Origin of the sequence: Streptomyces sp. NPDC017979 (genome assembly GCF_044328175.1) — a bacterium.
In the GTDB taxonomy this organism is placed as follows: Bacteria; Actinomycetota; Actinomycetes; order Streptomycetales; family Streptomycetaceae; genus Streptomyces.
Genome location: NZ_JBIRGU010000002.1, coordinates 323,326 through 379,986 on the forward strand (window position 1 = coordinate 323,326; position 56,661 = coordinate 379,986).

The 56,661-nt window shown below is 73.0% G+C and carries 49 protein-coding genes and 1 pseudogene (1 of these 50 only partly in view); 20 read left to right on the forward strand and 30 right to left on the reverse strand.

Annotated features, from left to right (window positions below; translation table 11 throughout):
* Window positions 1-228: 228 nt before the first annotated feature.
* The 5 genes from ACH4E8_RS07420 to ACH4E8_RS07440 form a co-directional block, all read right to left on the reverse strand.
* Window positions 229-735, reverse strand: coding sequence for an FBP domain-containing protein (locus ACH4E8_RS07420; protein ID WP_398445281.1), 507 nt, complete (start codon window positions 733-735; stop codon window positions 229-231).
* A gap of 19 nt (window positions 736-754) precedes the next feature.
* Entirely contained in the window at window positions 755-1,408 is a 654-nt protein-coding gene (locus tag ACH4E8_RS07425; RefSeq protein ID WP_398446072.1) for a flavin reductase family protein, read from the reverse strand.
* Window positions 1,409-1,493: 85 nt separating this feature from the next.
* Window positions 1,494-2,219, reverse strand: a complete 726-nt coding sequence (locus ACH4E8_RS07430; RefSeq protein WP_398446074.1) for an enoyl-CoA hydratase/isomerase family protein — start codon at window positions 2,217-2,219, stop codon at window positions 1,494-1,496.
* 80 nt (window positions 2,220-2,299) lie between these two features.
* Complete coding sequence (locus tag ACH4E8_RS07435) at window positions 2,300-4,531, reverse strand: acetate--CoA ligase family protein (RefSeq protein WP_398445283.1); 2,232 nt, start codon at window positions 4,529-4,531, stop codon at window positions 2,300-2,302.
* Window positions 4,532-4,882: 351 nt separating this feature from the next.
* Complete coding sequence (locus ACH4E8_RS07440) at window positions 4,883-6,154, reverse strand: flavin-containing monooxygenase (RefSeq protein WP_398445285.1); 1,272 nt, start codon at window positions 6,152-6,154, stop codon at window positions 4,883-4,885.
* Window positions 6,155-6,313: 159 nt separating this feature from the next.
* On the opposite strand from ACH4E8_RS07440, the gene ACH4E8_RS07445 reads away from it, so the two are divergent.
* Entirely contained in the window at window positions 6,314-6,796 is a 483-nt protein-coding gene (locus ACH4E8_RS07445) for a Zn-ribbon domain-containing OB-fold protein (protein ID WP_398445287.1), read from the forward strand.
* An 18-nt stretch (window positions 6,797-6,814) separates the two neighbouring features.
* Here the strand turns inward: ACH4E8_RS07445 and ACH4E8_RS07450 are convergent, their stop codons facing one another.
* The 3 genes from ACH4E8_RS07450 to ACH4E8_RS07460 all read right to left on the reverse strand — a co-directional run bounded on the left by ACH4E8_RS07450 (window position 6,815) and on the right by ACH4E8_RS07460 (window position 9,318).
* Entirely contained in the window at window positions 6,815-7,525 is a 711-nt protein-coding gene (locus ACH4E8_RS07450) for a pyridoxal 5'-phosphate synthase (protein WP_398445289.1), read from the reverse strand.
* A 4-nt stretch (window positions 7,526-7,529) separates the two neighbouring features.
* A complete protein-coding gene (locus ACH4E8_RS07455) occupies window positions 7,530-8,072 on the reverse strand; it encodes a tetratricopeptide repeat protein (RefSeq protein WP_398445291.1) in 543 nt (180 codons plus the stop codon).
* Between the two features lie 64 nt (window positions 8,073-8,136).
* Complete coding sequence (locus ACH4E8_RS07460) at window positions 8,137-9,318, reverse strand: thiolase C-terminal domain-containing protein (protein WP_398445293.1); 1,182 nt, start codon at window positions 9,316-9,318, stop codon at window positions 8,137-8,139.
* 190 nt (window positions 9,319-9,508) lie between these two features.
* On the opposite strand from ACH4E8_RS07460, the gene ACH4E8_RS07465 reads away from it, so the two are divergent.
* Window positions 9,509-10,675 (forward strand): acyl-CoA dehydrogenase family protein, encoded by a 1,167-nt coding sequence (locus ACH4E8_RS07465; RefSeq protein WP_398446076.1) that lies wholly within the window; start codon window positions 9,509-9,511, stop codon window positions 10,673-10,675.
* A 135-nt stretch (window positions 10,676-10,810) separates the two neighbouring features.
* Here the strand turns inward: ACH4E8_RS07465 and ACH4E8_RS07470 are convergent, their stop codons facing one another.
* Complete coding sequence (locus ACH4E8_RS07470) at window positions 10,811-11,515, reverse strand: L,D-transpeptidase family protein (RefSeq protein WP_398445295.1); 705 nt, start codon at window positions 11,513-11,515, stop codon at window positions 10,811-10,813.
* A gap of 516 nt (window positions 11,516-12,031) precedes the next feature.
* Here ACH4E8_RS07470 and ACH4E8_RS07475 point away from each other — a divergent pair.
* Window positions 12,032-15,706: a DUF11 domain-containing protein gene (locus ACH4E8_RS07475; RefSeq protein WP_398445297.1), complete on the forward strand. Its 3,675-nt coding sequence runs from the start codon at window positions 12,032-12,034 to the stop codon at window positions 15,704-15,706.
* Between the two features lie 56 nt (window positions 15,707-15,762).
* Here the strand turns inward: ACH4E8_RS07475 and ACH4E8_RS07480 are convergent, their stop codons facing one another.
* Both ACH4E8_RS07480 and ACH4E8_RS07485 read right to left on the reverse strand, forming a co-directional pair.
* Window positions 15,763-17,283 (reverse strand): membrane-associated oxidoreductase, encoded by a 1,521-nt coding sequence (locus tag ACH4E8_RS07480; protein ID WP_398445299.1) that lies wholly within the window; start codon window positions 17,281-17,283, stop codon window positions 15,763-15,765.
* A gap of 63 nt (window positions 17,284-17,346) precedes the next feature.
* Window positions 17,347-17,559, reverse strand: a complete 213-nt coding sequence (locus tag ACH4E8_RS07485) for a hypothetical protein (protein ID WP_398445301.1) — start codon at window positions 17,557-17,559, stop codon at window positions 17,347-17,349.
* Between the two features lie 68 nt (window positions 17,560-17,627).
* Between ACH4E8_RS07485 and ACH4E8_RS07490 the strand changes: the two genes are divergently transcribed.
* From ACH4E8_RS07490 to ACH4E8_RS07500, 3 genes are read left to right on the forward strand one after another with little or no spacing between them, the layout of a single operon-like run.
* Window positions 17,628-18,848, forward strand: coding sequence for a TetR/AcrR family transcriptional regulator (locus ACH4E8_RS07490; protein ID WP_398445302.1), 1,221 nt, complete (start codon window positions 17,628-17,630; stop codon window positions 18,846-18,848).
* Window positions 18,845-19,465 carry a transcriptional regulator gene (locus ACH4E8_RS07495; protein ID WP_398445304.1) on the forward strand — a complete coding sequence of 207 codons (621 nt, stop codon included), beginning with the start codon at window positions 18,845-18,847 and terminating at the stop codon, window positions 19,463-19,465. The genes ACH4E8_RS07490 and ACH4E8_RS07495 overlap by 4 nt, the downstream gene beginning before the upstream one ends.
* Window positions 19,462-20,982, forward strand: a complete 1,521-nt coding sequence (locus ACH4E8_RS07500) for a pyruvate, phosphate dikinase (protein ID WP_398445306.1) — start codon at window positions 19,462-19,464, stop codon at window positions 20,980-20,982. Before ACH4E8_RS07495 ends, ACH4E8_RS07500 begins: the two co-directional genes overlap by 4 nt.
* Before the next feature lie 77 nt (window positions 20,983-21,059).
* Here the strand turns inward: ACH4E8_RS07500 and ACH4E8_RS07505 are convergent, their stop codons facing one another.
* Together ACH4E8_RS07505 and ACH4E8_RS07510 are read right to left on the reverse strand one after the other, a co-directional pair.
* A complete protein-coding gene (locus tag ACH4E8_RS07505; protein WP_398445308.1) occupies window positions 21,060-21,647 on the reverse strand; it encodes a histidine phosphatase family protein in 588 nt (195 codons plus the stop codon).
* A gap of 27 nt (window positions 21,648-21,674) precedes the next feature.
* Window positions 21,675-22,625, reverse strand: coding sequence for an NmrA family NAD(P)-binding protein (locus tag ACH4E8_RS07510; RefSeq protein WP_398445310.1), 951 nt, complete (start codon window positions 22,623-22,625; stop codon window positions 21,675-21,677).
* Window positions 22,626-22,727: 102 nt separating this feature from the next.
* Here ACH4E8_RS07510 and ACH4E8_RS07515 point away from each other — a divergent pair, with 102 nt between their 5' ends.
* Entirely contained in the window at window positions 22,728-23,312 is a 585-nt protein-coding gene (locus tag ACH4E8_RS07515) for a TetR/AcrR family transcriptional regulator (RefSeq protein WP_398445312.1), read from the forward strand.
* Between the two features lie 297 nt (window positions 23,313-23,609).
* On the opposite strand, the gene ACH4E8_RS07520 is transcribed toward ACH4E8_RS07515, so the two are convergent.
* Both ACH4E8_RS07520 and ACH4E8_RS07525 read right to left on the reverse strand, forming a co-directional pair.
* The gene (locus ACH4E8_RS07520; RefSeq protein WP_398445314.1) at window positions 23,610-23,966 is read right to left on the reverse strand and encodes a peptidase inhibitor family I36 protein; all 357 of its coding nucleotides are present in this window, start codon (window positions 23,964-23,966) and stop codon (window positions 23,610-23,612) included.
* 217 nt (window positions 23,967-24,183) lie between these two features.
* Window positions 24,184-24,801: pseudogene (locus ACH4E8_RS07525) on the reverse strand (methyltransferase domain-containing protein); the annotation flags it as partial.
* Window positions 24,802-24,805: 4 nt separating this feature from the next.
* Here ACH4E8_RS07525 and ACH4E8_RS07530 point away from each other — a divergent pair.
* The 3 genes from ACH4E8_RS07530 (at window position 24,806) to ACH4E8_RS07540 (ending at window position 27,286) form a co-directional block, all read left to right on the forward strand.
* Window positions 24,806-25,093, forward strand: coding sequence for a hypothetical protein (locus ACH4E8_RS07530; protein WP_398445315.1), 288 nt, complete (start codon window positions 24,806-24,808; stop codon window positions 25,091-25,093).
* A gap of 371 nt (window positions 25,094-25,464) precedes the next feature.
* Window positions 25,465-26,607 (forward strand): methyltransferase domain-containing protein, encoded by a 1,143-nt coding sequence (locus ACH4E8_RS07535; protein ID WP_398445317.1) that lies wholly within the window; start codon window positions 25,465-25,467, stop codon window positions 26,605-26,607.
* Between the two features lie 94 nt (window positions 26,608-26,701).
* A complete protein-coding gene (locus ACH4E8_RS07540; RefSeq protein ID WP_398445319.1) occupies window positions 26,702-27,286 on the forward strand; it encodes a GNAT family N-acetyltransferase in 585 nt (194 codons plus the stop codon).
* Here the strand turns inward: ACH4E8_RS07540 and ACH4E8_RS07545 are convergent.
* Window positions 27,276-28,115: an NAD(P)H-binding protein gene (locus tag ACH4E8_RS07545; protein ID WP_398445321.1), complete on the reverse strand. Its 840-nt coding sequence runs from the start codon at window positions 28,113-28,115 to the stop codon at window positions 27,276-27,278. The genes ACH4E8_RS07540 and ACH4E8_RS07545 overlap by 11 nt on opposite strands.
* A 177-nt stretch (window positions 28,116-28,292) precedes the next feature.
* On the opposite strand from ACH4E8_RS07545, the gene ACH4E8_RS07550 reads away from it, so the two are divergent.
* The gene (locus tag ACH4E8_RS07550) at window positions 28,293-29,246 is read left to right on the forward strand and encodes an AraC family transcriptional regulator (protein ID WP_398445323.1); all 954 of its coding nucleotides are present in this window, start codon (window positions 28,293-28,295) and stop codon (window positions 29,244-29,246) included.
* A gap of 250 nt (window positions 29,247-29,496) precedes the next feature.
* The gene (locus ACH4E8_RS07555; RefSeq protein ID WP_398445325.1) at window positions 29,497-30,885 is read left to right on the forward strand and encodes an esterase-like activity of phytase family protein; all 1,389 of its coding nucleotides are present in this window, start codon (window positions 29,497-29,499) and stop codon (window positions 30,883-30,885) included.
* 55 nt (window positions 30,886-30,940) lie between these two features.
* Here ACH4E8_RS07555 and ACH4E8_RS07560 read toward each other — a convergent pair whose 3' ends face one another.
* Window positions 30,941-31,834: a phosphotransferase family protein gene (locus ACH4E8_RS07560; protein WP_398445327.1), complete on the reverse strand. Its 894-nt coding sequence runs from the start codon at window positions 31,832-31,834 to the stop codon at window positions 30,941-30,943.
* Between the two features lie 286 nt (window positions 31,835-32,120).
* Between ACH4E8_RS07560 and ACH4E8_RS07565 the strand changes: the two genes are divergently transcribed.
* Both ACH4E8_RS07565 and ACH4E8_RS07570 read left to right on the forward strand, forming a co-directional pair.
* A complete protein-coding gene (locus ACH4E8_RS07565) occupies window positions 32,121-36,416 on the forward strand; it encodes a SpaA isopeptide-forming pilin-related protein (protein WP_398445328.1) in 4,296 nt (1,431 codons plus the stop codon).
* A 200-nt stretch (window positions 36,417-36,616) separates the two neighbouring features.
* Window positions 36,617-37,369, forward strand: coding sequence for a L,D-transpeptidase (locus ACH4E8_RS07570; RefSeq protein ID WP_398445330.1), 753 nt, complete (start codon window positions 36,617-36,619; stop codon window positions 37,367-37,369).
* 77 nt (window positions 37,370-37,446) lie between these two features.
* Here ACH4E8_RS07570 and ACH4E8_RS07575 read toward each other — a convergent pair whose 3' ends face one another.
* Window positions 37,447-38,094, reverse strand: a complete 648-nt coding sequence (locus ACH4E8_RS07575) for a TetR family transcriptional regulator (RefSeq protein ID WP_398445332.1) — start codon at window positions 38,092-38,094, stop codon at window positions 37,447-37,449.
* Window positions 38,095-38,576: 482 nt separating this feature from the next.
* On the opposite strand from ACH4E8_RS07575, the gene ACH4E8_RS07580 reads away from it, so the two are divergent.
* Together ACH4E8_RS07580 and ACH4E8_RS07585 are read left to right on the forward strand one after the other, a co-directional pair.
* Window positions 38,577-40,937, forward strand: coding sequence for a PQQ-binding-like beta-propeller repeat protein (locus ACH4E8_RS07580; protein ID WP_398445334.1), 2,361 nt, complete (start codon window positions 38,577-38,579; stop codon window positions 40,935-40,937).
* 55 nt (window positions 40,938-40,992) lie between these two features.
* The gene (locus ACH4E8_RS07585) at window positions 40,993-42,120 is read left to right on the forward strand and encodes a serine hydrolase domain-containing protein (protein WP_398445336.1); all 1,128 of its coding nucleotides are present in this window, start codon (window positions 40,993-40,995) and stop codon (window positions 42,118-42,120) included.
* A 79-nt stretch (window positions 42,121-42,199) separates the two neighbouring features.
* Here the strand turns inward: ACH4E8_RS07585 and ACH4E8_RS07590 are convergent, their stop codons facing one another.
* From ACH4E8_RS07590 to ACH4E8_RS07605, 4 genes are all read right to left on the reverse strand, one after another.
* A complete protein-coding gene (locus ACH4E8_RS07590) occupies window positions 42,200-43,666 on the reverse strand; it encodes an alpha/beta fold hydrolase (RefSeq protein WP_398445338.1) in 1,467 nt (488 codons plus the stop codon).
* 275 nt (window positions 43,667-43,941) lie between these two features.
* Window positions 43,942-44,346 carry an arsenate reductase ArsC gene (locus ACH4E8_RS07595; protein WP_398446078.1) on the reverse strand — a complete coding sequence of 135 codons (405 nt, stop codon included), beginning with the start codon at window positions 44,344-44,346 and terminating at the stop codon, window positions 43,942-43,944.
* Between the two features lie 67 nt (window positions 44,347-44,413).
* Window positions 44,414-45,535 carry an ACR3 family arsenite efflux transporter gene (arsB, locus tag ACH4E8_RS07600; RefSeq protein WP_398445340.1) on the reverse strand — a complete coding sequence of 374 codons (1,122 nt, stop codon included), beginning with the start codon at window positions 45,533-45,535 and terminating at the stop codon, window positions 44,414-44,416.
* Window positions 45,532-45,945, reverse strand: a complete 414-nt coding sequence (locus ACH4E8_RS07605) for an ArsR/SmtB family transcription factor (protein WP_398445342.1) — start codon at window positions 45,943-45,945, stop codon at window positions 45,532-45,534. The genes arsB and ACH4E8_RS07605 overlap by 4 nt, the downstream gene beginning before the upstream one ends.
* 90 nt (window positions 45,946-46,035) lie before the next feature.
* Here ACH4E8_RS07605 and ACH4E8_RS07610 point away from each other — a divergent pair, with 90 nt between their 5' ends.
* From ACH4E8_RS07610 to ACH4E8_RS07620, 3 genes are all read left to right on the forward strand, one after another.
* Entirely contained in the window at window positions 46,036-46,479 is a 444-nt protein-coding gene (locus tag ACH4E8_RS07610) for an ArsI/CadI family heavy metal resistance metalloenzyme (RefSeq protein WP_398445344.1), read from the forward strand.
* 85 nt (window positions 46,480-46,564) lie between these two features.
* Window positions 46,565-47,194 (forward strand): RNA polymerase sigma factor, encoded by a 630-nt coding sequence (locus tag ACH4E8_RS07615; protein WP_398445346.1) that lies wholly within the window; start codon window positions 46,565-46,567, stop codon window positions 47,192-47,194.
* Window positions 47,191-48,180 carry a CU044_5270 family protein gene (locus ACH4E8_RS07620; protein ID WP_398445348.1) on the forward strand — a complete coding sequence of 330 codons (990 nt, stop codon included), beginning with the start codon at window positions 47,191-47,193 and terminating at the stop codon, window positions 48,178-48,180. Before ACH4E8_RS07615 ends, ACH4E8_RS07620 begins: the two co-directional genes overlap by 4 nt.
* Before the next feature lie 59 nt (window positions 48,181-48,239).
* Here the strand turns inward: ACH4E8_RS07620 and ACH4E8_RS07625 are convergent, their stop codons facing one another.
* Genes ACH4E8_RS07625 through ACH4E8_RS07635 form a run of 3 tightly spaced genes read right to left on the reverse strand, consistent with a single transcriptional unit; the run spans window position 48,240 to window position 50,623 of the window.
* Window positions 48,240-49,043, reverse strand: coding sequence for an enoyl-CoA hydratase/isomerase family protein (locus ACH4E8_RS07625; protein ID WP_398445350.1), 804 nt, complete (start codon window positions 49,041-49,043; stop codon window positions 48,240-48,242).
* Entirely contained in the window at window positions 49,022-49,471 is a 450-nt protein-coding gene (locus ACH4E8_RS07630) for a Zn-ribbon domain-containing OB-fold protein (protein WP_398445351.1), read from the reverse strand. Before ACH4E8_RS07630 ends, ACH4E8_RS07625 begins: the two co-directional genes overlap by 22 nt.
* A gap of 3 nt (window positions 49,472-49,474) precedes the next feature.
* Window positions 49,475-50,623: a lipid-transfer protein gene (locus ACH4E8_RS07635; protein WP_398445353.1), complete on the reverse strand. Its 1,149-nt coding sequence runs from the start codon at window positions 50,621-50,623 to the stop codon at window positions 49,475-49,477.
* A gap of 130 nt (window positions 50,624-50,753) precedes the next feature.
* Here ACH4E8_RS07635 and ACH4E8_RS07640 point away from each other — a divergent pair, with 130 nt between their 5' ends.
* A complete protein-coding gene (locus tag ACH4E8_RS07640) occupies window positions 50,754-52,307 on the forward strand; it encodes a FadD3 family acyl-CoA ligase (RefSeq protein WP_398446080.1) in 1,554 nt (517 codons plus the stop codon).
* Window positions 52,308-52,680: 373 nt separating this feature from the next.
* Here the strand turns inward: ACH4E8_RS07640 and ACH4E8_RS07645 are convergent, their stop codons facing one another.
* The 5 genes from ACH4E8_RS07645 to ACH4E8_RS07665 form a co-directional block, all read right to left on the reverse strand.
* Window positions 52,681-53,937, reverse strand: coding sequence for a cytochrome P450 (locus ACH4E8_RS07645; protein WP_398445355.1), 1,257 nt, complete (start codon window positions 53,935-53,937; stop codon window positions 52,681-52,683).
* The gene (locus ACH4E8_RS07650) at window positions 53,934-55,220 is read right to left on the reverse strand and encodes a cytochrome P450 (protein ID WP_398445357.1); all 1,287 of its coding nucleotides are present in this window, start codon (window positions 55,218-55,220) and stop codon (window positions 53,934-53,936) included. The genes ACH4E8_RS07645 and ACH4E8_RS07650 overlap by 4 nt, the downstream gene beginning before the upstream one ends.
* 62 nt (window positions 55,221-55,282) lie before the next feature.
* The gene (locus tag ACH4E8_RS07655; RefSeq protein WP_398445359.1) at window positions 55,283-55,975 is read right to left on the reverse strand and encodes a GTP-binding protein; all 693 of its coding nucleotides are present in this window, start codon (window positions 55,973-55,975) and stop codon (window positions 55,283-55,285) included.
* Entirely contained in the window at window positions 55,950-56,513 is a 564-nt protein-coding gene (locus ACH4E8_RS07660) for a DUF742 domain-containing protein (protein WP_398446082.1), read from the reverse strand. Before ACH4E8_RS07660 ends, ACH4E8_RS07655 begins: the two co-directional genes overlap by 26 nt.
* Before the next feature lie 92 nt (window positions 56,514-56,605).
* Window positions 56,606-56,661, reverse strand: the 3' end of a protein-coding gene (locus ACH4E8_RS07665; protein ID WP_398445361.1) for a roadblock/LC7 domain-containing protein. 379 nt of this gene lie beyond the right edge of the window; only the last 56 of its 435 coding nucleotides appear in the window; its start codon lies beyond the right edge, outside the window; it ends in the stop codon at window positions 56,606-56,608.

Below are 56,661 nucleotides of genomic sequence, written 5' to 3' on the forward strand. Positions count from 1 at the left end.
CTTGGTCGCTGCGGACCGTGGTGGGCTGGTCGCGCAGTTCCTCGCGCCCCTGAACCCTCGGCCGTCCACGGACCGTGGGTGGCTGGTCGCGCAGTTCCTCCCCCTGTGCCCACAGGGCATAAGGGGGCGGAACTGACCAAACAGCCACGATGTACCCGCAGGGTCAGCGCATGCGCAAGGGCCAGCGCATCCGCGGGGATCAGCGCGCCCGCAGGGCGATGGTGGGTGTCAGGGGGAGGTGACCTTCGTTACGAAGGTCGTGAGGTTCTTCGTGAGGCGGGCGATCTTCTGCTCGGGGGTGAGGCTTTCTTCTGTGCGGAGGGTGCGGAGCTTCGGGGTGCGCTTGGCGCGGACGTACAGCGAGCACGCCAGGTCCGCGCAGACGTACGCGCCCACCGTGCTGCCCTCCCGGCCGCGCGGGCCGGCGAGGGGCGCGGCGAAGAGGGTGACGCCCGAGGACGCGTGGGAGGTGATGCAGAAGTCGCAGATGCTGGACTTGAACGCGCTGGTGTTCTTCGTGCTCGGGGCCCGCAGGGCCAGACCGAGCAGTGCGCCCGTCGGCTGGGGGACGACCAGGTACGCGCGCAGGGGCGCGCCGGGGTCGATCCAGCCGAGGAAGTCGAGGTCGGGCCAGGGGAGCTCGGCGAAGTCCAGGGGGAGGCGGAGCCGCTTCGCCTCGCCCTTCGTACAGTTCACGAGGGACGCGCGGATCTCCTGGTCACTGAGCGGTTCCATGAAACGGACGATACGCAGCTCAGGACGGTGTGGCACCGTCTTTTTCCAGGCGCCGGAACGCACCCCGGTGGAACACCAGCGGATCCCCGTCCGCCTCCGCGCCCAGCGCCGTGACCCGGCCCACCACGATCAGGTGGTCGCCACCGGTGTGCACGGCGTGGACGGCGCAGTCCACCCAGGCCGTTGTGCCCGCGAGCAGCGGTGCGCCGCTCACCGGGGCCGGGCGGTGGGTGACCCCGGCGAACTTGTCCGCGCCGCTCACCGCGAAGCCGCGACACAGCTCGCCCTGCTCCTCGCCCAGCACGTTGACGCAGAAGGAACCGGCGCGGGCGATCCGCGGCCAGGTCGTGGACGTGCGGCCGACCATGAAGGCGATCAGGGGCGGGTCGAGCGACAGCGACGAGAACGACTGGCAGGCGAAGCCGGCCGGGCCGTCGTCGTCCTGCGCGGTGACGACGGTGACCCCGGTCGCGAAGTGGCCCAGCACCCGACGGAACTCGCCGGGGTCCAGCGGTGGCCGCTCGCCCTGCCGCACGGCCCGCAGCTCGGGGCGGGGGTGGGCTTCGTAGGGCGCTGACGGCGCCCCGGCGTCCGTGCCTGCGGCGCCCGCGGAAGCGGCGTTCACCGGAGCGGTGCTCACGGACCTGAGGTAGCGGACGGCGGTGGCGGCCATGGCTGCGTGTCCCATCACACCGACCATTGAAACTGACGGCACATCAGAAGGGAAGGCCGCCGTCTCGGCACCCCCGGAACTGAGGTCAGCGCCCTTCGTACTCCGGCGTCCGGCGCGCCACGAAGCTCGCCACGCCCTCCTGCGCGTCCCGCGTCCCCATGTTCAGCTCCTGCGCCGTCGCCTCCGCCGCGAACGCCGTCGCGCGGTCCGAGTCCAGGGATGCGTTCACCAACTGCTTCGTCAGCGCGATCGCCCGCGTCGGGCCCCGGGCCAGCCGCTCCGCCCACTCCCGCGCCACGACCGTCAACTCCTCGGCCGGGACGACGCGGTTGACGAGCCCGATGCGTTCCGCGTCCGCCGCCGACAGCGCGTCGCCGAAGAACATCAGCTCCTTCGCGCGCTGCGGGCCCACCAGCCGGGGCAGCAGATACGCCCCGCCGCCGTCCGGGACCAGCCCGCGGCGTACGAACACCTCGATGAAACGGGCGTCCGCGGAGGCGAGCACCAGGTCACAGGCGAGGGCGAGGTGTGCGCCGAGGCCGGCCGCCGGGCCGTTCACCGCCGCGATCACCGGCTTCTCGCAGTCCAGCACGGCCGCCACGAAGCGCTGCGCACCGTTGCGGATCAGCCGCGCCACGTCCCCCACCGCCCGCTCTCCGGCCGCGTCCCCCGGCGCGCCGCGCAGGTCCGCGCCCGCGCAGAACCCCCTGCCCACCGCGGTGATCACCACCGCCCGCACCTCCGGATCCGCGGACGCGTCCGCGAGCAGTGCCGTGATCCGCTCCCGCTGCTCCCAGGTGATCGCGTTCATCGCCGCGGGACGGTTCAGCGTGATCCAACTGACGCCGGACTCGACCCGGTGCAGCACCTCCGCCGCGCCGTCGGACGCGGTCACCGGCACACCGCCAGCGCGTCCAGCGCCACCGCGCCCTGCCCGCGCGGCAGCACCATCAGCGGATTGACGTCCAGCTCCACCAACTCGTCGCCCAGCTCCAGCGCCATCCGCTGCACCCGGAGCACCACCTCCACCAGTGCGTCCACGTCCAGCGGCGGCCCGCCGCGCACCCCGTCCAGCAGGGTCCGGCCGCGCAGCTCGTCCAGCATGGCGCGCGCCTGCCCCTCCCCGAAGGGCGGTACGCGCACGGCCGCGTCCTGCAACACCTCCACCAGGACCCCGCCGAGCCCGACCGTGACCGTGGGCCCGAACAGCACGTCCTGCGTGACGCCGACGACCATCTCCACGCCCTGCTCCACCATCTGGCACACGAGGATCCCGTCCAGGTCGACCCCCTCGTACCGGGCGACGTCGGTCAGCTCGCGGTACGCGTCGCGCACCTGGCTCGCGGAGGTCAGCCCGACCTTCACCAACCCCAGCTCGGTCTTGTGGGCGAGCCGGGTGCCGGACGCCTTCATGACGACCGGGTAGCCGACCAGCGCCGCGGCGCGCACGGAAGCGGCGGCGCTGGTGACGAGTTGCTCGCGCGGCACCCGTATCCCGTACGCCCGCAGCAACTGCTTCGCCGCGTGCTCGCTGAGCTGCGCACCGGGACGCAGCAGGGCCTGCGCCTTGCGGAAGGACGGGGACGGCGTGCGCGGTGCCTCGTCGAAGGGGGAGCGGTAGGCGGCGGTGAAGCGGTGGTGGTCGAGGTAGGCGCGCACGGCGGTGATGCAGTTCGCGAACGTGCGGAACGTGGCGACCCGCGCCGACCCGAGCAGGGTGGTGCGGTACGCCTCCTCCGTCCCCACCGGCGAACCCCACACCACGCACACCAGCTTGTCGGTGGCCTCCGCCGCCGCGACCAGGTCCTCGGCGAGCCTGTCGCTCATCGGCGGGAAGGGGCCGGTGATCGGACAGATCAGCACCCCCACCTCGGGGTCGGCCAGGATCGCGTCGATGATCTTCCGACCGCGCCAGTCGCCCACGGGGTGGCCGCCGTTGTCGACCGGGTTCGCCACGCTCAGGTACTCCGGTATCCACTGGTGCAGTTCGGCTTGTTTCCCCTCGCTCAGTCGGGGGAGCCGCAGGCCGGCCGCGGTCGCCAGGTCGGAGAAGTGGGCGCCGGTGCCGCCGGAGATCGAGTACACGACGACACCGTCCGCGAGCGGCTTGCGGGCCCGGGCCAGCAGGGCGGAGGTGTCCTGGAGTTCGTCGAGCCCGTCGACGCGGATCACTCCGTACTGCCGCATCGCCGCGTCCACGACCTGGTCGGCGCCGGTGAGCTTGCCGGTGTGGGAGGCGGCCATCCGCGCGCCGGCCTCGGTGCGCCCCACCTTGACGGCGACGACCGGCACGCCGCGGCGCGCCGCCCGGTCGGCGGCCAGCAGGAAGGAGCGGCCGTCCTTGAGCCCCTCGACGTAGCAGGCGATCGCGCCGACCTCGGGGCGTTCGGCGAAGTACGAGATGAAGTCGGCGGTCTCCAGGTCGGCTTCGTTGCCGGTGGGGGCCCAGTGGGAGAGGCGCACGCCGAGCTGCTGGAGGGTGAACACCGGCCGGCCCTGGTGCCCGGACTGGGTGATCAGGGCGATCGCGGGTCCTTCGAGGTCGTCGCGGAACTCCTCGAAGGCGTTCAGGTTGGTGTTCGGGCCGAGCAGGCGCACGCCCGCGCGTTCCACGGCTGCCGCGAGCCGGGACTGGGCGGCTGCGCCCTCCTCGCCGGTCTCCGCGTACCCGGAGGCGAAGGCGACGGCGAACTTGACCTTCGCTGCGGCCAGTTCGTCGATCAGCGGCAGTGGGTCGCCGACCAGCAGCACCGCGAGGTCCACGGGTTCGGGCAGCGCCTTGACGCTCGGCACGCAGGGCAGGCCGAAGACCTGCGTGCGCTTCGGGTGCACGGGGTGCAGCCGGGCGCCGACGCGTTCGGCCCAGGCGATGAGCTGGCGCGTGATGCCGGTGTTGGGGCGGCCCTCGGCGTCGGACGCGCCGACGACGGCGACGGACGCGGGGCGGAAGAAGCGGTCGAGATCGGGGACGGGGGCGTACAGGGGGCGTCCGCTGACGTCAGCGTCGCCGTCCGACGCGGTGTGCGACGCGGCGTCGTGGACGGCGTCGCGGTGTTGCTCGCCGCAGGCGACCACGCGCGCACGGAGGTCGGAGGTGAGGGTGCCGCGAGTGGATCCAAGCATCGGTGAGCCCCGCTCCTGCTCGTTCTCGGTCTCGTTCTCGGGTTCGGTCTGCTTCCGTGGGGTGTCCTGATCGTCGGGCGGTGGTGGTCGTCGGGCGGGTCGGGTGGTTGGTGGAGGGCGTATCGGATTCGGTAACTGACGAGTAGTCAGGCTACAAGAACTGACGGCATGTCAGGAATGGGTGTGCGGGCAAAGGTCGGTGGGTGACCGGCTGGCTGGACGGCGGCCGGCTGACTGAACGGCCGTGCAGGACGAGGGGTTGCGCAAGCGTGACCTACCCAGCAGTAGGCGCGCCGACGCGCAGGTTTTCGGCCGAGGCGCCCCGGCCCGTCGGGCAGAAGGGCGGGGCTCTCAGCCGCGCGCCAGCGCCCTCGCGATCTTGTGGGCGTCCAGCGCCATCTCGCGCAGCATCCCGCTGATGGGGTTGGTGAAGCCGGTGAAGTACAGCCCGGGGGCCCGCTTCGGGGAGCGCCGCCCGCGGCTCACCGGCCGGCCCTGCTCGTCCAGTACGTCGAGGTGGCCGAGGAAGGCTTCCAGCCCGCGGGTGTACCCGGTCGCCGCGATCACCGCGTCCGGGCGGATCCGGGTGCCGTCGGCGAGGACCACCTCGTCTCCGTCGAAGGAGTCGACCGCGGTGACGGGTTCCACGGCGCCCCGCCGTACGGCCCGGACGAAGCCGACGTCCTGCACCGGGATCGCGCCCTGTCGGGCCCGGGTGTACAGGCCGGCGCGCGGGCGCGGGAGGCCGTGGGCGGTGAGGTCGGGCACGGCGACCCTCGCCAGGGCGGCGGCCAGCCCGTCGACCACCCGCACCGGGAGGCGGCGGACCAGCACGGCGGTGCGCTGCGCGGGCCAGCCCAGGGTGCTGCGGCGCACGATGTGCGGCGGTGTGCGGACCGCGATGCGCACCCGGGCCGCGGCGCCCTCGCCGGCCGCGCCGCGCTTGCCGGGCTTCTTGCCCTCGGCGAGGTCGACGGCGATCTCGGCGCCCGTGTTGCCGACGCCGACGACGAGCACGTCCTTGCCCGCGTACGGCCCGGGGTCGCGGTACGCGCCGGCGTGCACGACCTCGCCGGCGTACGTGTCGAGGCCGGGCCAGTCCGGCAGTCGGGGCGTGTGGTTGTAGCCGGTGGCGACGACGACCGCGCGGCCGGTGAGCCGACGCCCGCCGGTGGCGTGCAGCAGCCAGCCGGGGCGGCCGGGGTGGCGCTCGTCGGCGGGGGCGGGCTCGATGCGGGTGACTTCGACGCCGGTGACCACCTCCAACTCGTGGACCTCGGCGTACTTCTCCAAGTACCGCACCACGTCGTCCCGGCGGACCCAGCGGCCGAACGACCGGGGCATGGGCAGGCCGGGGAGGGCGGACAGACGGCGGGTGGTGTGCAGGCGGAGGCGGTCGTAGTGGCCGCGCCAGGAGGCGCCGATCGCGCCGGACCTCTCCAGGACCACGGCGCGCACGCCGCGCTCGCGCAGCGCTGCCGCGACCGAGAGCCCGGCCGGGCCGGCGCCGATGACGTACACGGGCCGGTCGTCCGGATGGGCCCGACCGCCCCTGCCCTTCTGGTTCTTCCGGCCGGCTCTGCCGGAGTCGTCGTCCTTGTCGTCGGTGCGGTCGATGCCCATGAAGCCCGAGCGTAACGGCGTCGTCACTTGGTGGGTCTCGGTCGAGGCGGGAATGGATTGCGAACTGATCACGAGTGCCCGACGGGTGTTCGTTCTCGATCGTTTCCTCCCGCCTCTTGCGCGGGTCGGGGGGTTCGGCTTGAACTGATGGGACGTCAGATGTATGCACAGGGAGGGGTATCCGCCGTGACCGCAGCGACGCCCGACGTCGACGACTTCAGCCGCGCGTACTGGGATGCGGCCGCCCGCGGGGAGCTGTTGATCCGCCGGTGCCGCGGCTGCGGGCTGCCGCACCACTACCCGCGCGAGTTCTGCCCGTACTGCTGGGGCGACGAGGTGGAGTGGGAGCGGGCCAGCGGGCGCGCCACGCTCTACACCTGGTCCGTCGTCCACCGCAACGACCTGCCGCCCTTCGGTGAGCGCGTGCCGTACGTGGCCGCGGTGGTCGATCTGGCGGAGGGGCCGCGGATGATGACCGAGGTCGTGGAGTGCGCGCAGGGGCGGCTGCGGATCGGGATGGAGTTGGCGGTCACCTTCCGGACGGAGGACGTCCGGGCGGCGGGCGTCCGGGCGGCGGCTCCAGCGGCGGAGGGCAGCGGGGGCGCGCTGGCCGTGCCCGTCTTCCGCCCCGCGTTCCCCTGAGCGCCGGTCGTCACCGCCTCACGGCCACAGCAGCTCGCGCACCCAACCCTCGTCGCTGTCGAGGTCGCGTCGGTAGCGCAGCCGTACGTGCCGGCGCGCCGCGTCCCCCTGGAAGAACTCGACCTCGCGTGGCGCCAGTGCGTAACGCGTCCAGGTGGGTACGGGCGCGTCCGGCTCCGCCTCCGCCCGCACCCAGGCGGCCCGGGACGCCGCCGCCAACTCTTCAGTGGACGACAGCACATCGCTCTGGCGGCCGGTGAGCGCGGCGGCCAGCGCGCCGGTGGAGCGGGCGCGCAGATCGGCCCGGCTCTCGGCGGCCCCGGCCGCGGTGACCGTGCCCCGCACCCGTACCTGGCGGCCCTGCGCGGCCCAGTAGAAGCCGAGCGCCGCGTCCGGGTGGGCGCCGAGTTGGCGCCCCTTCGCGCTGGTGGCGTGGGTGGCGAAGTGCCAGCCGCGCTCGTCGGCGTCGTGCAGCATCAGGGTGCGCACGTCCGGCCGGCCCGCGTCGTCCACCGTCGCCAGGGTCATGGCGTGCGGCTCCGGCTGGCCCGCGGCCACCGCAGCCGCGAACCACCGGTGGAACAGCGGGAGCGGCGCTTCGGGCGCCCCGGCCGGATCGAAGGAGGGCAGCTCGACGTCCCACACGCGCTGGGAGTGCAGCAGCGCCCGGAACGCCGCCCCTTCGCCGTCGTTCCCGTGCTCGCGTCCTTGCTCGTCCGTGGTGTTCATGGGGTCAGTGTGGCCCGGGCTCGGGGGCGACGAGCGCGGCGGCGTACGCGGCCATGGACCGGTTGTACCTGGGCAGGTGGCGGGCGAGCGCGCCCACGGCCAGCGCCACCGCCTCCCGCTCCCGTCCGGCGTCCGTCAGTGCGAGGGCGAGCACGGCGTCGACCGCGTCCGCCAGCCCGCGCGTGGCGTCGTCGAGCCCGGCCGGGTCCTTCGCCCGCTCGGCGCGCAGCAGCGCGATGCTCTCCGCCAACTCGCCGAGGTTGCGCAGGGTGGATGCGAGTTGGATGTGTGCGCGCCGCTCCCGGTACGGGTCGAGCCCGCCGGCGAGCGCGGTGCGGTAGAGGGGTGCGGCCCGGTCGGGGCGGCCGGTGCTGTCGTTGGCGCACGCCAGCTCGAAGGCGATCAGCGGGTGGCCCCGGGGCAACTCGTCAACCAGTCCCTGGACCAGGGCGCGGAAGGCGGCCGGCTCGTGGTCGTCGAAGGCGGCCCACAGCGCTGCGCTGCGGGCCTCCCAGGCGGGTGAGGGGGTGGCGGGTCCGGTCGTCATGGCGCGAGCGTCGCACGGAGCGGCGGATCCGGGCGAGGAGTTTCCCCGCGGACGCGGTCGGTCTTCAGTCGCGGCCCAGGACCACCGTGGCCGACGAGCAGAACCAGCCGCCCGTCGCCGACGCCACCGCCAGCCGCGGCGGGCTGCCGTCGGGGCGGAGCCACTGGTGGGGGCCGGCCTCGTTGCGGAGTTGGCGTACCGCCTCCACCAGCAGGAACAGTCCGCGCATCCCGGGGTGGCAGGCGGAGAGCCCGCCGCCGTCCGTGTTCACGGGCAGTTCGCCGCCCGGCCCGATGCGGCCCTTCTCGACGAACGCGCCGCCCTCGCCCTTGGCGCAGAAGCCGAGGTCCTCCAAGGTCACCAGCGTCATGTACGTGAAGGCGTCGTAGATCTCCGCGATGTCCATCTCGGCGGGGGTCAGGCCGGCGCGTTCGAAGGCGAGGCGGCCGGAGACCGCGGCCGGGGAGACGGTGAAGTCGTCCCACTGCGACATCGCGCTGTGCGAGGCGTACGCGCCGGTGCCGAGGATCCACACGGGCGCCTTCGCCGCGTCCGGCACGTACTCCTCCGCGACGAGCAGCACCGCGCAGCCGCCGTCGCTGCGGATGCAGCAGTGCAGCTTGGTGAAGGGGTCCGCGATCACGGGTCCGGCGAGGACGTCGTCGACGGTGATCGGGGTGCGGAAGAGGGCGTCCGGGTTCGCGGCGGCGTGCGCGCGGGCCTGCACGGCGACCTGCGCCAACTGCTCCAGGGTGGTGCCGTACTGGTGCATGTGCCGGCGCGCCGCCATCGCGTACTTCGCGATCAGGGTGTGTCCGTAGGGCACTTCGTACTGGAGCGGTCCGCGGCTGCCGAAGGAGAGGTTCGCGGTGCGGCGGCGCGCCTTGACGTCGGCGCGGGCGGTGGATCCGTACACCAGCAGCACGGCGTTGGCGTGCCCGGCGGCGATCGCGTCGGCCGCGTGCGCCGCCATGACCTCCCAGGTCGCGCCGCCGACCGCGGTGGAGTCCACCCAGCGGGGCCGCAGCCCCAGGTACTCGGCGACCTCGATCGGGGCGAGCGCGCCGAGTCCGGCGGAGGCGAAGCCGTCGATGACCGTCCGGCCGAGGCCGGAGTCGGCGACGGCGCGCCGGGCGGCCTGGGCGTGCAGGGCGTACGGGGTGCGGTCGTCGACCCGGCCGCAGTCCGCGAGGGCCACGCCGGCAATGGCGACCTTGCGGCGGGGCGCGGACGCTAGCGCAGTCATGAATCTGACGGTACATCAGATAGAGCGGGCGCGGTACGGCGCCCGGGTCTGTCCATCTCCGGCGCCCCGCTCTAATATGACGCACCGTCAGAAATGGGGGCTGCCCGTGAACACGAACAACGGGACCGCAGCGGGAGCAGGGGACGCCGGGAGCTCAGGAGTCCCCGGGGACTCCGGGGAGCGGGACGAGATACGCCGCACCCTGCGCGCCCTGCTCACCGAACGCGCCGCACCCGACCTGGTCAAGACGGCCGTACGCACCGAAGCCGGCCACGACCCCGACCTGTGGGCGCAGCTCTCCCGCGACCTCGGGCTGCCCGGCCTCGCGCTCCCCGCCGAGTACGGGGGAGTGGGCTGCACCCTCGTCGAACTCTCCGCCGCCTGCGAGGAGACGGGCCGCGCCCTCCTGCCCTCCCCGCTGCTCGCCACCTGCGGGCTCGTTGCACCGCTGGTCACCGCGGTGGGCACGCCGGCGCAGCGCACCGCCCTGCTCCCGCGGATCGCCGACGGCTCCCTGACGTGCGCACTCGCCGTCCCGGGCGGCAGCATCGCCACCGCGCTCGGGCTGATCGGTGCCGGCCGCCCCGCCGGTGACTGGGCGGGCGGCGGCCGGGCCGGCGGCGTCCAGGCCAGACCCGCCCCCGACGCCGGCTGGCTGCTGTACGGGGAAGCGGCCCAGGTCGTCGACGGCCACCGCGCCGACCTGCTCGTCGTCGCCGCGCACACCGGCGGGTTCCCGCGCAGCCGCACCCTCCTCTTCCTCGTCGGCGCCGACGCCACCGGGCTGTCCCGCAGTCGGCAGACGGCGCTGGACGAGACCCGCTGCCAGGCCCGGGTGGAGCTGCGCGACTGCCCCGCCGAACTCCTCGGTGTGGACAGCGCCGATGGCACGTCGGTCCTGGACGCGCTCGCCGCGACCGGGACGTGGGTCGCGGCCCTGATCGCCGCGGAAGCCGTCGGCGCGGCGGAAGGCGCCCTGGAGCGGACGGTGGCGTACGTGCGCCAGCGCGAGCAGTTCGGCCGGGCCATCGGCTCGTTCCAGGCCGTCCAGCACCGCCTGGCTGACCTGTACGTCAGCACGCGCGCGGCCCGCTCGGCTGCGTCCTGGGCCGCCCGGCACCCCGCCGACGCGGGGCTCGCGCTCGCCCAGTGCCTGGAGGCGCTGCGCACGGTCAGCGCGGAGGCGGTGCAGCTCCACGGCGGTATCGGCTTCACCTGGGAGCACGAGGCGCATCTCTTCTTCAAACGGGCCGCTGCCGACGAGTTGCTGTTCGGTCCGGTGCACCGGCTGCGGGAGCGCGCGGCGGAGGGGGCGGGTCTGTTCTCCGCGGGCTCGCCGTGCGGCGGGCTCGGGTAGCGTCGGCGGGTTGCGCTGCGGCGCACTAGCCAGCGCGGGTCCGGCAAGTCTCGCGCACGTCCACACGCGCAGGGAAGCGCACAGGGCCTTGCGGACGAGCCCCAGCCCGCGGGCTCGGGCGCACGCGCTGCGGGGCTACGGGCCGCGGGTTCCCCACACGTGGACGGTGTCGTCGAGCCGCAGTGCCTGCCAGAGGCGCTTGGCGTCGTCGTAGCGCAGGTTCACACAGCCGTGGGAGCCCGGCTCCTCCCAGATGTTGCGGTAACTGGCGTGCAGCGCCTGGCCGCCGTCGAAGAACTGGCTGAACGGCATCGGCCCCTCGTACAGGTCCGACCACTGCTTCTCGACCCGCTCGTAGATCCGGTGCTGCCCGGTGCGGGTCTCGTAACCGGACTTGCCGGTGCGGATCGGCACCGGGCCGAAGGCCACGTGGTCGCCGTCCCAGACCCACAGGATCTGCCGGCGCAGGTCGACGCAGACGGCGAGGAGGTCCCCGTGCCGGCAGCCCGTCAGCCGGGCGGGGTCGGCGCGGGCCTGTTCGTACTGGACCATCCGCCAGGTCTCGGGGCCGGCGTAGCCGTTCGCGCCCTCCATGCCGTTGCGCGTCTGGAGGGTGCGGATCGCGGCGCAGTCGGCGGCGGACTGGACGCCGTCCGCGGTCAGCTTGAGGTGGGTCTCGACCGTCTTCTGGTACGGGCCGGTGTCGGTCGAGCAGCCGTCGGCGCGGCCGGCCGCGGAGGCGGGCGCGACGGCCGGGCCGAGCGCGGCCCCCAGGGCGGCGAGGACGACCGCGGCGACGGGCAGGGCGGCGCGGGAACGGCGGGTGAATATGGCTCGCATCGGTGCTGGGCCTCCACGAAGTGGGCGCGGAACAGGCGCGGAATTGTTGCTTCCACGATGCGTGCCCCCGACGGGGTGCGCGTGCCGGCGCGGTTCGTTCCGGGTCGTGCGCCGTCGTCCTGCGCAGCGGTGCCCGGTGCCGCCGCCCCTGCCCGGGGCCGGTGGCGCGCGTGCGACCACGGGCCGCCACGAGCCGAGGACCGTTGCGCCGCTGGAGCGAACGGGCCGCCCCCCAACGGCCGTCGACCGCGTCCCGACCGCCCGGAGTGCCGCGGCCCCCGGGGCTGCTCCGGCCGGCTGACGACGCCAGCGCTCCTCGGGTGACGCCCGGCCCGGCGGCCACGGAGAGTGCGCCGGATCCCGTGCGGGGTGCGGTACTGCTGTGCGCCGGGGGTGCGTACCGGACGACCTGATGAATCCTGAACGAACGGAGCACATGTCGACATGCGTGGTTCTCCCGGTAGACGAAGGCGCCTCGGCGCCCTCACATCCGCGGGCCTGGCGATCGGAGCCCAGGTGGTGGCCCTCGGGGCCGTCGCCCTTCCCTTCGCGGCCCCGGCCGCCGCAACACCCGGCACGCCCGGTGTTCCGCAGACACCCGTCGTCGCCTTCGACGAGGACTTCGAGAACGGGACGGGCCAGACCCCGATCCTGCTGACCGCCTACGTCGGCGCCCCGACCGTCAACGCCCAGTACACCGCGGACCCGCCCTGGGTGAGCGCGACGCACTGCAACGGGATCATCCTGAACCAGTCCGGCGCCAACAACGCCGCCTGCCAGACCCGCAGCGCGACGGCCATGGCGGAGCTGAAGTACATGGCGAACGTCCTGGGGCAGGTGGCGGGCGCGGCGACACCGCGGGACAACCACGCGGTCTCCGCGTACACGGAGGGCGCGAACCCCGGGGCGAACCTGGTCGAGCTCCAGACCGTCACTCCGATTCCGCTCGCCACCTCGAACCGCTTCATCACCTTCTCGGTGGACGCGGCTGCGGTGAACTGCAACGTGTCGGCGCCGCTGCTGAACTTCTTCCTCACGGGCGCCGGGCCGGACATCCCCGTCACCACATCGCCGATCAACCCGTGCACGGACCCGCGCTCCGCCACGTACAACGTCGGGCCCCGCCCCATCCAGGCCGGGTCCTTCGCGTCGAACTCGTCGGTGCTCTTCACCGGCTCGGCGGTCGGCATCAAGATGACGAACGCCAACGGCAGCGGGCTCGGCAACGACCACGCCTACGACAACATCCGCATCCTGGACGTCACCCCGCAGCTCGACAAGGCGTTCGCGCCGGCCTCGATCCCGCAGGGCGGCACCTCCACGATGACGTTCACCGTCACCAACACCTCGGAGCTGGCGGCCAAGAACGGCTTCTCCTTCTCCGACGCGCTGCCGGCCGGGGTGACCGTGGCGGCCGTCCCCAACGCCTCCACCACCTGCGGCACCCCCACCCTCACGGCGGTCCCCGGGACCGGGACGGTCGGGTTGAGCGGCGGTGACCTCGCCGCGGGCGCGGCGTCCTGCACCTTCTCCGTCGACGTCACGTCGAACACCCCGGGCACGTACGTGAACGAGCCCGCGAACGTGACCGTCACCGGCGTGAATCCGCCCGGAGAGGCCACGCTGATCGTCAACGTGCTCGGCTCTCCGACCATCGCCAAGTCGGCGGACGCCGCCAGCTTCGAGGCCGGCGAGACGATCACGTACGCCTTCGACGTCACCAACACGGCCACCACCCAGCTCACCAACATCGCCGTCACGGACAACGGCCCCGGCACGCCGACGGTGAGCTGTCCCTCGACCACGCTCGCCGCGGGCGCGTCGATGACCTGCACCGCGATGTACACGGCGAATGCCACCGACGTCGCGAACGGGACGATCACCGACACGGCCACGGTCACCGGCACCATCAACGGCAACACGGTGACCGGCACCAGCAACGAGGTCTCCATCCCGCTGCGGGCCCTGTCCGTCACCAAGACCGCCGACCACACGGCGTTCAGCGCGGCGGGCGAGACGATCACCTACACCTTCCGGGTGACCAACACCGGTCAGGTCCCGCTCACCGACATCGCCGTCACCGACAACGGCCCCGGGTCCCCGCCGGTGACCTGCCCGGGCCTTCCGGTGGCCCCGGGCGACAGCATCAACTGCGTCGCCACGTACACGACCACCGCGGCGGACGTCACCGCCGGCAGCATCACGGACACGGGCACGGCCGTGGGCACCGCCCCCGACGGCGAGACCACCCAGGACACCAGCAACATCGTCCGCATCCCCTTCACCCCCATCGAAGCGGACCTGCAGATGGTGAAGACCGGCCCGGCAGCCGTGCTCCCGGGCGGTCAGATCACGTACGAGCTGGTGGTGACCAACAACGGGCCGGACGCTTCGACCGGTTACACCGTGAGCGACACCTTCCCGGCCGGTCTGTCGAACCCGACCACGAGCGCGCCGGGCTGCTCGATCAGCGCGAACGTGCTGACCTGTACGGGTGCCGCTCTCGCCGTCGGCGCGAGTCGGACGGTCGAGGTCACGGGCACTGCTGCCGCCGGTGCGACGAGCATCGTGAACACGGCGACGGTGACGGGCAACGACGACGATCCGAACCCGGACAACAACACCAGTACGACGACGACGAACGTGACGCCGATCGAGGCGGACCTCGGGATCGTGAAGACCGGTCCGGGATCGGTGTCGCCGGGTGGTGAGATCACCTACCAGTTGACGGTGACCAACTTCGGTCCGGACGACTCGACCGGTTACACGGTGAGTGACAACCTTCCGGCGGGGATCACCGGGGCGGCGACGAGTACGCCGGGCTGTTCGATCAGTGCGAACCAGCTGACGTGTACGGGTGGCGCTCTCGCCGATGGCGCGAGCCGGACGATCGTGGTCACGGGTACGGCCGCGGCCGGTGCGACGAGCATCGTGAACACGGCAACGGTGACGGGTGAGGACGACGATCCGAACCCGGACAACAACACCAGTACGACGACGACGAACGTGACGCCGATCGAGGCGGACCTCGGGATCGTGAAGACGGGCCCGGCGTCGGTGAGCCCCGGTGGTCAGGTCACCTACCAGTTGACGGTGACCAACTTCGGTCCGGACGACTCGACCGGTTACACGGTGAGTGACACGTTGCCGGCGGGCCTGTCGAACCCGACCACGAGTACGGCCGGCTGCTCGATCAGCGCGAACGTGCTGACGTGTACGGGTGCCGCTCTTGCCGATGGCGCGAGCACCACGATCCAGGTGACGGGCACGGCCGCGGCCGGCGCCACGAGCTTGGTGAACACGGCGACGGTGACGGGCGACGACGACGATCCGAACCCGGACAACAACACCAGTACGACGACGACGAACGTGACGCCGATCGAGGCGGACCTCGGGATCGTGAAGACCGGTCCCGCGTCCGTGGACCCCGGTGGGCAGGTGACGTACGAGCTGACGGTGACGAACCACGGTCCGGACGACTCGACGGGCTACACCGTGAGCGACACGCTGCCGGCCGGGCTGAGCGGTGCGACGACGAGCACGCCGGGCTGCTCCATCGGCGCCGGCGTGCTGACCTGCACGGGCAGCAGCCTGGCGGACGGTGCGAGCACGACGATCCAGGTGACGGGCACGGCCGCGGCCGGCGCCACGAGTCTGGTGAACACGGCGAGGGTGACGGGCAAGGACGACGATCCGAACCCCGACAACAACACCAGCACCACCACGACCACGGTCACGCCGACACCGTCGCCCGTCGTCATCAAGAAGAAGCAGAACGGGCCCGCGACGGTGAAGCCCGGCGACACCGTGTCGTACACGATCACGGTGAACAACCCGGGCACCACCAGCACCGAGGCGTCCTTCACCGACGACCTCAGCGGGCTGCTGGACGACGCGAACTACAACGACGACGCCACCGCGACCGTCGGCGACGTCACGTTCTCCTCGCCCGACCTGGAGTGGTCCGGCACCCTCGCACCGGGCCAGACGGCGACGATCACCTTCTCCGTCACCGTCCACAACCGTCCCTTCGGGGACCTGAAGCTGGACAACACGGTGGTCTCCCCGGCGCCGAGCAACTGCACCGAGGGCAGCACCGACCCCCGCTGCTCCACCCACGGCACCGTGAAGGTCAAGGACAAGGACAAGGACAAGAAGTCGCTCAACGGACGTCCGGCCGAGGACGTCTAGCAGTCGGCTCCGCACGGTGACGGCCCGCCCGGGACTTCTTCCCGGGCGGGCCGTCGTCACTGGCGGCTGATCGTGCGCGTCACGCCCGCGACGATCGTCGTCGCGAGGATCCAGCCGGAGATGATCAGCGCGTACGACAGCCACTGGTACCAGCCGTCCGGGACGTACGCCGCCTCCTGGCCGAAGCTCACGATCGGCAGCAGCAGGTCGAGGGTGTAGAAGAACGGGTTGAAGTCGGGCGCCTCGTCCGCCTTGACGGGCCGCGGGTGCCGCAGCCCGTACGCGATCGCCCCGACGGTCGTCAGCACCAGCAGCCAGACCGCCGAGCGCACCGGCCGGAAGCCGTAGCCGACGGTGGTGTCCTGGACGTGCCCCCAGAGCCGTTCGTACCAGTTCAACGTGGCACGCCGGCGGCGCTGCTTGGCGAGTTGGACGGCCCGGGCCGCGTCGTCGTCCCCCACGTGCCGATACGCCGCGGTGAGCTGCTCGTAGCCGTGCGGCTCGTACTGGCCGTCGTGCCGCTCCAGCATCGGCAGCCGGCGCTCGGCGGGTTCGTGCGGGGTGAGCATGGTGTACGTGAGGTTCTTGAGGTGCACTTCGTCCGGCAGCATCTCCGGCTCCAGCGTCAGGATCTCTATCTGGGAGCGCCGCAGGTTCAGCGCGCCCACGATCCGCGGGCCCCGCCGCAGCCAGAGTTCCCCGATGACGCAACTGCTCGCGCGCAGGGCGGTGCCGCCGGGGTGGGAGAGCCGGGCGTGGTGCAGGTCGAGCCGGCCCTCGATGCGCGAGCCGCGGAGTTCGACCCGGCCGCGGGTGCGGATGCAGTTGAACCGGACGTGGCCGCCGACGGTGAGGTTCTGCGCGTCCAGCGCGGTGCCGCCGGGGCGGTGGAACTCGGCGTCCTGGACGTTGATCCGGCCGGTGACCGATGCGCCGGTCAGCCGCACCTGTCCGTACGCGCGCAGCTCAGGCGCCCACAGGTCGGCGCCGATGGCGGCCTGGTTGAGCTGGAGCACGGGCTCGGTGTCGCCGCTGTCACCGGTGTCGCGTGGCTCGGTGCCGTCCGGCCCGGCATCGGTGGTGGTCGGTTCGGTGAAGTGGGCGCGCTCCATGAACAGCGCGCCCGCGAGCTGCGCCCCGGCGAGCCGCACCGGTCCCCTCAGCCGGCAGTCCGTCAGCCGCAACGCATCCTCGACGCGCACGGATGCCGAGGCCAGCCCGGGCAGGTCGGACGCCGTCAGGTCGAGTTCCCGAAGCTGCGCGCCGTACAGGTCGGGGACGGCGTCGAAGCGGCACCCGCGCAGTCGCACGGCGGCGTCGACGGTCGCGTACGCCAGGTCCAGCACGCCGGTGATCCGCGCTCCGTTGACCCTGAGGGCCGCCACCTCCCCCTCCTCCCGGGGCGCCCCGAGCAGCAGCGCGCGCAGCACGCCCGCCCGTACGGTCCGCTCGGGGCCCCAGCTCCCGCCGTGCGCCGGGCCCTCCTCCCCGGGGGCGCCGAAGTCGACGGACTCGCCGCGCGGAAAGGCCCGCTGGACGCGTTCCTCCGCGGGCGTCAGTTCGCTGGTCTGGCTCACTCCGGGACTCTGACGTGCAGTGTTCGGGCTGTCAACTGCCGTACGGAGCAGGGGTGCTACGCCTCACACGGAGTGCGGGCGGCAGCGGCGCAGCGCCTCGTGCGGGGTGCCGTCGAGGAGTTCGGCAGCGACGAGCCGGCCGTCCGTCGGGCCGAGGCAGACCGCGGAGTGGAGGACGGCCACGTACACCGACGGCCCGACGTGACCGATGAGCGGGCCGCGCGCGCCCCGCGCGCAACCGTGTTTCCGGACCCCGGACATTTGAGATGTCGACATCATCTGGATGGTGTGCGTATTCTGATGGCCTCGGTGAGGCCGGCGCGGTCGGCGGGAGGGAGTTGGTCGTGGCTCGGCTGACGCGGGTCCAACAGCAGGCGCGCACGCGTGCATCGGTCCTGGTGGCGGCCCGGGAGGAGTTCGTCGCGCACGGGTACGCCGCGGCGAAGGTCGACCGGATCGCGGAGCGCGCTGAGCTGACCCGGGGCGCGGTGTACTCGAACTTCCCCGGCAAGCGCGCGCTGTATCTGGCGGTCCTCGTGGACCTGGTCGACGGCGCCGCCCCGTCCGTCGCCCCGGCGACGGTAGTGCTGCCGCCGGCCTCGCTGGCCGATGCGCTGGGGGCCTTCGCCCGCACTTGGCTGGAGCGGCTGCCGCTGGTCGACGACACCGCGGCGGGTGGGCGCCTCCAACTGCGCTCCCTGGTCGGCGTGGTCGACGACGAGCAAGGGCGTGCGGCCCTGGCCCAACTCGCCGCGCTGGAGGCGCTGTTGCTGGGGTTTGCGCTGGAGTCGTACGGGCCCGAGGGGGTGCCTGGTGCTGCGCCGGTACGCCAGGTGCGGTTGGCCGAGTTGGTGTTGACCCTGCTCGGCGGCGCCGGGTTCCTCGCCGAGCAGGCGCCGGGCTTCGGGGACCCCTTCGACCGGGCGCGCGCGTGCGAGCACCTGGCCGGGCTCGACCTCGCCGATCGCTGGGCCCCCTCGTACCTGCCCTACGTCGGGCCCGCCGAGGCGTGCCGGGAGCCCTGGTCCCCGCCCGCGGGCCTGGTCGACCTGCTCACCGACGACCCGGTCGACCTCGCCGCCGACGGCCTGGTGGCGGTGGTGGGCGCGGGCCGCGTCGGCGCCGCGGAGGAGGCCGTGCGCTCCGCCCGGCCGGGCGACCGGGTCACCGTCGTGGTCACCACCGCCGACCCGGCCGAGACCGGCAGTCTCGTACGTCTCAAGGTCAGGGACCTGACGGCCGGTCTGCGCGCCGTGTTCCCGGCGGAGAGTTGGCAGCGTCTGCAACTCGTCGTCGACGGCGAGGGTGGCGTGGCATCGGCGGCGGGGCTGACCGACAGCGATGCCGAGACGGAGGGGGCCGTCCGCGTCCACGGCGGGGCGATCGTCGCCCGCGCCCACGGCCGGGGCGCGGCCCATGCCGTATCGACGGCTCCGACCGCATCGGCAGCTCCGACCACATCGGGAGCTCCGACCACATCGACGGCTCCGACCGCATCGACGGCTCCGACCACATCGACCGTCGACTCTTCGGCGAGCTCACCACTGCGAAGGGACGAAGCGTGATCGAGCTGCCCGGCACCGAGACCGCGCCGCTCGTGCTCCACGCCCTGCGCTGCGGCGGCTTCGCCGGCGTCGAGCGGCTGTCCGCGGCCACCGCACTGGACGAATCGGCAGTCGAGTCCGAGCTGTTGGACCTCGCGGTCGCCGGCCTCGTGACGTACCTGAGCGGGAGCTTCGGCGGCTGGGGCCTGACCGAAGCCGGCCGCGCCGCCGACGCCGACCGCACCGCGCGGGAACTGGAGTCGACCGGTGCCCGCCCCGCGGTCCTCGCGGCGTACGAACGCTTCCTCGTGCTCAATCCCGAACTGCTCGACCTCTGCACCGCCTGGCAACTGCGCACCGTCGACGGCGTGCCGACGGTCAACGACCACCGGGACGCGACGTACGACGCCCGGGTCCTCGACCGGTTCCTCGCGCTGCACCTGCGGGCCGCGGTCGTCTGCGCCGAACTGACCGCCGCGCTGCCCCGTTTCACCGGCTACGGGATCCGGCTCACCGAGGCCCTGAAGCGTTCGGTGGCAGGCGAGTTGGGGTACGTGACCGACCACACCGCCTCGTACCACACCGTCTGGGCCGAGCTGCACGAAGACCTGCTCATCACCCTGGGGATCCCGCGGTGAAGTGGATCCGTCCGCTGTCCGCGGAGGCCGAAGAGTCGGCGGAGGTGTTGGGCGCGAAGGCGCGCGGGCTCGTGGAGCTCCAGCGCCTGGGGCTGCCGGTGCCGCCCGGATTCGTCGTCACCACGGAGGCGTGCCGGGCGTTCCTGCGCGACGGCCATCTGCCCGACGGGTTCACGTCCGAACTAGCCGACGCGATACGTGACGTGGAAGCCGCGACGGGGCGCCGGTTCGGCGGGCCGGGCCGCCCCCTGGTGGTGTCCGTGCGCTCCGGCGCGGCCGTGTCGATGCCCGGCATGATGGACACGGTCCTGAACCTCGGCCTGACGGCGGAGACGACGGCCGCGCTCGCTGCGGAAACCGGTGACGCACGGTTCGCCCACGCCGCACGGCAGCGGTTCCTGTCGACGTTCGCGGCGGCGACGGCCGACGTCGACGCGAACGTGTCGGACGGCGTTGCCGTACGGGACGACGCGCCCTTACCGGACGACGCGGCCCGCCAGTTGGAACTGGCGCTCGGCGCGGTGTTCTCCTCCTGGCACACCGAGCGCGCCCGCACCTACCGCGAACTCCACGACGTCCCGCACGACCTCGGCACCGCGGTGGTCGTCCAGGCGATGGTCTTCGGCAACCGCGACGCCCACAGCGGCAGCGGGGTCGCCTTCAGCCGCAACCCCAACACGGGGGAGAACGCCCCGTACGGCGACGTCCTCTTCGGCCACCAGGGCGACGACGTCGTCTCCGGCCGCACCCGTACCCGCCCGCTCCTCGACCTCGCCGAGCACGCCCCCACCGTCTGGGCCGCCCTCCGCACCGCCCTGTGGCGCATTGAAGAGTCCCTGCGCGACGCCTGCTACGTCGAGTTCACCTTCCAGTGCGGCGAGCTGTGGTTCCTCCAGTGCCGCCCGGCTCGCTTCAGCGCGGCCGCGGCCGTACGCGTCGCCACGGACCTCGCCGACGCGGGCACGATCACCCGCGAAGCAGCGCTGCTCAGGGTCACCCCGCTGCACCTGCGCCACGCCCGCACCCCCCGCATCGCCCCGTCCCCGGACGTCGACGTCCTGACCCGCGGCGTCGGCGCCTGCCCCGGCGTGGCGGTCGGCCGGGTCGCGACCACGACCGAGAGCGCGCTGTGCATGGCCGCGACGGGCCCGGTCGTCCTCGTCCGCCCCGAGACCTCCCCCCACGACATGCCCGGCCTCGCCGTCGCCACCGGCATCCTCACCGCACGCGGCGGCCCCACCAGCCACGCCGCGGTCGTCGCCCGCGCCCTGGGCAAACCCGCCGTCGTCGGCGCGCCCCTGCCGACCGGCGACCGCGCGCTGCGCGAAGGCACCCTCATCACCGTCGACGGCACGACGGGCACCGTCGCCCTCGGCACCCCGCCCCTCACCACGACGGAGCCCGACGCCGCCGTCGAACGCCTCCTCACCTGGGCGGACACCGTCTCCGGCACCCACCCACCCGAACCCGAACCCCGCCTCGCCGCGGCCCACGCGGTCCTCAGGGACGCGGGCTGACCTGCGGAGACCTCGGCAACACGGGAGCCGGATCCGGCTGCACGGCCCGGCCCCCTGAACTGGCCCCGAACCAGTTCCTACGGCCGGACGCCCGGGCTGAAGCCCGTCCAGCGCAGGGCGGTTGGGAGGTGGGCCATGTCGTTGTACGTCAGCAGGGTCGGGGACGCGCCGTCCGGGTAGGTGATCGCCGTCAGGGCTGTGTTTCCACAGCTCAACCCCAGCCATCGCACCGGCGGGGCGCCGAGGGCGTGCCGTACCAGCCAGGCCACCTGGAAGGCGTGGGTGACCAGGACCTCGTGCGTCTCGGCGGAGGCGGGGCGGGCGAAGCGGGCGAGGAGGGCGTCGGCCAGGCGGGCTTCCGCTTCCGCTTCGGCGAGGTCGTAGCCGTCGAAGAAGCCCGCCCAGGGCGGTGGGACGTCGGCGGGTACGTACGGCACGTGGTCCACCAACTCGGCGGCCTCGCGCACGGGTATGTTCCCCAGGTGCTCACCGACGATCTGCGCGGAGCGCACCGCGCGCGGCAGGGGCGAGTGCCACACCGCGTCGATCGGGAGGGCGGCGAGGCGCTCCGCCAGCAGCTCGGACTGCTGCCGGCCCGCGTCGGTCAGTTCGCCGAACGCGTCCGCCATGCCGTGCCGCACCACGTACAGGTGGCGAGTCGCCATGCCGTCCTCCTCGATCTGCCGAACTTCCTAGGCGACAGGGGACAGGTGCTTGCGCGCCCAGTCCTCAAAACGCGTCAGCGGGATGCCCAGTTCCCGGGCGTACTGCGGGTGGGCCGGCGGGTCGAACGCGTTCTGCCACGCCTGGGCGGGGGCGAGCAGCGTCGACATCCCGGCGGCGATCGCCTCCGCCTCCGTCGTGGCCAACGTGAACGAGGGCACTCCGAGGGCGCGGGAGGCGATGTCGGCGACCTCCTTCACCGGGAGGCGCTCGCTCGCGAGCTCCAACTCGACCCGGTGGAAGCGCTCCGGCGCGGCGACGGCCGCGGCGGCTGCCGCGCCGATGTCGTCCGCGGCGACCAGGGGCAGTACGGTCTCCGGGGCCATCGCGGTGACCAGGCCGCCTTCGATGCCGCGGGGGAACAGGTAGCCCTCGGACGGGAGCGCGTTCTCCATGAAGAAGCCCGGCTTGATGAGCGTCCAGTGGGCGAAGCCGGCGGTGCGGACCGCGTCCTGGATCGCGCACTTTGCGGCGTAGTACGGCTCCATCGCGGCCCACCGGCCGTCGGCCCAGCCGGGAGCCTCGGTGTGCTGGTCGGCGCCGGTGACGGAGGTGTGCACGAACTGCGGTACGCCCGCGGCCTTCGCGGCTGCGACGAGGTTCAGGCCCTGGGTGACCTCTCCGTCGAAGTCGAACCCCTGCTCGTTGACGGGCAGCTGTACGGAAAAGACGGCGCGGGCGCCCTCGGCGGCCCGGACCAGCGAATCGCGGTCGCGGAGGTCGCCGACGACGAGGTGCGCGCCGAGCGCTTCGACGGCTCGGGCCCGGTCGGTCGACGCGTCGCGCACCAGTGCGCGGACCGGGACGCCCTGCGCGAGCAGGGCGCGGGCGGTCGCGCCGCCCTGCTTGCCGGTGGCGCCGGTGACCAGGACGGGCGCGGAAGTCGAGCGGGCTACGGGGGTCGCGGGATCTGTGGGCATGACGCTCCTCAGGTGATGGTGCAGCAAGTGGCGGGCCCCGCCGTTTACGTTTGGGTACGATACGGCGGGGCCCGCCACTTAGCAACGCCGGAGGTGAACGCCATGCCGAAGCAGCCCGAGCGTCCCGTGCGCCAACGCGCCGACGCCCGCCGCAACTACGAGCGGATTCTCGCCGTGGCCGAGGAGGAGGTCGCCGCCCACGGGGCGGACGCTTCCCTGGAGAAGATCGCCCGCACCGTCGGCGTGGGCTCGGCCACCGTGCGCCGCCACTTCCCGACCCGCCGCGCCCTGCTGGAGGCCGTCGCCCAGCAGCGCATCGCCGGCCTCGGCGCCCGCGCCCGCGAACTGGCCGCCCACGACGACGGCCGCGCCGCGCTCCTGGAGTGGCTGGGAGAGGTCGTCGAGTACTGCGTCTGCGTCCGGGGCCTGGCCGCCGCGCTCTCGTACGACATCGCCCAGCCGGAGCCGCACGACGAGAACCACTGCGCGGCCGACCTCGAAGCGGCGGCGGCCCCGCTGCTGGCCCGCGCGGTCCGGGACGGCGCGGTCGCCCCGGAGGTCACCACCGCCGACCTGATCGCCCTGTCCGTCGGCATCGCCCTGGCGACGGCGGGCCACCCCGACCCCGTCGCCCTGGCACACCGGCTCTTCCACCTCGCCGTCGCGGGGATCAGTCCGCAGCGCTGACGCCGAAGGGCATGGGTGCAGTGTGAAGCTCGGATTTCGCGGGTGAGTCCGTTACCGGAGGGCGGAAACCTCTTAGCGTAGATTGTCGCGGCATTCAATGACGCTGCCCGACTGAAGTCGCCGAATTCCTTGCGGGTGGCACGTCTACCCGCGCTCCCGGAAGGTCATCGATCGTAAAGGCGTCTTCGTGGAGATCGAAGGAGCCCATGAGATCTCATGCGTAGAGAATTCGGCGAAGCAATGTCATGGCCGCAATTCCTCGCCTGCGGCCGACCGGTGCGCACGATGCCGCACCCGTCAACAGGTTTCGCCGATCTTGGTCCACGAGAGGCTGCGCTCGTACCGGTCGTTCCAGGCGTGCGCGTTCCGGCCCGGCAGGGAGCTCAGGCAGGGGATCAGCCAGCCGTCTTGCTCCTCCAAGTCAATGATGATCTTGAAGCGGACATCCACCGACGTGTTGTTGACGAAGGATATGCCCGTCGACTCCGGCAGGTCGTAGAGGCCAGTGGTGGACTTCCAGGTGGGAGGCCCGGAGTACGTGCCGTTGTCCCAGACGCAGAAGTGCCCCTCGGGGCACCCGCGGTCCGAGCCGGCCGCCGCCGAGGGCGCGAAGGTCAGGCCCGCAGCACACAGGGAGAGGGAAGCGGCGCCCATAGCGGCAGCTCTCCATAAGTTCCTCATCGTGAACTCCCCTTACTTTGTCTGGATGACGCCCTTCTCTTCAGAGTGCAGGACATGGAGAAGGGTCAGAAGGTGATGTTCCGGCCGTCCAGGAATTGGCCGGAACGACCATCCTGTTGCGTTCCTCCGTCCTCAACGCACGTATACATCCTGTTCCGCCTCGGTGAAGGAATGAGCGGGGCGAGAATGCTCACGCGGATGCGGACGCCACGAAGAACGGAATCGCGACGAGGAAGCGCCCCGCCTCGGCGCGGCCGCGCTGTTCCGCGAGCCACGCGTCCGCCTGATCGCGGTCGATCGCGCCGCTGGCGCGGGCCGGCTCGGCGAGTCGGGTGAGCAGCGGCAGCATCGCGGGGTCGGTGAACACGCTGGTGTGCGCCCCGACCGCGACGTCACCGAAGCCGCCGGCCAGCAGCAGGCTCCGGAACTGCCGGGCGGCGCGGGGAGCGGCCAGCAGGTCGGCGCGGGCGTGCACGATCGTACGGGTGAGGGCCGCGTCGTCGGCGTCGACCACGACGGCGTCCCAGTCCTGGCCGACCAGGACGATCCGGCCGCCCCGGCACAGCACCCGGCGCGCCTCCGCAACCGCGCGCGCCGGCTCCTGGAGCACGTGAAGGACCTTGTCGGCGCGGTAGCCCCGTACGCTCCCGTCGGCGAACGGCAACGCCTCCGCGCCGGCCGCCAGGAACTCGACGCCCGGCCACCGCTCGCGGGCCGCGCCCAGCATCCACGCGTCGGGGTCCACGCCCACTGCACGGACGCCGAGCGCGGCCAGCTCGGCGGCGGCCCGTCCGGCGCCGCAGCCGACCTTCTTGGTGCCGCCGTCGTGGCTGCTGGACGCCGGCTATGCGAACGCGCCGGGCGACCCGACCGCGGACGCCCCCTTCGCGCTCCTTCTCGCTGCGCCGCTGGCCTGCGCGCTCTTCCACGTGGCGGTGCAGATCCCGGCGGGGCTGCTGGGAACCTGGCTGGGCAGAGGCGGCACGGCGTTGGCCAAGTACGTGAGCGCCGTCATGGTGGCGGGCGCGCTGAGCCTGCTCGTGTTCTGGAGGCTGGGGCAGGGCACCTGGGGCACCCGGGACGGCATGGCGTGGGCGTAGGTCGACGCCGTGGTCCGCGGGGCAATCGGGCTGGCCGGCTACGCGTGGGTGATGCGGACCCGGCCGGAGGCTCCCACCGCTGAACTGCGCGCGTAGCGCGCCCGGTTGCGCCCGCGCCCGGAAGTCCGCGCCGGGTGTGCCACAACGCGCCGCGCGGGCGGCTGGAAGGCGCCTGCCGGACGGGGCGAGGGTGCGGGAGCCTGACTAACCAGCAGGCGCACCGGAGCGGACGGAGGGCGAAGACCATGGGGAAGCACGGAGACGGCAAGGGCGGCGCCGACGGCGATCAGCAGCAGGCGCCGCGGGAGTCGGACGGGCAGTGGGAGCGGCCCATTCCGCCGGCGCAGCCGGACGAGGACTGACGCGCGGACGTGAGTTCACCGGAGCGGCTGGTCGAGATCCTGGTCAACAAGGGCGCGGTGCCCGTCGAGTGGCGGGAGTCGGTGGGCGCCGTGCCGCGGGAGTTGTTCCTGCCGGAGACGTTCGAGGCCGGGGGACGGGTGGTGTCCCGCAGCCGCACGCCCGCGCAGTGGCTGCGGTACGCGTACGGGGACCTGCCGCTGACCACGCAGTACAACGACGGCCGGGACGCCCCGCAGGGGGCCTACCTGCTGCCGACGTCGTCCAGTTCGATGCCGTCGGTGATGCTGGAGATGCTGCGGCTGCTCCAGGCCGCGCCGGGGCACCGGGTGCTCGAAGCGGGGGCCGGTACGGGGTACAACGCGGCGTGGCTCGCGCACCGGCTCGGCTCGGAGAACGTGGTGTCCGTTGAGGTGGATCCCGTGCTCGCGCAACAGGCGGTCAAGAACTGCGCGTTGGCGGGGTACTGCCCGGCGGTCGTCCGCGGCGACGCCGACCGCGGGTGGCCCGACAGCGCCCCGTACGACCGGCTGTTGGCCACGTACACCGTGCCCCGGATCCCGTACGCGTGGATCGAGCAGGTGCCGGGCGGTCGGATCGTCGCGCCGTGGGGCGGCAGCTTCTTCCACGCCAGTTACGCGGTGCTCGACGTGGTCGACGGCGTCGGGCGGGGCAGGTTCCACGGGTTCCCGGCGTTCATGCGGACGCGCAACGGCCGGCCGCACCGGGGCTTCCTGTGCGACTTCGTCCACCACGCCGAACTGGCCGAGGAGACGCGGACGACCCTCGATCCCCGGGCCGTCCTGGGTGACTCCGACGCGCTGTTCCACATCGGGCTGGCCCTGCCGGACGCCTGGTACGTGCTGGTGGACGCGGACGACGGCAGCCGCGAGTCCACGCTGTGGATCCTCGCCGACGACCGCAGGTCCTGGGCCTCCGTCGACTACGTCCCGGGGCGCGACGCGTACGCCGTCGAGCAGTACGGGCCGCGCCGGCTGTGGGAGACGGTCGAGACGGCCTACGGGGACTGGGCGCTGCGCGGGCGGCCCGCGCGGGACCGGTACGGGATCACCGTCACCCCGGACGGCCGGCAACGGATCTGGCTGGACGGCGAGGACGCGGCCGTCCCGACCGCGGACGGGCCCACTGTCTGACGGGCCCACCGCCTGACGGTGAGCCTGTGCGCAACCCCGCGACGCCCGCGTAAACCGGATGGCAGGCCCGGCGGGCGGCGGTGAGAATCGGGGGATGCCCGTTTTCCTGGAGACCGCGCGTCTCGCCCTGCGCCCCTTCACCGCCGACGACGCCGACCGCCTCTTCGACCTGGACGGCGATCCCGCGGTGATGCGCTACCTCAGCGGCGGCGAGCCGACCAGCCGCGAGACGGTGCGGACACGGGTGCTGCCGAGGGTCCTGCACGACCACCCCTGCACCGGCACCCGCGGCTACTGGGCCGCGGAGGAGAAGGAGACCGGCGCGTTCGTCGGCTGGTTCGAGTTCCGGCCGGTGGCCGACGACATCGCCGCCGTCGTCGAACTCGGCTACCGGCTGAAGGCGTCCGCCTGGGGGAAGGGGTACGCCACGGAGGGCGCCCGGGCCCTGGTCGACAAGGGCTTCGCCGAACTCGGGGTCAGCCTGGTCACCGCGAACACGATGGCGGTCAACACGCGTTCCCGACGGGTGATGGAGAAGGCCGGGCTGGCCCTCCTGCGGAGCTACGCGGGGGACTGGCCGGTGGCGGTCGAGGGCTCCGAGCACGGCGAGGTCGAGTACGCACTCGCCCGGTCGGACTGGGCCGAGCGGCGTGCCGCCGCGGGTGACCTCAAGCCGTAGGCGCGGCCGCGGGGAAGTCCGTGGCCTTGACGTACTCCGAGAAGTCCCGCGGCTCGCGCCCCAGCGCCTGCCGGACGCCGTCCGTCACGCTCGCGCCGCCCTCGTCCCGGATGTGGTGGAGGACCGTCACCAGCAGGTCGGCGACGTCTTCGGGGTAGCCGGCCGCCGCCACGTCCGCGCGGTACTCCTCCTCGCTCACCGGTGTGAAGCGCAAGGAGCGGCCGGCCGCCTCGGCGATCTCCGCGACCGCCTCGGTGAAGTTCAGCGCGCGCGGACCGGACAGGGTGTACGTACGGCCCGCGTGTCCGTCCTCCGTCAGCGCCGCGACCGCGACGTCCACCAGGTCCTGGAGGACGACGAACGGCTCCCGGCCCGAGCCGGTCGGCAGCCGCAGTTCGCCGGTCGCCAGCAGCGGGGCGAAGAACTCCAGCTCGGTGAAGTTCTCCGCGAACCAGGTGGGGCGCAGGACCGTCCACGTCAGACCGGACTCGCGGACCGCCCGCTCGGGGACCAGGTGCGGATTGGTCTCGTCGATCTCGGGCCAGGACCGGGCGGAGAGCAGCACCAGCCGCTCCACGCCCAGGCGGGCGGCGAGCGCCGTGAACTCCGTCATCTCCACGCCCATGGCGGGGCCCTGGGAGTCCACGACGTACACGGAACGCACGCCGGTCAGGCCCGGCTCCCAGGTGGAGCGGTCGGCCCAGTCGAAGCGGACCTCGCTGGTGCGGGAGGCCGCGACCGTGGTGAAGCCGCGGCGGCGCAGTTCGGCGGCGACCCGGCGGCCGGTCTTGCCGGTGGCGCCGAGCACCAGCACGGTGCCGAAGTCCACGGAGGAAGCCGAAGAGGCCGAGGAAGCAGAGGAAGCAGAGGTAGCGGGGCGAGTCGTCGTCATGCACCCCAGTACAGCGGGGGCGCACGGCACGGGCGATGGTTGTTCCTCTCGTTTCGATGTCTGATCGTCTCGCCGCAGCGGCGGCCGCCGGTGGCCCGGCCGTACGATCCGGGCATGGATGACGCGCTGTCGAGCCTGCTCCAGGACGTCCGGCCCCGGGGCGCCCTCTTCAAGCAGTCCCTGGTCAACCCGCCCTGGTCGATGCGCTTCCTCGAAGCGACGCCGCTGGCGCTGCTCACGATGCTCAGCGGGGACGCCTGGGTGCTGCGGGACGGCGTGGAGCCGGTGCCGCTGGAGCAGGGGGACGTGGCGATCGTCGTCGGGCCCGCGCCGTACACCGTCGCCGATGCGCCCGACACCGCGCCGCACGCGCTCGTCCACGACGACCACCGGTGCACGACCCCGGAGGGCGCACTGGTCCTGGGCGATCTGCCGATGTGCGGGCTCGAACCGGTGCCGGGGCGGGACGACGGCACCGGGGTGGTCCTGCTGCGGGGGACGTACCAGCTCCACGGCAGCGTCTCGCAACGGGTGTTGACCGCGCTGCCGCCGATCGCCCGGCTGCCCGCGGCGCCCGGCGGGTGTCCGCCGCTCGACATGATCCAGCGGGAGATCGGGCGGGACGTGCCAGGGCGCCAGGTGGTCCTGGACCGGCTGCTCGACCTGCTGCTGGTGACGTCGATGCGGGACTGGTTCGAACTGCCGCACGCGGACGCGCCCGCCTGGTACCGGGCGTACCGGGACCCGGAGGTGGGGCGGGCGCTCAAGCTGATCCACGGCGATCCGGCCAGGGCGTGGACGGTCGCCGGGCTCGCCGCCGAGGTCGGGCTCTCCCGGGCGCGGTTCGCCCGGCGGTTCTCTGACCTGGTGGGGCAGTCGCCGATGGCGTATCTGACGGACTGGCGCATCTGCTGGGCCGCGGACCTGCTCGTGGAGACCGACGAGACCGTGGCCGCGGTGTCCCGCAAGGTGGGGTACGCCAACGCGTACGCGTTGAGCGTGGCGTTCAAGCGGACCACGGGGATCCGTCCGACGGAGCACCGCGCCCTGGCCCGCGCCGCGAGTTGAGCGCCCCGACACCATGGGTGCCGTATGCATTTCAGCCAGAATGGCGCTGAAGGGGTTTCGGTGGGGTCGGTATTCCGGGTGAAACCCGGGTGAAGTCTTGATGGAACCGGTGGTGCAGGGGTGAGCTTCGGCCGTATGGGAGGGAACTTCGCCCGCGGGCCCGGGGCGTGCGGCAGAGTCGGTGATCCACGCGGGGTCGGCGTCCTTCGCCGGCCGACCGCTCGGTTCCTGTCCCCCACCAGGAGGCCCGATGTCCCCCCGTAACCGCGCCCACGCGCACCGTTCCCGCCTGCCGCGCCCCCTGCGCGTCGCGCTCACCGTCGCCCTGCCCCTCGCCCTGGTCGGCGGCGTCGCCTTCACGGCGACCGCGACCGACGACCGGCCGGGCGGCGAGGCCCCGAAGCAGGCCCGCGGGCCCGTGGTCACCGGCTCGGCCGTGCTGGACGAGATACCGCTCGCCGACTTCAGCAACGGGCTGTTCCCCGGCTCGGTCGACAACGACCGCGGCGTGCACCTCGGCGTCGGCAGCGACCTCTACCCGGCCGACCGGCCGGGCGAGTTCTGGGCGCTCACCGACCGCGGTCCCAACGGCCTGATCACCGTGGACGGCAAGAAGCGCCGCACGTTCGCCGTTCCCGGGTTCAGCCCGGCGATCGTCCGGGTGAAGGCCGACGGCGCACGGCTGCGGGTGCTCGACGCCGTCCCGATCACCACCCGCTCCGGCAAGCCCGTCACCGGCCTGCCGAACCAACTCTCGCGGGACGAGGCCCCGTTCACGTACGACGCCCGCACGGCGCTGGAGACGAACCCGAACGGGCTCGACGCCGAGGGCCTGGCCCGGGCCGCCGACGGCACGTTCTGGGTGGTCGACGAGTACAGCCCGTCCCTGGTCCACCTCTCCGCGCGCGGCAAGGTGCTCACCCGCTACGTGCCCGAGGGCCTGAAGTTGCAGGGCGCCGACTACCCCGTGGTCGAGGCGCTGCCGTCGATCCTGCTGAACCGCAAGCAGAACCGCGGCTTCGAGGCGCTGACCGTACTGCCCGGCGGCGATCTGGTGATCGCGGTGCAGAGCCCGCTGCTGGTGCCCGACAAGGCCGCCGGCGAGGCGTCCCGGAACCTGCGGCTGCTGCGGTTCTCGCCCGAGGAGGGCGAGGTGACGGGGGAGTACGCCTACCAGGTCGACCCGGTGAACGTGGTGGACCCGCAGGAGGCCGACCAGTCCGAGTTGAAGGTGTCCGCGCTGGTCCCGGTGGGCGCGAACACCGTCCTGGTGCAGGAGCGCACCGACCGCACCGCCCGGCTGCACCGGGTGACCCTGCCGAGCGACGAGGGCATCCTCGACAGCCGCTGGGACGAGGTCGCGACGTCCCCCAGCTACGAGCAGACCGCGGACCTCGCCGGCGCCGGCGTCGACGTGCTGGCCAAGAGCCTCGTCGTCGACCTGGGCAAGGTCCCCGGCGTGCCGGGCAAGGTCGAGGGCGCCGCCCTGGTGGGCCGGGACACCCTCGCGCTGATCAACGACAACGACTTCGGGATGACGGACGGGCCCGAAGCGTTCGACGAGAACGGCCGGCTGCGCGACAGCGGCCTGAACACCAAGATCACGCACGTCAAGCTGCCCACCGCGATCCGTCGCTGAGCAGCGATGACGCCGGGCCCCGGGAGCCGTCGACGAGCTCCCCGGGGGCCCGGCCTCACAAGTCCAGCGGCGTGAGCTGCCAAGCGCGCCCGCGCTGCGTGCGCAGCAGCGGGACCGGGCTGTCGTCCGGCCCGTACAGCGCGTCCGAGAGGTTCAGCAGGGTGTCGCAGCGCGCCAGCCACAGCCCGCGCAGACACACCTGAGGTCCGTACGAGGCGAGCGCGGCGGCCCGGACCGCGGCGGAGGCGCCGACGGCGATGGCGAGTCCGGCGACGTCCTCGGCCGGGTCGCCCAGCGCGGCGTCCGTCCAGTCCAGTACGCCGGTCAGCGCGCCGTCCTCGTCGACCAGCAGGTGCTCGCCCTTGAGGTCGTTGTGGAGGAGGACGACCGACGGCTCGGGCTCGGGCGGGGCGTGCAGCCGGCGCTCGGTGAGGGTGGCGTCGAACTCCCGGTCCGCGGCGAGTCGGCGGGCCGCGACCAGGGCCCGCGCCTTGAGCTCCACGAGGTCGCGCCACGGCTCCGACGGCAGCCCGAGGCCGTCGTCCCCCGCGCTTCCTTCTGCGTTCCCGGCGTCGTACGAACGCAAGCCCGCCAGCAGCCCCGACAGGTCCTGCTCCCCCGTCCCCGACACCGTGCGCCGCTCCGCCGAGACCCCCGGCAGCAAGGTGTCCACGGTGTACGCGAGCCCGGGCGCCCACTCGCCCGCGGCCAGGCTCCGCGGCACCGCCACCGGCAGGTGACCGCGCACCGCGTCCCGCAGCCGCACCTCCCGCCGCTGGCGCTCGGAGGTCTCCTCGTCCACCGCCATCCGCAGCACCCGGTCCGCGCCGATCGTCCACGTGACGTGCTCGCCCCCCTCGGCGACGCGTTGGACGGGGAGCGCGGGCGGCGATTCGAGGCTGAGCAGTCGTCGTACGGCGTCGGCATCGAGGGCCGAGGGGTGCGGCATCGGGCGTCGTCCCTGTTCGAGAGCGTGGCTGAGCTGGCTGAGCTGGCCGGGCCGGCTGGGCTACGGGCACGGGCGTCGGCCCGTCCGCGCGCGACTCTGCCTCCTGCCGGGCGATAGCGCCAGCGAATATCCGGCGCGCCCGACGACGTACCGACGCGCGGGTGATTATCAGAATCAGTGTTCGCCTTGTCTGGGAGTGTCGCTTCTGTCCGGATGTGTCGGCTCGTCAGCCTTGGGCGGGGATCCGTAACGGGAGTCCCACGACCTAACGAGAGAAGTCGATGTGATGAGAGCAGTTCTCACGCGGCTGCGACAACGCTCCTGGACCGCGGGCCTGGCCTGTACGGTCCTGGCGGTCGCCGCACCCGCGTTCGCCCTCGCACCGGGCATGGCGACCAACGCCGTCGCCGTGCCCGGCCAAGGAGTGCGGGCCGTCACCGCGGCCGACTCCGGGCAGGACAAGGACAACAGGGCGCAGGGCAAGGAGAAGGGCCAGCGCGCCGGCGGCAAGGGCGCGGGCGCCAAGAGCGCCAGCCGCGCCCCGCTGCTGCGCGCCCCGCTCCCCGGCGGCCTCGGCCCCTGTCTGCCGGGCGACTGCCCCGACCCGTACCCGCCGATCAACAACGGCCCCATCGCCGGCCGTGACAACAACATCAACATCTTCGCGGGTGGAAACTTCCTCGTCCGCGAGCGCGCGGCCGAAGCCGAGGGCAAGGTCGTCGTCCTCGGGAACTTCGACCAGAACAAGGCCGCCGGCGGCAGCGCCATCTACAACATCGGCGTCGTCGGCGTCGGTTCGCGCGTGCCCCCGGACGAAGGCACCGACTTCCTCACCACCGGCGGCAACGTCTCCATCGCCGCCGGCCAGCGACTGCTCGCCGACGGCGGCAACGTCCGCCACGCGGGCACCGCGACCGGCACCATCGAGGGCACGGTCATCCAGGACCCCAACGCCGCGGCCCCCTACACCGCGCTGCGGGACGAACTGACCAGCGCCAGCCAGTGCTACGCGCGCACCGAGACCGGCACCCGACCGGCCACCGGCACCGCGGTCAACGAGGGCGGCCAGACCACCTTCACCGGTGACGGCACCTCCGCGCTCCAGGTCTTCAACGTCGACTTCGACATGCAGTCGGCCTCCGGCGGACAGCAGGGCCTGGTCTTCAACAACATCCCGGCGAACGCCACGGTCCTGGTGAACGTCCTGGGCGGCAACCGCACCATCAACACCTACAGCGGCGGCATCGCCGACACCGACCCGCTCAACGCGCTCCGCGAGCGGCTGCTGTGGAACTTCCCCGACGCCGGCACGGTCACCCTCAAGGGCACCGGCCAGTTCCAGGGCAGCGTGCTGATCGGCAACCAGGCGTCGAACACCACGGTGACCCTGCCGGGCACCAACGGTCGTTTCTTCTCCACCGGCAACATCACGCACACCAGCGTGGTCGGCGGTGGCGGCGGCCAGGAGTTCCACGCGTACCCCTTCAACGGCGACCTGCCGGACTGCTCCGTGGTGGTCCCGACCGCCCCGGTGAAGGTCGTCAAGCAGGACGCCACCACCGGCGACCCGCTGGCCGGCGCCACCTTCCAGCTCTGGGAGGAGACCAACGGCGAGCCCGGCCTCCAGACCACGGGCGCCTCGCCCGACTCGAAGATCGGCACCCCCTGCACCACGGGCGCCGACGGAACCTGCTCCCAGACCGTGGAGCCGGGGACGTACTACTGGCAGGAGACGGCCGCACCGCCGGGCTACGACCTGCCGGCCGACCCGGTCTTCCCGATCGTGCTGACGGCCGAGGAAGTCCCCGGCGGCGTCACCGTCACCGCGGACAACAGCCGCACCCCGGTCACCGGTGAGGTCTCCGTCGAGAAGTTCGACGCGGAGACGGGCGAGCCGCTGCCCGGCGCCATCTTCGAGCTGTGGCACGAGACGAACGGCGTGACCGGTCTCCAGACCACGGGCCCGAACCCGGACACCCAGCTCCTGCCGGACTGCACCACGGACGTGGTCGGCGAGTGCGCCCGGATCGTCCCCGTCGGCACGTACTACTGGCGCGAGGTCTCGGCCCCGCCCGGGTACGACCTGCCCGCCGTGACGGTCTTCCCGCTCACCCTCACCGAGGAGAACGCGGCGACCGGCGTGAACGTCGACGTCGACAACGCCCGCACCCCGGTCCCGCCGGGCGAGGGCCCGGTGACTGTCGTCAAGGTCGACTCGGAGACGGGCGCGCCGCTGGCCGGCGCCGAGTTCCAGCTGTGGCACGAGACGAACGGCGTCGCCGGTCTCCAGACCACCGGCGCCAACCCGGACACCCAACTGCCGCCGCCCTGCACCACGGGCACCGACGGCCAGTGCAGCCGCGACCTGGTCGCCGGCACGTACTACTGGCGCGAGATCACCCCGCCGCCCGGCTACGAGCTGCCGGCGAACCCGGTCTTCCCGCTCACCCTCACCGAAGCCGACATCCCGGACGGGGTCTCGGTGACCGCGGAGAACGTGAAGGTGCCGGTGCCGCCGGCCCGCGGTGACGTGACGGTCGTCAAGGAGGACGCCATCTCGGGCGCCACCCTGCCCGGCGCCACCTTCCAGCTGTGGGAGGAGACCAACGGCATCCCCGGTCTCCAGACCACCGGTGCCGACCCGGACACCACGGTCGGCGCGCCCTGCGTCACCGGGCTGAACGGCCGCTGCACCCGCACCGTCGAGGTCGGGCAGTACTACTGGCAGGAGACGTCGGCGCCGCCCGGCTACGACCTGCCGGCGAACCCCGTCTTCGGACCGCTGGTGCTGACGGACGAGAACGCCGCCGAGGGCGTCACCGTCACCGCCGAGAACACCCGCACCCCGATCATCACCGGTGACGTGACGGTGGTGAAGGAGGACTCGGCGACGGGCGCCCCGCTCGCCGGAGCCGACTTCCAGCTCTGGGAGGAGACCAACGGGATCCCCGGTCTTCAGATCTCCGGAACCGACCCCGACACCCAGGTCGGCGCCCCCTGCACCACCGGGGCGAACGGCGAGTGCGCGCGCACCGTCCCGATCGGCACGTACTACTGGCTGGAGACGGCGGCGCCGGAGGGCTACGACCTCCCGACGGACCCGGTCTTCGGACCGCTGGTGCTGACTCCGGCGAACGCCGCCGACGGCGTGACCGTCACCGCCGAGAACACCGCGACCCCGCCCGGCGAGGCGCCGATCACGGTGGTCAAGGTCGACTCGGAGACCGGTGACCCGCTCGCGGGTGCGGTGTTCCAGCTCTGGCACGAGACGAACGGCGTCGCCGGTCTCCAGACCACGGGTGCGAACCCGGACACGCAGCTCCCGCCGCCCTGCACCACCGGGGTGAACGGCCGGTGCTCGCGCGACGTCGTCGCCGGTACGTACTACTGGCGCGAGATCTCGGCGCCGGACGGTTACGACCTGCCGGCGAACCCGGTCTTCCCCATCGTCCTGACCGAAGGGGAGATCCCGGACGGCGTGACCGTCACCGCCGAGAACACCGCGACCCCGCCCGGCGAGGCGCCGATCACCGTGGTCAAGGTCGACTCGGAGACCGGTGACCCGCTCGCCGGTGCCGTCTTCCAGCTCTGGCACGAGACCAACGGCGTCGCCGGTCTCCAGACCACGGGCGCGAACCCCGACACGCAGCTCCCGCCGCCCTGCACCACCGGGGTGAACGGCCGGTGCTCGCGCGACGTCGTCGCCGGTACGTACTACTGGCGCGAGATCACCGCGCCCAGCGGGTACGACCTGCCGGCGAACCCGGTGTTCCCGATCGAACTGACCGAAGGCGAGATCCCCGGCGGCGTGACCGTCACCGCGGAGAACGTCAAGACCCCCGTCCCGCCCGTCCGCGGTGACGTGACGGTGGTCAAGGAGGACGCCATCTCCGGTGCCGCGCTCTCCGGCGCGGTGTTCCAGCTGTGGGAGGAGACCAACGGGATCCCCGGTCTCCAGACCACCGGTGCGGACCCCGACACCCGGGTGGGCACCCCCTGCACCACCGGCGCCAACGGCCGCTGCACCCGCACGGTCGAGATCGGTGAGTACTACTGGCAGGAGACGTCGGCACCGCCCGGCTACGAGCTGCCGGCGAACCCGGTCTTCCCGATCGAACTGACCGAGGAGAACGCCCAGCAGGGCGCCACGGTCACCGCGCAGAACACCAAGACGCCGACCCCGCCGAAGGGCGAGATCGACGTCCACAAGAAGGACGCCAAGAACGGCAAGGCGCTCCCCGGTGCGGTGTTCGAGCTGTGGAGGGAGACCAACGACGTGCCCGGCCTCCAGACCAGGCCGTCGGGCGGCACCGCGGCGGACACCCGCGTCGGCCCCGGCTGCTCCACGGACGCGCAGGGCGACTGCACGTTCGACGAGCTGGCGCTCGGCACGTACTACGTGCTGGAGACGGCCGTGCCCGAGGGGTACGTCCTGCCGGAGAACCCGGTCAGCGGGCCGTTCACCATCACCGCCGAGAACGCCGACGAGCCCGTCCGCGTCGAGGTCGCCAACAAGCGTGGCGAGCCCGGCAAGGGCAAGGGCCAGAAGCACGGCGGGGTCGTCGAGCAGCGCAAGGGCTGACGACCCGCCCTGAGGCGGACCCCCCGACGGGGAACCTCCTCACGGCAAACCCCTGACGGGGTGACAAGGGGCGCGGGCGCGCCGGGAACGGGCGCCCGCGCCTCTCACCTTTTTGGCCCGCCGTGGCGGCGCGTTCCGACGCGCGCTGGTACCTCTGGACTGGGGGTGATCCGGGGGTACGCACGAGGACGGAGTGCCGCATGCGACGCAACACCACAGGGAAGGCCGCCGGAGGTTCGGACGAGGCGGCCCGGATACGTACCGGCCCGCGGCCCACCGCCGCACTCGCCGCGACGGCGCTGGCCGCGGCCCTCGCCGGCACGCTCGTCGCCGCGCCGGGCGCCGCCGCGGCCCCCGCGCCCTGCACGGCCGGTACGGGCCCGTACCAGCGGCCCATGGAGGAGTTCCTGAAGCGGCCGGTGGACGGCGTCCAGTCGGAGGCCGACTGCGTCGCCATCCGGGACTTCCAGACGAAGAACGACATCGACCCGGCGACCGGGTACGCGAGCCTCGGCACGTACCGCGTCATGGTCGCCGTCAAGGCCCGCGCCAACCCGAACGCGGCCGGCAAGTGCCCCGTCAAGAACTACCGGGTGACCTGCGTGGACCTGGACCGGCAACTGCTGTGGGTGCAGAAGAAGAAGGACGTGGTCTTCGACCCGGTGCCCATCCGCAGCGGACGGGACAGCCAGGAGACCAGGCTCGGCTGGCACTCCATCTACTGGCGCAGCCGCGACCACGTCTCGACGATCTACGACAACGCGCCCATGCCGTACGCCCAGTTCTTCGACGGGGGGCAGGCGCTGCACGGCAGGCTGGACGACCTCTACGACGGCGGAGGGTCGGCGGGCTGCATCAACCTGCGCCTCGCGGACGCGAAGGCGCTGTGGGACCTGCTGGACATCGACGACGCGCTCTACATATGGGGCGCGAAGCCGGGAACCGCGGACTGACGGACCGCGGCGGGGGAGGGGGGCCTGGGCCTGGGGGCCCGACGTGCGGCGCGGGCGAGCGCGCCGGGGTCGGGCCCCTACTTCAGCGGCTTCTTGCCCGTGATGCCGAGGTGGACCAAGAGTGCGAGGTTCGGTCGCAGTTCGGCCTGCTTCACGCCCCAGGTGGTGAAGCCCTTCTGGTGCGAGGCGACGGCGGCGAGCATTGCGACCAGCGAACCGGAGATCGCGGCGGGGCTGACGTCCTTGTCGACCCGGCCCTTGGCCTGGAGCTCCTTGACCGCGTCCGTGAGGGAGTTGGTGACCGAGTTCAGGATCTTCATGCGGATCTTGTAGAAGCGCTTGTCGCCCTCGGCGGCACCGAGGTCGACGACCCGGAGGATGGCGTCGTTGCGCCGCCAGAAGTCGAGGAAACCGTCGACGAGGTCCTCCGCCGTCTGCCAGGCGGACTTGCCGACCCAGGCGCGACCGGATACCAGTTCGGTCAGACTCGCGCCTTCTTTGGCCATTTCCTCGGCGATTTCGAGAACGGCGCCCTCTACGTCGGGGAAGTACTGATAGAAGGTGGCGGGGGAAGTGCCCGCCTTCCGGGCCACGTCGATCACCTTGACGTCCCGGTACGGCGAGGAGCTGAGCATCTCGCTGAGGCAGTCGAGCAGCTTCTGCCGCGTCGCCTGGCCGCGTCGTCCGGCCACTCGGCCGTCGACAGTGCGTACTTGTCCTGTCATGCCGTCAGCTTACCGAGGGGTGATCGGCGCGCGATTCGGCCGACTGCAAATGGGGTGCACCGGCCGTTCTCAGCCACCCGGTGCGGTGTCCTTCGTCCATTTCTGCGTCAAGGATCACGCCGCTTCGCGCCGTGCGCCCGCTTCCCGCCCGCCGTCGACGCCGTTCGTACCGGCCGCTGCGCCGCCGTCCGCCCCTGCTGTGTTTTCCCTGGATGAATCTCCCTACTTCCGGACAATCAGCACACGGCGTGCGGTGTCGGGGCGGGTCCCGAGTCGGCCCCGGAGCGCGCCTTTCGCGCCCCGATGTGCCCGTCGTGTCCGAAACCGGGCGAGACACCCCGATCCGCCCCCGGGTTCGCAACCGTCGCCCTGGACAGGAACAATCGGGGTGCGCGACCGCTGTGGGGCTCGGCGGTGAGACGCCGCACAGGGCTTGGATACGGGCCTGAAGGAGCCGGGGCCCGTACGGGGAGGTGGCAGGGATGGAACAGCTGACGCAGCACGACCCGAGACGGATCGGTCCGTTCGAGGTGCTGGGCCGGCTCGGCGCGGGCGGCATGGGGCTGGTGTACCTCGCCCGGTCGGCATCCGGCCGCCGGGTGGCGATCAAGACCGTGCGCACCGAACTCGCCGAGGACCAGCTCTTCCGGGTCCGCTTCACCCGCGAGGTGGAGGCGGCCCGGGCCGTCAGCGGCTTCTACACCGCCGCCGTGGTGGACGCCGACCCGCGGGCCGACGTGCCGTGGCTGGCCACCGCGTACGTCCCCGCGCCCTCGCTGGAAGAGATAGTGAACGAGTCCGGGCCGCTGCCCGCCCAGGCCGTGCGCTGGCTGGCCGCGGGCATCGCGGAGGCGCTGCAGTCCATCCACGGCGCCGGGCTCGTCCACCGCGACCTGAAGCCGTCGAACGTCCTCGTCGTCGAGGACGGGCCGCGCGTGATCGACTTCGGCATCGCGTCCGGGGTCTCCAACACCCGGCTGACCATGACGAACGTCGCCGTGGGCACCCCCGCCTACATGTCGCCCGAGCAGGCCAGGGACTCCCGCAGCGTCACCGGCGCCAGCGACGTCTTCTCCCTCGGCTCCACCCTCGTCTTCGCCGCCACCGGCCACGCCCCCTTCCACGGCGCGAACCCGGTCGAGACCGTCTTCATGCTGCTGCGCGAGGGCCCGGACCTGGAGGGCCTGCCGGACGAGCTGCGGCCCCTGATCGAGTCCTGCATGGGCGGCGACGCCGCCCGCCGCCCCACCCCCGAAGACCTCCAGGCCCAGCTCGCACCGCACCTCTTCGCCTCCGGGGACGACGGCGGCACCGCGTCCGCCTGGCTGCCCGCCGGGGCGATGGCGATGATCGAGGCCCGTCGGGGCGGCGGCCGCACCCAGGCGCCGCCGGCCCCGCCCGCGCCCTGGCGACCGCCGAACGCCTCGCCCGTTCCGCCGCGGCGCGACCCCGAGTGGGCCCGGCAGAGCGCGCACGACCCCCGTACCAACGGCGTCTCGCCCTCCGCCGCGGCCTCCGTGCAGCTACCGGGCGTACGGGAGCCGATCGGCCCCGGCCTCCGGGTCTCCGACGCGCGCGGCCCGCTGCCCGGCTCCCCTCCGGTCACCGGCTGGATCCGGCCGCCCGCGGGGCTGAACGGCACCGCACCGCCCCCGCCGCAGGGCCCGCCCGCCCCGCCGCCGCCCACCCGGCCCCCGGCCGCGCCCGAGGCCCCCGCGCACTGGCGGCCCTGGCGGTTCCGCATGTCCAACGAGGTCTGGGGCACCCCCGTCGTCGACGCCGGGCTGCTGTACGTCACCTCCTTCGAGGTGCACGCCCTCGACATCGGCACCGGCCGGCGCCAGTTCAAGACCCGCGACGTGGCCTGGACGATGTCCGTGGACGGCGGCCGGATCCACGCGTCCGACGGTCCCACCCTCTACGCCCTGGACGCGGCCGACGGCCAGGAGCGCTGGCGCGTCGGCACCGACGCCTGGGTGTACTCCCTCAAGACCGACCGCGGCACCGTGCTGACCGGCACCCGCGGCGGCGGCGTCCAGGCGTGGGAGGCGTCCAACGGCGAGAAGCTGTGGGAGCTGACCGGCGCCCAGACCGACTTCGAGACCCCGGAAGCCGGGCCCGTCATCAGCGGCGACACGGTGTACGTGTGGAAGGACGCCCGGCTGCGCGCCCTGGAGGCCCGCACCGGCGTGGAGCGCTGGTCGTACCCCGTCGGGGACGCCGCGTCCTGCGGGGGCGTCCCCGTCCGCGTCCACCCGGCCGCCGACGGCTTCGCGTACGTCTCGGCCGGCACCCGGGTCTTCGCCGTCGACGTCGCGAACGGCCTGGTCCGCTGGCACTTCGAGGCCCCCGCGGTCTTCCTGTCGCCGCCCGCCTTCGCGCCCGGGCCCGCCGTCACCGGCGGCGGGGTGTACCTCGCCGACTACCTCGGCACCGTCTACGCGCTGGACGCCACCACCGGCAAGGACCGCTGGCGGATCGCCACCGAGGCCCGCCAGTCCATCGAACCGGTGCTGGTGACGGCCGGCCACGTGCACGTGGGCAGCGGCTCCGCGCTCTACACCCTCGACGCGGTCACCGGCACCCCGCTGTGGCGGTTCGCGGCCGGCGGCGAGGTCATCGGCGCCCCCGTCGTCGCCGACGGCCGCGTCCACTTCGGCTCCGCGGACCACGTCCTCTACACCCTGGACGCGGGCGGCGGCCAGCTCCGCTGGAAGCTCGCGACCGGCGGCGAGATCACCGGCTCCCCGCTGGTGCGCGGCGGGGTGGTGTACGCGTGCAGCAAGGACCGCTGCGTGTACGCGCTGGACGCGGTGAAGGGCACGGCGACGGGACGGCGATGAGTTCCGCCCGTCGGCGCGGTCTGCCCTCCGTACCCACCCACGAGAGGGAAGTCGTATGACGAGCTTGGCAGCCCTGTTGACGTCGCACGTCGAGGCGGGGTCCCTGCCCGGGGCGGTGTCGCTGGTCGCCCGCGGCGACGAGGTGGAGGTCGCGGCGGTGGGCCGCACCGCGTTCGACGGACCGCCGATGGAGCGGCGCTCGCTCTTCCGCGTCGCCTCCCTGACGAAGCCGATCACCGCGGCGGCGCTGCTGCTGCTCGTGGCGGACGGCCGCGTCGGGCTGCACGACCCGGTCGACGAGTGGCTGCCGGAGCTCGCCGCGCCGCGCGTGGTCCGTACGCCCCAGAGCCCGCTCGACGACGTCGTCCCGGCGGCCCGCCCCGTCACCGTCTTCGACCTGCTCACCGCGCGCGCCGGCTACGGCTTCCCGTCGGACTTCTCGCTCCCCGCGGTCCAGGCGCTCTTCAGCGACCTGCGCCAACGGCCCCCGGAGCCGTCGGACGTCACCCCCGACGAGTGGATCGCGGACCTGGCCCGGATCCCGATGCTCGCCCAGCCCGGTGAGCGCTGGCTCTACAACACCACCTCCGACATCCAGGGCGTCCTGATCGCCCGGCTCGCCGGCCGCCCCCTGCCGGAGTTCCTGGCCGAGCGCATCTTCGAACCCCTGCGCATGGTCGACACCGCGTTCAGCGTGCGCCCCGCGGACCTCGACCGCTGCACCGCCCTCTACCGCCCGACCGAGTCCGGCCCGCCGGAGCTGTGGGACGCCCCGGACGGCCTCTGGAGCCGGGAGCCCGGTTTCCCCTCCGGCGCGGGCGGCCTGGTCTCCACCGTCGACGACCTCCACGCCTTCAGCCGCATGCTGCTCGCCGACGGTGCGGGCGTGCTCACCCCCGACTCCGTCCGCCTGATGACGACGGACCACCTGACGCCGGAGCAGCGCGCGGGCGGCGAGCTGTTCCTGGAGGGCCAGGGCTGGGGCTGCGGCGGCTCGGTGGACGTCGCGGTCCGCGAGCCGTGGAACGTCCCCGGCCGCTACGGCTGGATCGGCGGCACCGGCACCTCCGCGCACGCCGTCCCGACGACGGGCACGGTCGCGATCCTGCTGACCCAGCTGGGCCTGGAGGGCCCGACGCCCCCGCGGGTGCTCCGCGACTTCTGGGCGTGGACGGCGACGTGAGTCGCCCCGCGGGCGCCCGCGGGGCGACGTGGCGCGTCAGTCGGCACGCCCGGGCGCTGTAGCGCGACCGTGAGCCGTGTCAGGGCTGTTGGAGGCCGTCACAGGTGCCCTCGGCCTTCTGCCCGGTGCGGAAGAAGGTGACCGCCTTCGTGGCGCAGGGCAATGAGGGCAGGGAGCCGTGGACGCCGTCCAGCACGGTGAGCAGGGTGCCACCGGTGGCGTCCCTGGCCCGTTCGGCCCATACGTGGGGAGTGACGGCCTCGTAGAGGTGGCCGGAGAGCTGGAGCGCGCTGTTGCCGCGCACGGGCTTGGCGTCCGGCGCGTTCAGCGGCCACTTCGCGCACCAGGCGCTGAAATACCTTCCTCCCATCAAGGGGTCAGCCGCACGGCGGGCCTCCCGGGCCGCCCAGGTGTCCCCGAAACGGCGGCTCGCGGGATCGGAGGCGTTGCAGAGCATGGCGTTGTACTGGATGGCGTTCATGCCGCTGCGCGGGTTGCCCAGCCCGAAGGTGCCGACCGGTGTCCGTGCGGCCTTGGCTGCCTGGGGTGTCGGGGGTGTCGGGGGCGTACCCCCGTTGCGCACCGCGACCAGGTTCCGCGCCGCCTCGCCCCACTCCTCCCGGGGGCGGATGACCTGGTCGCCGACCCAGTCCCCGCCCAAGCGCACCCCGCCGCTGACGCGCGGCTTCCGCTCCAACTCGCTGCGGAGATCGCCCAGCCGTCGAGCGACCGTGGACTCGTCGGTGCCCAGGCCGTACTCGGCGTCGCGCTGGGCCAACCAGGCGAGCATCGGCGTGCCGCTCTTCTGGCCCACCGCCTCTATCTCGCCGTCCAGCGTGGGCCAGTGGCGGCCCGTCGGAGGCATCACCGAGTCCAGCCACATGCGTTCCGTGCGGCGGTCGAACAGGGAACGGTAGGCCATTCCGATGGCGGTGCCGAAGGACGCCCCGTAGTAGCTGATCTTCTCCGTGCCGAGCGCGGCCCGGAGCCGGTCGATGTCGCGGGCGGCGTTCTCCGGGGTGAGCTGGCGCACGAACTCCGGGTCGACGGCCGCGCAGCGGTTGTTGAACTCGGCCTCGTTGTCGAATTCGGCCTTCTTGACGCTCTTCTCCGTCGCCGTCGGCGGCGGTTCGGCCACCGGGTTGTAGGCGCAGGCGACGTGGTCGCTGTATCCGGTTCCCCGGACGTCCAGTCCGATGAAGTCGCGCTCGGAGTTGAGCGCGGCGAGTCCGCGTCGCGTCAGCGTGTGCGAGTCGGCGATGTTGAAGAGCCCCGGTCCGCCCAGGTTGACCACGATCGGTGCGGCGCCCGCCTTCGGGCGGGTGGCCTTGACGCGGCTCACCGCGATCGTGATCTTCCGGCCGTCGGGCTTCGCGTAGTCCATCGGTACGGACAGCTCGGCGCACTCGCTACGGGTGTCGTTCGGAACCGGCCAGTTCACCGCCGCGGTCGAGCAGAGCTGCCAGCGGAGTTCCGTCGCGGCGGAACGTTCACTGTCCTGCGCGGCGACGAGTCCCGTGCTCGCCTGTAATCCGGCCAGAGCCAAGACGGAGACGGTCAGGGCGCGGCGGCGTGCGACCCCGACGGAGCGGGGTCGCACACTGCGGTGATCGGTCATCGGTGACAAGGGAAGAAGCCTCCGTGCAGGGGACGACGGGAATGTCCACGGCGCCCGCGGACCTCCCCATCGTGGACAGCCTGTGCTTTGGTCGTGCATAGGTACGGCAGCGGCTGCCTTTCCGCTCTGTTTCACCGACGCAACAGTGACGCGGGGCCGTTGCCGAGCCGGGACCGCCCGCCGAGTCGCCCGGAAGCGGTGGGCTATTCGTCGAGCGCCACGCCCAAACCGGTGGCCAGCCGTCGCACCCGTCCCTCGATCTCGTCCCGGATCTGCCGGACCGCGTCGACGCCCCGCCCCGCCGGGTCCTCCAGCGTCCAGTCCAGGTACTGCTTGCCGGGGAAGACGGGGCAGGCGTCGCCGCAGCCCATGGTGATCACCACGTCGGACGCCCGCACGGCCTCGGCGGTGAGGACCTTCGGCGTCTCGGCGGCGAGGTCGATGCCGACCTCGTGCATCGCCGCGACGACGGCCGGATTGACCGTCGCGGCCGGGGAGGAGCCGGCGGAGCGGACCTCGATGCGGTCGCCGGCGAGGTGGGTGAGGAAGGCGGCGGCCATCTGCGAACGGCCCGCGTTGTGCACGCACACGAAGAGCACCGACGGCACCGACGGCGCTGACGACTTCGACGACTTCGACGACTTCGACGACTTCGACGTCTTCGGCGGCTGGAGTTCAGACACGGGCAGGCCCTTCTGGGACGGCACCCGCTCCGGCCGCAGGGCCGAGCGCGGTGGGGTCGGGGAAGAAGCGGCGCGCCTTCAGCGCGACGTGCACCAGACCGATCAGGACCGGTACTTCGATCAGCGGTCCGACGACCCCCGCGAGGGCCTGCCCCGAAGCCGCGCCGAAGGTGGCGATGGCGACGGCGATCGCCAACTCGAAGTTGTTGCCCGCGGCGGTGAACGCCAGCGTCGTCGTCTTCGGGTAGTCCAGCCCGACCGCCCGGCCGAGCGCCATGGACCCCGCCCACATCACGGCGAAGTACACCAACAGCGGGAGCGCGATCCGGGCCACGTCCAGCGGCTTCGACGTGATCGCCTCGCCCTGGAGGGCGAAGAGGACGACGATCGTGAACAGCAGCCCGTAGAGGGCGAACGGCCCGATCCGGGGGATCAGCTTCGTCTCGTACCAGTCGCGGCCCCGGGCCTTCTCCCCGAGGCGGCGGGTGAGGTACCCGGCCGCGAGGGGAATGCCGAGGAAGATCAGGACGCTGCCGGCGATCTCCCAGACGGAGACGTCCAAGCCGGTCGTCGCCAGGCCGAGCCAGCCGGGCAGGAGGTCGAGGTAGAACCAGCCCAGCAGGCCGAAGGCGAGCACCTGGAAGACGGAGTTCAGTGCGACGAGGACGGCGGCGGCCTCCCGGTGGCCGCAGGCGAGGTCGTTCCAGATGATCACCATGGCGATGCAGCGGGCGAGCCCGACGACGATCAGTCCGGTGCGGTACTCCGGCAGGTCCGGGAGGAAGGTCCAGGCGAGGGCGAACATCAGCGCCGGGCCGAGCACCCAGTTCAGCACCAGCGACCAGACCAGCAGGGGCCGGTCGCCCGTCACGGTGTCCAGCCGGTCGTAGCGGACCTTGGCCAGCACCGGGTACATCATCACCAGCAGCCCGAGCGCGATCGGCAGCGAGACCCCCGCGACCGTCACTCGGGCGAGCGCGTCCCCCAGGCCGGGCACGAGCCGGCCGAGGCCGAGACCCGCGGCCATCGCGGCGAGTATCCACAGGGCGAGGTACCGGTCGAGGAACGACAGCCGGGCGGCCACCGGCCCCGTCGGCTCCGCCGGGCCGGTCACGCGGAGAGCCCGGCGGACTCGCGCAAGGGCTCGCCCGCTGGCCGGGTGAGGATGTCGGCCAGCCGGTCGGTCATCTCCGGCAGCAGTCGGTAGTACACCCACGTGCCGCGCCGCTCGGAGGCGATCAGCCCGGCTTCGCGCAGGAGCTTCAGGTGATGGGAGATCGTCGGCTGGGACAGGTCGAACGCCGGGGTCAGGTCGCAGACGCAGACCTCGCCGCCCTTGCGGGACGCGATCATCGACAACAGCCGCAGCCGCACCGGATCGCCCAGGGCCTTGAAGACCCGCGCCAGCACGACGGCCTGCTCCTCGTCCAGCGGCGCGGTCAGCAGGCCGGGGCAGCAGCCCTCCGTCCCGAGGCCCTCCGCCGTCGTGTCCTGTCCGATCACCGGCAGTTCTTGATTCGACATGCTTCTATGTTGACGAACTTCGATCCAAGGGGCAAGCTCGACGGTGTAAGGCATCGATGAATATCGATACAGCCTGTTCGAGGAGGAACCATGTCCCGCGTCCAGCTTGCCCTCAACGTCGCCGACCTCGAAGCGTCCGTCACCTTCTACACCCGACTCTTCGGCGTCGAGCCCGCCAAGCGCCGCCCCGGCTACGCCAACTTCGCCATCGCCGAGCCCCCGCTGAAGCTCGTCCTCATCCAGGGCGAAGAGGGCCAGCCCACCCGCCTGGACCACCTGGGCGTCGAGGTCACCACCACCGCCCAGGTCGCCGCCGCCACGACCCGCCTCAAGGAGTCCGGGCTCGCCACCTTCGAGGAGAACGACACTTCCTGCTGCTACGCCCTCCAGGACAAGGTCTGGGTCCACGGCCCCGGCCGCGAGCCCTGGGAGGTCTACGTCGTCAAGGCCGACGCCGCCGACATGGGCAAGAGCCCCGCCACGGAGACGCCCGCGACCCCCGAGCCCGCACCGGCGTGCGGCTGCGGAAGCTGAACCGGTCCCGCGCAGCCGAGCCGAGCTCCCGCGAGAAGTGGAACCGACCCGCCCGTGCGGACACTTGTCGGGTGTGGAGTCCCCCTTGAATGAACGGATCCGATTAGGCGATCGGGCGGCGTTCGCCGAGATCTTCGACCTGCACGCGCGCGCGGTGTACGCCCATGCCGTCCGGACGACGGGCGACTGGGCCCTGGCCGAGGACGTCACGTCGCTGACCTTCCTGGAGGCGTGGCGGTTGCGCCACAAGCTCCGCGAGGAGGTGCGGAGCGTCCGGGCGTGGCTGTTGGGCATCGCGACCAACGTGTTGCGCAACACCGCCCGGGCCGCGCGTCGACACCGGGCCGCGATGTCGCGCCTGCCGCCGCCCGAAGCGCTGCCCGACTTCTCGGACGAGGTGGTCGGGCAGTTGGCCGACACGGAGCGGCTGGTCGCGGCCGCCGCGGCGCTGAAGCGCCTGAAGCGGAGCGAGCGGGAGGTCTTCGCCCTGGTCGTGTGGTCCGAACTGGGGTACGCGGCTGCCGCCCAGGCGCTGGGGATTCCGGTGGGCACCGTCCGCTCCCGGCTGTCCCGCGCGAGGGAGAAGGTGCGGAAGCTCGTCGAGGAGGAACTGACGCCGGGCGCACGGGCGGTGGAACCGCCGACCGGCAGTGGACACGCAACGGACGGCCGGGCGACCGCAGCCCGTGCGTCCCACAGGAGGAGCGCATCATGAATCCGGAGCAGCAGGAGCGGTCCGAACGCGAGCAGGCGGCCCGGGTGCTGCCGCCCGCTCCGCACCCGGAGCCGGCGCCCGGGCTGGTGCGGGCCCGTCGGCAGCACCTCTTGGACGAGATCGCCCGGCAGCCGCGGGTGCCGGCTCTCCGTCCGGGGCGGCGCGTGGCCCTCGTCCTGGGCGCAGCGGCGGTCGCCGCCACGGCCGTCGGCGCACTCGGCCTCGGCCCCTGGGGCAGCCCCGCCCCGCGAGCTGCGCCGCCGGCGTCCGCGGCGTCCGTACGGCTGCTGGAGCGGGCGGCCCTGACCGCGGCCGCGGAACCGTTGCCGAAGGTGCGCGCGGGGCAGTACGCGTACGTGAAGGTGATCGGCCGCACGACGGTCCTGTCCGAGGGCGCCAGCGGCGAGATGGAGCGCCTGCGCGAGGACCAGGGCATGGAGCAGTGGACTTCCGTGGACGGCGGGGACCGGACCTTGCAGCGCAAGGGCGGACGGGACCAACTGCTGCCGGCCGCCCCGGGCAAGGGCGATCTGAACTCACCGACTCACACCTTCCTGGCGGCCCTGCCGACGGACCCGGACGCCCTGCTGAAGCGGATCTACGAGGACGCCGAGAAGAACCACGGATCGGGTTCGGGCTCCACGACGGGCCCCGACCAGCAGGCGTTCGTCACCATCGGCGACCTGCTGCGCACTTCGGCGGCACCCCCCGCAACCACTGCTGCTCTCTACCGCGCCGCCGCCCGCATCCCCGGGGTCGTCGTCGTCCCCGACGTCGTGGACGCCGCGGGACGTCGAGGTGTGGCGGTGGCCCGGGTGCACGACGGCGAACGCACCGAGTGGATCTTCGACAGGAGTACGGTGCGGCTGCTCGGGGCACGCACGGTCCTCTTGGAGGACAACGCCTGGGGCAAGGCCGGCACGGCCGTGACCTCCGTCGCCGTCATGAGCAGCGGCATCGTCGACGAAGCCGGACAAGTCCCGTGACGGCGCCTGTCTTCGGCGCGGCGGTGACCGGGCTGTGCTGTGCGGGACGTACGGGCAGCTCACCGCACCCCGGGGGGCCCGCCGGTGCGTCTGGACTCGAAGCGGGCCGTCTGCGCCGCGGGGGACGCGTTGCCCAGGGCGATCAGGTGGGGGGCCAGGGCGAGCGCCGTCGACCGTACCGGCTCGCGGGCCGACCACAGCGCCCGGACCGTTCCCTGCACCGCTTCCGTCGGGTGGGACGCCACCGTGGTCGCGCACCGCAGCGCCGCCGCGCGCGCCCCGCCCGGCTCCGTCAGCTCCGACACCAGGCCGATCTGGTGGGCGCGTTCCGCGCCGAGGCGTTCCGCGGTGCCCATGAGGGCGAGCCGGGCGATCTCGCCGTACGGCATGCGCTGGGCGAGCAACACGGACTCGTACGCGCTGACCATGCCGTAGCTGGTGTGCGGGTCGAAGAACGTCGCGGTGCGGGCGGCGATCACGAACTCGCACTCGCCGAGCAGGTAGAACGCGCCGCCGCAGGCCATGCCCTCCACCGCGGCGACGACCGGTTTCCACAGGTCGTTCGCCTTGGGCCCGATCGCGGCCAGTGGGTCGTCGATGCTGTACGGGGAGGTGGGCTGCGGCACCTCCGCGGCGCGGTCGATGCCGGTGGTGAAGGCGCGGTCGCCGGCGCCGGTCACGACCACTGCGCGGACCGCGTCGTCGTAGCGGAAGGACCGCCACGCCTCGGTGAGCGCCCGCGCCGCCGCGAGGTCGATCGCGTTGAGCCGGGACGGCCGGTCCAGGACGACGACCGCGACGCCGGTCTCCGCGACCGCGTCCCGGTCCACGTACACCCCCGTCACGGCCGCTCCAGCAGCCACCGGGGCATCCGCAGCCCCGCGCCGTCCGGCGGCGCGAACGCCACCTTCACGCCCGCGCCGATCCGCAGCCGCGCCGGGTCGACCGAGTCCAGCGGTGCGTCCGGGGCGCTCACCACGTTCCCGACCAGCCGGATGCGGGGCGCGTCCAGCAGTTCGACGACGACCGCGTTGTACGGGGCGAGCGCCGCGTACGCCGCCAGCAGCGGCGGGTGCGGTACGACGTACGACCAGATCCGGCCCCGGCCACCCGCCTTGCGCCACTCGCTGTCGAAGGATTGGCAGTGCGGGCAGCACGGCCGCGGCGGGAACCTCGGCTCGTCGCAGGACGCGCAGGTCTGCACCCGCAGTTCGCCGCGCGCCGCGTACTCCCAGAACGGCGCGCCGTCCCCGTCGACGAGGGGGGACAGCAGTCCGGACGTCTCGCTCATGGGTCAACTCCTCAGCAGCACGGCCGACGTGGGCACGCCTTCGCCCGCCGTGACCAGGCAGGTCGTGGCGTTCGGCACCTGTGCCGTGGAGGTGCCGCGCAGTTGCTTGACGCCCTCGGTGATGAGGTTGAAGCCGTGGACGTACGCCTCGCTCAGCCCGCCCCCGCCGGTGTTGATCGGCAGCCGGCCGCCGATCTCCAGCGCGCCGCCCTCGGTGAACGCCGCGCCCTCGCCGCGGCCGCAGAAGCCGTACCCCTCCAGGGAGAGCGGGATCAGCGGGGTGAACGCGTCGTAGATCTGGGCCACGTCGACGTCGTCGGGGCCGAAGTCGGCGCTCTTCCAGAGCTGTCGGGCGCAGGTCCAGGCGGGGCCGGTCAGCGGGTCGTCGTTCCAGTAGTTGACCATGCCGTGGTGCTGGGCCGGCAGGCCCTGGGCGACGGAGTGCAGATAGACCGGCTTCTGCCGCAGGTCGCGGGCGCGTTCGGCGGAGACCACGACGCAGGCGAGCGCGCCGTCGGTCTCCAGGCAGTTGTCGAAGAGGCAGAGCGGTTCGCTGATCCAGCGCGAGGTCATGTACATCTCGCGGGTCAGGGGCCGGTCGTACATCATCGCGGCCGGGTTCTGGTTGGCCCGGTTGCGGCAGGCGAGGGCGACGTTGAAGAGGTGGTCGCGGGTGGCGCCGTACTCGTGCAGGTAGCGGCGGGCCAGCATGGCGATCTCGTCGGCCGGGCGCAGCAGCCCGAAGGGTCGGGTCCACTGGCCGGGCGTGGGTAGTTGCACCGCGGTGTTCTTCCAGGGGCGCGGTCCGCTGCCGCGCTTGCGGGAGCGCCAGGCCACCCCGACGCTCGCCTGACCGGTGGCGATCGCCGCCGCGAGGTGGGCGAGGGTGGCGCAGGAACCGCCGCCGCCGTAGCCGACCTTGGCGAAGAAGGTCACGTCGCCGGCGCCGATGGACTTCGCGACTTCGACCTCGTCGGTCTCCTCCATCGTGTACGAGGCGAAGGCGTCCACCTCGGCGGGCGCGATGCCGGCGTCGTCGAGGGCCTGCACGATCGCCCGGCAGGCCAGCGTCTTCTCGGACTCCGGAAGCCGTTTCGCGAAGGCCGTCTGGCCTATGCCGGCTATCGCCGTCGCGTCCTTGAGACCGGGCACGAGCACCTCCGCCGTTCGATCCCGAATGCTGACAGCGCGTCAGGCTACCGCTAATCTGACGGATAGTCAGCTAGCGGGAGGGCTCCTGATGGACACGGCCGACGCTGCTTCGCGCCCCGCCGCGCACCTGATGCGCGGTGACCTGGAATGGGGCACCGTCCCCGCGCTCGTGCACCGCGCCGCGCAGGCGCACGGCGCGCGCGAGGCCGTCGTCGAGGGCCGCACCCGCGTCAGCTACGCCGAACTCGGCGCCCGCGTCGAACGGTCCGCCGCCGCGTGCATCGCCGCCGGGGTCCAGCGCGGCGACCGCGTCGCCGTCTGGGCCCCCAACTCCCTCGACTGGATCGTCTGCGCGCTCGGCGCGGTCACCGCGGGCGCGGTCCTCGTCCCCCTCAACACCCGCTTCAAGGGCGGCGAGGCCGCGGACGTGCTGCGGCGCAGCCGCGCCCGTCTGCTCTTCGTCACCGGCACCTTCCTCGGCACGTCGTACGTCGCCCAACTGCGCCGGCACGGCGGCGAACTGCCGCACCTGGAGCAGGTCGTCGTCCTCGCGGACTCCGCGCCCGACGACTACCGCGCCTGGCCCGACTTCCTCGCGGCCGGCGCGGACGTCGGGGCGGCCGAGGTCCGCGCCCGCGCCGCCGGCATCGCCCCCACAGATCCCTCTGACATCGTCTACACCTCCGGCACCACCGGCCGCCCCAAGGGCGCAGTGATCACCCACGCCCAGACCCTGCGCTGCTACAACGTCTGGAGCGAGCTCGCCGGACTGCGCGCGGGCGACCGCTATCTGATCGTCAACCCCTTCTTCCACACCTTCGGCTACAAGGCCGGCGTCATCGCCTGCCTGATGCGGGGCGCGACGATGGTCCCGCAGCCCGTCTTCGACGTGGCCGCGGTCCTCGCCCGCATCGCGGCCGAACGCATCTCCGTCCTCCCCGGCCCGCCCACCCTCCACCAGTCCCTCCTGGACCACCCGGCGCGTGCCGCGCACGACCTGTCCGCGCTCCGCCTCGTCGTCACCGGGGCCGCGGTCGTGCCCCGTCGACTCGTCGAACGGCTCCGGGACGAGCTGCGCGTCGAGACCGTGCTCACGGCGTACGGGCTCTCCGAGGCCAGCGGGATCGTCACGATGTGCCGCCGCGGCGACGACCCCGGGACCGTCGCCACGACCTCCGGCCGCGCCATCCCCGACACCGAGGTGCGCGTCCTCGCGACCGCGCCCGACACCCCCGGCGAGGTCCTGGTCCGCGGCCACCACGTGATGACCGGCTACTTCGAGGACCCCGAGGCCACCGCGGCGGCCGTCGACGCGGACGGCTGGCTGCACACCGGCGACCTGGGCGTCCTGGACGCGGACGGCAACCTGCGGATCACCGACCGGATCAAGGACATGTACGTCGTGGGCGGCTTCAACGCGTACCCCGCGGAGATCGAACGCGTCCTGCTGCGCCACCCCGACGTGTCCGACGTCGCGGTCGTCGGAGTCCCCGACGCGCGCCTCGGCGAGGTCGGCAAGGCGTACGCGGTCCGCCGCCCGGGCACCGCGCTCACCGCGACCGACCTGATCGCCTGGTCCCGTCGCGAGCTGGCGAACTACAAGGTCCCGCGGGAGGTCGAGTTCCTCCCCGAACTCCCCCGCAACGCGTCCGGCAAGGTCCTGAAGACCCACCTCCGCGCCTAGCCCTGCGGGCCGCGGTTGCGCCCCCTCGCCCCAGGTAGCCGGGGGTCTCCCAGGGCCCCCGACGACGTGGTGGTCCTCCCGGGGCCCCTGAATCCCCCCGTGCTGCGGGCAAGGGGCACCGGCGCTACCCGGACACCAGCGCCGCAGTCTCCACCGGCACGTTGGTCTCTGCGGCCCGGTGGGGGCCGTTCGCGCAGTTCCCCGCGCCCCTATTTCGCTGCCCCGTCACTTTGACTGCGGGCTGAGGGCCGGGTGTTTAGGGGCGCGGGGAACTGCGCGACCAGCACACCACCGGGCCGCAGGGGGCAACGCGCCCGCAGGGGCACGGCGCGGGGGTGCCCGAACACCTCGGCGACCCCCGCCGCGCGGAGCGTCAGCGCAGGAGGACCGGGATGCGCTGCCAGCCGTACGCGATGAAGGACGGGACCTGGCGCAACTCGTCCGCGGACGAGGCCAGCCGCATGTCCGGGAAGCGTTCGAAGAGCGCCGGCAGCGCGGTCAGCGCCTCCACCCGGGCCAGCGGAGCGCCGATGCAGCGGTGGACGCCGATGCCGAAGGACAGGTGCTCGTCCGCCCCGCGCCGCGCGTCGAAGAGGGACGCGTCGTCGCCGTACTGCGCGGGGTCGTACGACGCCGCCGCGTACGTCGTCAGGATCGCGTCGCCCGCGGGGATCGTCACCCCGTCCACCACCAGGTCGCTGACGGCGAACCGCAGCGGCAGGTTCGCGATCGACGGATGCACCCGCAGCACCTCGTCCACGACCGCGTCCCAGGAGATCTCGCCCGCCCGCACCGCCGCCAACTGCTCGGGGTGCTGCAACAGCGCGACGACCGCGTTGCCGATCAGGTTGACCGTGGTCTCGAAGCCCGCCCCGATCACCAGGAGCAGCGTGCAGATCAGCTCCTCCTCGCTGAGCCGGTCGCCGTCCTCGGCCCGGACCTTGATCAGCTCGGTGGTCATGTCGTCGCCGGGGTGCTCGCTGCGGTGGGCGATGAGCGCCGGCAGCACCGTCCCGACCTGCTGCTGCACGTACGCCGCGTGCTCCGGGCTGGGATCCGAGGTGTCGATGATCGCGGCCACCAGGGTGCCCATCGCCGCGACCAGGTGGTCCGGCACCCCGAACAGCTCGCAGATGATCCGCATCGGCAGCGGGTGCGCGTACGCGCTCCGCAGGTCCACCGGCCCGCCCGCGTCCGCCGCCGAATCCAGGTCCGCCAGCAGCTCCGCGGTGGTCGCCTCCACCCGGCCGCGCATCGCCTCCGTGCGGCGGGCCGTGAAGCTCGGGGCGACCAGCTTCCGCAGCCGGGTGTGGTCCGCGCCGTACGTGGAGAGCATGTTGACCACGCCGACCCAACCGAGTATCCACACCCACTGCGGCGTCTGCGCGGCCTCTTCGAAGCGGGACCAGTGCTTGTGCGGGTCCTTGCTGACCTGCGGGTCGAGGATCAGGGCGCGCAGCGCCGCGTACGTCGTCGGCGCCCACGCCGGGATCCCGCCGGGCAACTCGATCGGGACGACCGTGCCCAACTCGCGCAGCCGGGCGCACTCCGCCTCCGGGTCGGCGCCGAAGGGGTCGATGGCGTACGGAGCGGACGCGGCTCCCCCGACTCGTTCTTCCTGCACGCTCATCTCGGGGTCTCCTGACTCGTCTGGCCGCTCTGGCTGTGACTCGGGCTCTGGATGTGGCTCTGGATCTGGCTCTGATTCGACGTCGCGTGGGCCGGGTCCCCGTCCGGCAGCCGGGGCGTGAAGCGCACCGGCAGCGCCGTCAGGGAGCGGTGGAACGGCCCCGGTCGCCACGTCAGTTCCGCCCGCGGCAGCACCGGCTCCAGGTCCGGCAGCCACTGCGTCAGCCGCTCGATGGCCGTCGTGGCGATCAGCAGGGTCTGGTGCTTCACCGGGCAGGAGTGCTCGCCCGCCGACCACGACAGGTGCGAGGCGTCGTGCGGGTGGTGCGCCCCGCCCTGCTCGCGCTCCGCGAAGTGGCCGAGCGCGCCGTACGAGACGATGACCGGCACGGCGGAGCGCACCCACACGCCGTGGAAGCTGACGGACTCGCGCGCGTAGTAGACCCCGTAGTTCGCCAACGGGGTCTCGTACCGCAGCACCTCCATGACCGCGTCCATGACCGGACGGGACCCGCTGGTGAGGGTGGAGTAGTACGCCGGGTTCCCGAGGATCCGGGACAGGGCGTTGGCGACCAGGTTCGAGGTGGGCTCGTGGCCGGCGCCCAGGGTCAGGAAGACGTGCCAGGTGACCTCCTCGGGGCTGAGCCCGAGGGGGTGGTCCAGCAGGTGGCTGGTGATGTCGTCGCCGCGCTCCGCCGTCTTCGCGGCGATCAGGTCCAGTACGTACCTGCCGTACTCCTCCTCGCCGCGGATGCACTCGTCGCCGCCCTCCATCAGCAGCGCGAGCGAGTCGTTCAGCCGGCTGCTCTCGCTGTCGGGCAGCCCGAACAGGCTGTTGAAGATCAGCGCCATCAGTGGCCGGGAGAACTGCGACACCAGGTCCGCGCTGCCGTCCGGGCCCATCCGGGAGACCAGCGTGTCGACGGAGCGCAGCACCCGTTCCCGCAGGTCGTGCGGTTCGACGAGGTCGAAGGCGTCCGTCAGCGCGGTGCGGTAGCGGGCGTGCACGGCGCCGTCGGCGAAGAGGGCGTTGGGGCGCCAGCGCAACATGCCGAGCACCGGCGAGTCCGCGGGGACCGTGGCCTCCCAGGGGCGCGGGTCGCGCGACCAGGTCCGGGCGTCGTGCAGCAGGTCCAGGGCGGCGCGCCGGTCGGTGATGACGTACGCGCCGACGCCGGGCGCCAGTTCGGCCCAGCCGACCGGGCCCTGGGCGCGCAGGGCCGCGTAGTACGCGTACGGGTCGACGGCGAAGCCGTCCTCCCACAGGCGCACCGGGCCGGTCACGGCGGGAGCGACGGGGGATGAGGGGGAGGCGGAGTGGGCGGGGGCGGGGGCGTGCGGGTGGTTCAACGGGGTTGGTTCTCCGTCCACGGGCTGGCGGCGGGGTTCGGTGCGGCCGCCGCGGCGGGGGCCGGTGCGGGCGCCGGGGGCGTCACCGGGGGCGCCAGCGTCAACAGGTGCTCGACCAGGGAGAGCAGCGCGTCGACGGACGAGTTCTGGTCCCGCGCGTCGCACAGCACCATGGGCGTCGTCGGGTCCAGGTCCAGGGAGCGCCGCAACTGCTCCTCCGTGTAGGGGCGCGAGTCCGGGAAGGTGTTCAGCGCCACCGCGTACGGCAGCCCGCTGTCCTCCACCAGGCCCAGCACCTCGAAGGAGTCGTCGATCCGTCGGGTGTCGACCAGTACGAGCGCGCCCAGTGCCCCGTAGGCGATGTCCGACCACAGCGAGCGGAACCGCTCCTGCCCGGGCGTGCCGAACAGGTACAGGACGATTCCACCCTTGAGGGAGATGCGCCCGAAGTCGATGGCGACCGTCGTGGTCGTCTTGTTGCGGACCCCTTCGAGGTCGTCCACGGAGACGGACGCCTCCGACAGCCGCTCCTCGGTGTGCAGCGGGCGGATCTCGGACACGGAGTCGATCAGGGTGGTCTTGCCGACCCCGAAGGGGCCTGCCACCAGGATCTTCACCAGCTCTCTGGCGGTGTCCGGCAGATGCAGGCCGCCGGAGCCATTGCTAGAGCTTGAGGGCGCGGAGGCCATCGGCGACTCTCTCCAACAGATCGGATGGGGGTTGGGCTGCGTACGGGACGGGCGGGCGGGAGCGCACCAGTCCGCGGTCGATCAGGTGCGCGGCGAGCACGCGCACGGCGGACACGGGCAGTTCGAGCAGGGCGGCGGCCTCCACGACCGTGAGGGATCCGCCGTCCAACGCGGTGAGCAGGGAGAGTTGGGCGGCGGGCAGGTCGGCCGGGACCGCAGGACCGGACGCGGGTACGGACACCGGTACGGGCGCGGGCGCCGGTACGGGTGCCGACGCCGCTACGGGTGCGGGCGGGCCAGACGGTGCCGGGGTCGCTCGCGCTCCTGGCGGTAACGGGACGAAGTTCTCCGGGTCGTACGCGTCCTGGAGGGCTTCGCGACCACCCGGGCCCGCACGCCCTGCAAGGCCCGCGGGGGCCGCGGGGCTTGCAGGGCCCGCCCCCGGCCGCCCCGCCGCACCGTCGCCGTCAGCCGCAGGCGGCCCGTCCGACTCCTGGGCCCCGCCGGTGCGTTCGGGCCTGACCAGGCCCGTCAGCACCGACAGCCGCTCCAGGGCGCCGGAACTCGGCCGGGTCTGGCCTCCCGTCGACAGGTACGCGGGGACCAGCGGCCGGCCGCCCCTGCGCGCGTTCACGGCGTACGGGGGTCGCCATCGGTCCCACGTGGCGCGGCGGCCATGGCCTTCT

Coding starts and splice junctions, on each gene's coding strand:
- ACH4E8_RS07420 (WP_398445281.1), bottom strand. CDS start 735: ATGGAACCGCTCAGTGACCAGGAGATCCGCGCGTCCCTCGTGAACTGT.
- ACH4E8_RS07425 (WP_398446072.1), bottom strand. CDS start 1,408: ATGGCCGCCACCGCCGTCCGCTACCTCAGGTCCGTGAGCACCGCTCCG.
- ACH4E8_RS07430 (WP_398446074.1), bottom strand. CDS start 2,219: ATGAACGCGATCACCTGGGAGCAGCGGGAGCGGATCACGGCACTGCTC.
- ACH4E8_RS07435 (WP_398445283.1), bottom strand. CDS start 4,531: ATGCTTGGATCCACTCGCGGCACCCTCACCTCCGACCTCCGTGCGCGC.
- ACH4E8_RS07440 (WP_398445285.1), bottom strand. CDS start 6,154: ATGGGCATCGACCGCACCGACGACAAGGACGACGACTCCGGCAGAGCC.
- ACH4E8_RS07445 (WP_398445287.1), top strand. CDS start 6,314: ATGTATGCACAGGGAGGGGTATCCGCCGTGACCGCAGCGACGCCCGAC.
- ACH4E8_RS07450 (WP_398445289.1), bottom strand. CDS start 7,525: ATGAACACCACGGACGAGCAAGGACGCGAGCACGGGAACGACGGCGAA.
- ACH4E8_RS07455 (WP_398445291.1), bottom strand. CDS start 8,072: ATGACGACCGGACCCGCCACCCCCTCACCCGCCTGGGAGGCCCGCAGC.
- ACH4E8_RS07460 (WP_398445293.1), bottom strand. CDS start 9,318: ATGACTGCGCTAGCGTCCGCGCCCCGCCGCAAGGTCGCCATTGCCGGC.
- ACH4E8_RS07470 (WP_398445295.1), bottom strand. CDS start 11,515: ATGCGAGCCATATTCACCCGCCGTTCCCGCGCCGCCCTGCCCGTCGCC.
- ACH4E8_RS07485 (WP_398445301.1), bottom strand. CDS start 17,559: ATGTCGACATCTCAAATGTCCGGGGTCCGGAAACACGGTTGCGCGCGG.
- ACH4E8_RS07505 (WP_398445308.1), bottom strand. CDS start 21,647: ATGGCGACTCGCCACCTGTACGTGGTGCGGCACGGCATGGCGGACGCG.
- ACH4E8_RS07510 (WP_398445310.1), bottom strand. CDS start 22,625: ATGCCCACAGATCCCGCGACCCCCGTAGCCCGCTCGACTTCCGCGCCC.
- ACH4E8_RS07515 (WP_398445312.1), top strand. CDS start 22,728: ATGCCGAAGCAGCCCGAGCGTCCCGTGCGCCAACGCGCCGACGCCCGC.
- ACH4E8_RS07520 (WP_398445314.1), bottom strand. CDS start 23,966: ATGGGCGCCGCTTCCCTCTCCCTGTGTGCTGCGGGCCTGACCTTCGCG.
- ACH4E8_RS07540 (WP_398445319.1), top strand. CDS start 26,702: ATGCCCGTTTTCCTGGAGACCGCGCGTCTCGCCCTGCGCCCCTTCACC.
- ACH4E8_RS07550 (WP_398445323.1), top strand. CDS start 28,293: ATGGATGACGCGCTGTCGAGCCTGCTCCAGGACGTCCGGCCCCGGGGC.
- ACH4E8_RS07555 (WP_398445325.1), top strand. CDS start 29,497: ATGTCCCCCCGTAACCGCGCCCACGCGCACCGTTCCCGCCTGCCGCGC.
- ACH4E8_RS07560 (WP_398445327.1), bottom strand. CDS start 31,834: ATGCCGCACCCCTCGGCCCTCGATGCCGACGCCGTACGACGACTGCTC.
- ACH4E8_RS07565 (WP_398445328.1), top strand. CDS start 32,121: ATGAGAGCAGTTCTCACGCGGCTGCGACAACGCTCCTGGACCGCGGGC.
- ACH4E8_RS07570 (WP_398445330.1), top strand. CDS start 36,617: ATGCGACGCAACACCACAGGGAAGGCCGCCGGAGGTTCGGACGAGGCG.
- ACH4E8_RS07575 (WP_398445332.1), bottom strand. CDS start 38,094: ATGACAGGACAAGTACGCACTGTCGACGGCCGAGTGGCCGGACGACGC.
- ACH4E8_RS07580 (WP_398445334.1), top strand. CDS start 38,577: ATGGAACAGCTGACGCAGCACGACCCGAGACGGATCGGTCCGTTCGAG.
- ACH4E8_RS07585 (WP_398445336.1), top strand. CDS start 40,993: ATGACGAGCTTGGCAGCCCTGTTGACGTCGCACGTCGAGGCGGGGTCC.
- ACH4E8_RS07605 (WP_398445342.1), bottom strand. CDS start 45,945: ATGTCGAATCAAGAACTGCCGGTGATCGGACAGGACACGACGGCGGAG.
- ACH4E8_RS07610 (WP_398445344.1), top strand. CDS start 46,036: ATGTCCCGCGTCCAGCTTGCCCTCAACGTCGCCGACCTCGAAGCGTCC.
- ACH4E8_RS07620 (WP_398445348.1), top strand. CDS start 47,191: ATGAATCCGGAGCAGCAGGAGCGGTCCGAACGCGAGCAGGCGGCCCGG.
- ACH4E8_RS07630 (WP_398445351.1), bottom strand. CDS start 49,471: ATGAGCGAGACGTCCGGACTGCTGTCCCCCCTCGTCGACGGGGACGGC.
- ACH4E8_RS07640 (WP_398446080.1), top strand. CDS start 50,754: ATGCGCGGTGACCTGGAATGGGGCACCGTCCCCGCGCTCGTGCACCGC.
- ACH4E8_RS07645 (WP_398445355.1), bottom strand. CDS start 53,937: ATGAGCGTGCAGGAAGAACGAGTCGGGGGAGCCGCGTCCGCTCCGTAC.
- ACH4E8_RS07655 (WP_398445359.1), bottom strand. CDS start 55,975: ATGGCCTCCGCGCCCTCAAGCTCTAGCAATGGCTCCGGCGGCCTGCAT.